At 72.8% G+C, this 47,316-nt stretch carries 38 protein-coding genes, 2 tRNA genes and 1 rRNA gene; 11 read left to right on the top strand and 30 right to left on the bottom strand.

Features of this window, described 5'->3' with window-relative positions; genetic code table 11:
- Positions 1-162: 162 nt before the first annotated feature.
- Together tig and ACFVX9_RS22805 are read right to left on the bottom strand one after the other, a co-directional pair.
- A complete protein-coding gene (gene tig, locus ACFVX9_RS22810) occupies positions 163-1,557 on the bottom strand; it encodes a trigger factor (protein WP_363369863.1) in 1,395 nt (464 codons plus the stop codon).
- A 294-nt stretch (positions 1,558-1,851) separates the two neighbouring features.
- Positions 1,852-1,925: transfer RNA gene (locus tag ACFVX9_RS22805), tRNA-Pro, on the bottom strand.
- A 157-nt stretch (positions 1,926-2,082) separates the two neighbouring features.
- Here ACFVX9_RS22805 and ACFVX9_RS22800 point away from each other — a divergent pair.
- Positions 2,083-2,153 (top strand) — tRNA-Gly (locus ACFVX9_RS22800).
- A gap of 90 nt (positions 2,154-2,243) precedes the next feature.
- Here ACFVX9_RS22800 and ACFVX9_RS22795 read toward each other — a convergent pair.
- Positions 2,244-2,816, bottom strand: a complete 573-nt coding sequence (locus tag ACFVX9_RS22795) for a hypothetical protein (RefSeq protein WP_387983191.1) — start codon at positions 2,814-2,816, stop codon at positions 2,244-2,246.
- Between the two features lie 210 nt (positions 2,817-3,026).
- Between ACFVX9_RS22795 and ACFVX9_RS22790 the strand changes: the two genes are divergently transcribed.
- Complete coding sequence (locus ACFVX9_RS22790) at positions 3,027-3,818, top strand: DUF6348 family protein (RefSeq protein WP_380371235.1); 792 nt, start codon at positions 3,027-3,029, stop codon at positions 3,816-3,818.
- Between the two features lie 34 nt (positions 3,819-3,852).
- On the opposite strand, the gene ACFVX9_RS22785 is transcribed toward ACFVX9_RS22790, so the two are convergent.
- From ACFVX9_RS22785 to ACFVX9_RS22770, 4 genes are all read right to left on the bottom strand, one after another.
- On the bottom strand, positions 3,853-4,050 hold the full coding sequence (locus ACFVX9_RS22785; RefSeq protein ID WP_063347574.1) for a hypothetical protein: 198 nt from the start codon (positions 4,048-4,050) through the stop codon (positions 3,853-3,855).
- A 501-nt stretch (positions 4,051-4,551) separates the two neighbouring features.
- Positions 4,552-5,691 (bottom strand): PP2C family protein-serine/threonine phosphatase, encoded by a 1,140-nt coding sequence (locus ACFVX9_RS22780; RefSeq protein WP_063351101.1) that lies wholly within the window; start codon positions 5,689-5,691, stop codon positions 4,552-4,554.
- A gap of 386 nt (positions 5,692-6,077) precedes the next feature.
- The gene (locus ACFVX9_RS22775) at positions 6,078-6,563 is read right to left on the bottom strand and encodes a ribose-5-phosphate isomerase (protein WP_063347575.1); all 486 of its coding nucleotides are present in this window, start codon (positions 6,561-6,563) and stop codon (positions 6,078-6,080) included.
- 44 nt (positions 6,564-6,607) lie between these two features.
- Positions 6,608-7,207 carry a biotin transporter BioY gene (locus ACFVX9_RS22770; RefSeq protein ID WP_387983188.1) on the bottom strand — a complete coding sequence of 200 codons (600 nt, stop codon included), beginning with the start codon at positions 7,205-7,207 and terminating at the stop codon, positions 6,608-6,610.
- 277 nt (positions 7,208-7,484) lie between these two features.
- Between ACFVX9_RS22770 and ACFVX9_RS22765 the strand changes: the two genes are divergently transcribed.
- Positions 7,485-8,900 (top strand): amino acid permease, encoded by a 1,416-nt coding sequence (locus ACFVX9_RS22765; protein ID WP_063347577.1) that lies wholly within the window; start codon positions 7,485-7,487, stop codon positions 8,898-8,900.
- Between the two features lie 63 nt (positions 8,901-8,963).
- On the opposite strand, the gene ACFVX9_RS22760 is transcribed toward ACFVX9_RS22765, so the two are convergent.
- Positions 8,964-9,596, bottom strand: coding sequence for a DsbA family protein (locus ACFVX9_RS22760; protein ID WP_380336936.1), 633 nt, complete (start codon positions 9,594-9,596; stop codon positions 8,964-8,966).
- 225 nt (positions 9,597-9,821) lie between these two features.
- Between ACFVX9_RS22760 and pepN the strand changes: the two genes are divergently transcribed.
- Positions 9,822-12,386, top strand: a complete 2,565-nt coding sequence (gene pepN, locus ACFVX9_RS22755) for an aminopeptidase N (RefSeq protein WP_387983186.1) — start codon at positions 9,822-9,824, stop codon at positions 12,384-12,386.
- Between the two features lie 74 nt (positions 12,387-12,460).
- Here the strand turns inward: pepN and ACFVX9_RS22750 are convergent, their stop codons facing one another.
- On the bottom strand, positions 12,461-13,786 hold the full coding sequence (locus tag ACFVX9_RS22750) for a glycoside hydrolase family 18 protein (protein WP_380371228.1): 1,326 nt from the start codon (positions 13,784-13,786) through the stop codon (positions 12,461-12,463).
- A gap of 186 nt (positions 13,787-13,972) precedes the next feature.
- Positions 13,973-16,618: an aconitate hydratase AcnA gene (acnA, locus tag ACFVX9_RS22745; protein WP_387983184.1), complete on the bottom strand. Its 2,646-nt coding sequence runs from the start codon at positions 16,616-16,618 to the stop codon at positions 13,973-13,975.
- A 470-nt stretch (positions 16,619-17,088) separates the two neighbouring features.
- Here acnA and ACFVX9_RS22740 point away from each other — a divergent pair, with 470 nt between their 5' ends.
- Positions 17,089-17,676, top strand: a complete 588-nt coding sequence (locus ACFVX9_RS22740; RefSeq protein ID WP_380371224.1) for a superoxide dismutase family protein — start codon at positions 17,089-17,091, stop codon at positions 17,674-17,676.
- A 9-nt stretch (positions 17,677-17,685) separates the two neighbouring features.
- Here the strand turns inward: ACFVX9_RS22740 and argF are convergent, their stop codons facing one another.
- The 3 genes from argF to ACFVX9_RS22725 all read right to left on the bottom strand — a co-directional run bounded on the left by argF (position 17,686) and on the right by ACFVX9_RS22725 (position 23,211).
- A complete protein-coding gene (gene argF, locus ACFVX9_RS22735) occupies positions 17,686-18,687 on the bottom strand; it encodes an ornithine carbamoyltransferase (protein WP_380371221.1) in 1,002 nt (333 codons plus the stop codon).
- A 196-nt stretch (positions 18,688-18,883) separates the two neighbouring features.
- Positions 18,884-21,601 carry a polynucleotide kinase-phosphatase gene (locus ACFVX9_RS22730; RefSeq protein WP_380371218.1) on the bottom strand — a complete coding sequence of 906 codons (2,718 nt, stop codon included), beginning with the start codon at positions 21,599-21,601 and terminating at the stop codon, positions 18,884-18,886.
- Complete coding sequence (locus ACFVX9_RS22725) at positions 21,598-23,211, bottom strand: 3' terminal RNA ribose 2'-O-methyltransferase Hen1 (RefSeq protein WP_380371287.1); 1,614 nt, start codon at positions 23,209-23,211, stop codon at positions 21,598-21,600. The genes ACFVX9_RS22730 and ACFVX9_RS22725 overlap by 4 nt, the downstream gene beginning before the upstream one ends.
- Before the next feature lie 176 nt (positions 23,212-23,387).
- Between ACFVX9_RS22725 and dapD the strand changes: the two genes are divergently transcribed.
- On the top strand, positions 23,388-24,377 hold the full coding sequence (gene dapD, locus ACFVX9_RS22720) for a 2,3,4,5-tetrahydropyridine-2,6-dicarboxylate N-succinyltransferase (RefSeq protein WP_063347584.1): 990 nt from the start codon (positions 23,388-23,390) through the stop codon (positions 24,375-24,377).
- A gap of 128 nt (positions 24,378-24,505) precedes the next feature.
- Positions 24,506-24,745 (top strand): hypothetical protein, encoded by a 240-nt coding sequence (locus ACFVX9_RS22715; protein WP_380371214.1) that lies wholly within the window; start codon positions 24,506-24,508, stop codon positions 24,743-24,745.
- Here the strand turns inward: ACFVX9_RS22715 and ACFVX9_RS22710 are convergent.
- The 6 genes from ACFVX9_RS22710 to ACFVX9_RS22685 all read right to left on the bottom strand — a co-directional run bounded on the left by ACFVX9_RS22710 (position 24,688) and on the right by ACFVX9_RS22685 (position 30,134).
- Complete coding sequence (locus ACFVX9_RS22710; RefSeq protein WP_380371212.1) at positions 24,688-25,311, bottom strand: DUF6099 family protein; 624 nt, start codon at positions 25,309-25,311, stop codon at positions 24,688-24,690. The two genes, ACFVX9_RS22715 and ACFVX9_RS22710, sit on opposite strands and share 58 nt — an antisense overlap.
- 165 nt (positions 25,312-25,476) lie before the next feature.
- Positions 25,477-25,842 (bottom strand): nucleotide pyrophosphohydrolase, encoded by a 366-nt coding sequence (locus ACFVX9_RS22705; protein WP_380371284.1) that lies wholly within the window; start codon positions 25,840-25,842, stop codon positions 25,477-25,479.
- 69 nt (positions 25,843-25,911) lie between these two features.
- A complete protein-coding gene (locus ACFVX9_RS22700; protein ID WP_380371210.1) occupies positions 25,912-27,264 on the bottom strand; it encodes an AAA family ATPase in 1,353 nt (450 codons plus the stop codon).
- A 94-nt stretch (positions 27,265-27,358) separates the two neighbouring features.
- Positions 27,359-28,189: a putative RNA methyltransferase gene (locus ACFVX9_RS22695; RefSeq protein ID WP_380336962.1), complete on the bottom strand. Its 831-nt coding sequence runs from the start codon at positions 28,187-28,189 to the stop codon at positions 27,359-27,361.
- 170 nt (positions 28,190-28,359) lie between these two features.
- Positions 28,360-29,166, bottom strand: coding sequence for a RimK family alpha-L-glutamate ligase (locus tag ACFVX9_RS22690; RefSeq protein WP_380371207.1), 807 nt, complete (start codon positions 29,164-29,166; stop codon positions 28,360-28,362).
- The gene (locus tag ACFVX9_RS22685; protein WP_380371204.1) at positions 29,163-30,134 is read right to left on the bottom strand and encodes a RimK family alpha-L-glutamate ligase; all 972 of its coding nucleotides are present in this window, start codon (positions 30,132-30,134) and stop codon (positions 29,163-29,165) included. Before ACFVX9_RS22685 ends, ACFVX9_RS22690 begins: the two co-directional genes overlap by 4 nt.
- Before the next feature lie 302 nt (positions 30,135-30,436).
- On the opposite strand from ACFVX9_RS22685, the gene ACFVX9_RS22680 reads away from it, so the two are divergent.
- Complete coding sequence (locus ACFVX9_RS22680; RefSeq protein ID WP_063347590.1) at positions 30,437-31,306, top strand: GNAT family N-acetyltransferase; 870 nt, start codon at positions 30,437-30,439, stop codon at positions 31,304-31,306.
- A gap of 74 nt (positions 31,307-31,380) precedes the next feature.
- On the opposite strand, the gene ACFVX9_RS22675 is transcribed toward ACFVX9_RS22680, so the two are convergent.
- From ACFVX9_RS22675 to ACFVX9_RS22660, 4 genes are all read right to left on the bottom strand, one after another.
- Positions 31,381-31,803, bottom strand: a complete 423-nt coding sequence (locus tag ACFVX9_RS22675) for a hypothetical protein (protein WP_063347591.1) — start codon at positions 31,801-31,803, stop codon at positions 31,381-31,383.
- Positions 31,800-32,036, bottom strand: coding sequence for a toxin-antitoxin system HicB family antitoxin (locus tag ACFVX9_RS22670; RefSeq protein ID WP_063347592.1), 237 nt, complete (start codon positions 32,034-32,036; stop codon positions 31,800-31,802). Before ACFVX9_RS22670 ends, ACFVX9_RS22675 begins: the two co-directional genes overlap by 4 nt.
- Positions 32,037-32,209: 173 nt before the next feature.
- Positions 32,210-34,891, bottom strand: a complete 2,682-nt coding sequence (locus ACFVX9_RS22665; protein ID WP_380371199.1) for a collagenase — start codon at positions 34,889-34,891, stop codon at positions 32,210-32,212.
- Between the two features lie 237 nt (positions 34,892-35,128).
- Positions 35,129-36,088 carry a LysR family transcriptional regulator gene (locus tag ACFVX9_RS22660; RefSeq protein WP_380371196.1) on the bottom strand — a complete coding sequence of 320 codons (960 nt, stop codon included), beginning with the start codon at positions 36,086-36,088 and terminating at the stop codon, positions 35,129-35,131.
- A gap of 378 nt (positions 36,089-36,466) precedes the next feature.
- Between ACFVX9_RS22660 and ACFVX9_RS22655 the strand changes: the two genes are divergently transcribed.
- Positions 36,467-36,664, top strand: coding sequence for a hypothetical protein (locus ACFVX9_RS22655; RefSeq protein ID WP_159398428.1), 198 nt, complete (start codon positions 36,467-36,469; stop codon positions 36,662-36,664).
- Positions 36,665-36,834: 170 nt separating this feature from the next.
- On the opposite strand, the gene ACFVX9_RS22650 is transcribed toward ACFVX9_RS22655, so the two are convergent.
- Both ACFVX9_RS22650 and ACFVX9_RS22645 read right to left on the bottom strand, forming a co-directional pair.
- Positions 36,835-38,181 (bottom strand): class I SAM-dependent RNA methyltransferase, encoded by a 1,347-nt coding sequence (locus ACFVX9_RS22650; protein WP_387983204.1) that lies wholly within the window; start codon positions 38,179-38,181, stop codon positions 36,835-36,837.
- A 386-nt stretch (positions 38,182-38,567) separates the two neighbouring features.
- Positions 38,568-40,637 carry an APC family permease gene (locus tag ACFVX9_RS22645; protein WP_107452862.1) on the bottom strand — a complete coding sequence of 690 codons (2,070 nt, stop codon included), beginning with the start codon at positions 40,635-40,637 and terminating at the stop codon, positions 38,568-38,570.
- A gap of 229 nt (positions 40,638-40,866) precedes the next feature.
- Between ACFVX9_RS22645 and ACFVX9_RS22640 the strand changes: the two genes are divergently transcribed.
- Together ACFVX9_RS22640 and ACFVX9_RS22635 are read left to right on the top strand one after the other, a co-directional pair.
- On the top strand, positions 40,867-41,535 hold the full coding sequence (locus tag ACFVX9_RS22640; RefSeq protein WP_387983180.1) for a potassium channel family protein: 669 nt from the start codon (positions 40,867-40,869) through the stop codon (positions 41,533-41,535).
- The gene (locus ACFVX9_RS22635; RefSeq protein WP_387983178.1) at positions 41,535-42,206 is read left to right on the top strand and encodes a potassium channel family protein; all 672 of its coding nucleotides are present in this window, start codon (positions 41,535-41,537) and stop codon (positions 42,204-42,206) included. Before ACFVX9_RS22640 ends, ACFVX9_RS22635 begins: the two co-directional genes overlap by 1 nt.
- Positions 42,207-42,313: 107 nt before the next feature.
- Here ACFVX9_RS22635 and ACFVX9_RS22630 read toward each other — a convergent pair whose 3' ends face one another.
- The 5 genes from ACFVX9_RS22630 to rrf form a co-directional block, all read right to left on the bottom strand.
- Positions 42,314-43,129, bottom strand: a complete 816-nt coding sequence (locus ACFVX9_RS22630; protein ID WP_244293354.1) for a DUF3159 domain-containing protein — start codon at positions 43,127-43,129, stop codon at positions 42,314-42,316.
- A 2-nt stretch (positions 43,130-43,131) separates the two neighbouring features.
- A complete protein-coding gene (locus ACFVX9_RS22625) occupies positions 43,132-43,539 on the bottom strand; it encodes an OB-fold nucleic acid binding domain-containing protein (protein ID WP_063347599.1) in 408 nt (135 codons plus the stop codon).
- A gap of 66 nt (positions 43,540-43,605) precedes the next feature.
- The gene (locus ACFVX9_RS22620; RefSeq protein WP_033351413.1) at positions 43,606-44,286 is read right to left on the bottom strand and encodes a response regulator; all 681 of its coding nucleotides are present in this window, start codon (positions 44,284-44,286) and stop codon (positions 43,606-43,608) included.
- A gap of 109 nt (positions 44,287-44,395) precedes the next feature.
- The gene (locus ACFVX9_RS22615; RefSeq protein ID WP_380371189.1) at positions 44,396-46,984 is read right to left on the bottom strand and encodes an ATP-binding protein; all 2,589 of its coding nucleotides are present in this window, start codon (positions 46,982-46,984) and stop codon (positions 44,396-44,398) included.
- Positions 46,985-47,224: 240 nt separating this feature from the next.
- Positions 47,225-47,316 (bottom strand): 5S ribosomal RNA (gene rrf / locus ACFVX9_RS22610); the annotation flags it as partial.

The following is a 47,316-nucleotide window of genomic DNA, read 5'->3' as shown; positions in this document are numbered from 1 at the left end:
GGGGTGGGAAAGGGACCGGAAGGAGAGGGCGGGACGACAGGTCCTCCAGAGAAGGGTTTTTTGTGGGGGGGGGGGGTTGGGTTCTTCCCTGGGGGTCTGCGACGGGCCCGGACGCCGTACGGCGTCCGGGCCCGTCGCAGACCTCAGGGGTTACCGGGGCACTCAGGCCTCGGTCTTCTCCTCGGCGGCGGTCTCCTCGGCGGCGGGGGCCTCGACGGTCTCGGCCGTCTCGTCCTCGTCGTCGAAGTTGACCTCGTTGCCCTCGGTGTCGACGACCTTGGCGGCCTCGACCACGGTGGCCAGCGCCTTGCCGCGGGCGACCTCGCCGACCAGCAGCGGCACCTGGCCACCCTGGACGACCTGCTGCGCGAACTGGTCCGGGGTGAGACCCGAGCCGGCGGCGCGGCGGATGAGGTGCTCGGTCAGCTCCTCCTGGTTAACACCCAGCTCTTCGTCGGCGACGATCTGGTCCAGGACGAACTGGGTCTTGATGCCCTTCTTCGCCTGCTCCTCGATCTCGGCGTCCCACTCCTCGCGGGTCTTGCCCTGGGTCTCCAGGTAGCTGTCGATGTCGAGGCCCATCGGCTGGAGCTGGTGGTGCTCCAGGTTGTGCTTGCGGGTCTCGACCTCGTCCTTGAGGAGCTTCTCCGGGAACTCGATCTCGACCAGGCCGAGCAGGGCGTCCAGCACCTTCTCCTGGGCCTGGGTGGCCTGGTCGTACTCCTTCATGCGCTCCAGGCGCTTGCGGGAGTCGTCGCGCAGGGCCTCCAGGGTGTCGAACTCGCTGGCCAGCTGGGCGAACTCGTCGTCCAGCTCGGGCAGCTCCTTCTCCTGGACGGCGGTGACGGTGACGGTGACCTCGGAGGTCTGGCCCGCCTGGGTGCCACCCTTGAGCTCGGTGGAGAAGGTGGCGGTGCCACCGGCCTCCAGGCCGGTCACGGCGTCGTCGATGCCGTCGATCAGGCGGCCCGAGCCGATCTCGTAGCTGACGCCGTTGGCGGTGCCGTCCTCCGGCACCTCGCCGTCGACCTTGGCGATCAGGTCCACGACCACGATGTCACCGGCGGCCGCGGCGCGCTCGACGTCCTTGACCGAGGAGAAGCGCTCGCGCAGCTGCTCCAGGGACTTCTCGATGTCCTCGTCGGAGACGACGATCGGGTCGACGGTCACCTCGATGGAGGCGAAGTCCGGAAGGGTGATCTCCGGACGGATGTCCACCTCGGCGGTGAACTTCAGGTCGCCGCCATCGGCGAGCTTCTCGACACCCTCGATGTTGGTGATGTCGGGCTGTCCGAGGACCTCGATCTTGCCCTCGTCGACGGCCTGCGTGTAGAAGCGCGGGAGGGCGTCGTTGACGGCCTCCTCCAGCACGGCGCCACGGCCGAAGCGCTGGTCGATGACCCGGTTCGGGATCTTGCCCTTGCGGAAGCCCGGGACCGAGACCTGCTGGTTGATCTTCTTGTACGCCGCGTCGAGGCTGGGCTTGAGCTCCTCGAAGGGCACCTCGACGGTGAGTCGAACCCGGGTCGGGTTCAGAGTCTCGACGGCGCTCTTCACGGTTAGGTCTCCTATGGGCTTGCGGTCAGGTTGCCTCCGCCGTTCCCGGCCGCCGGCCGAGGCCGTACGAATGGGTCGGGCGAGACGGGCGATGAAGGGTTGGAGCTGCATCTCCCGTGGGGGGTGGACGGTGAGAGTGACTCCTCGCCCTCGTGCGGTTGACCTGGGTTGACACCGCAGGGACTACCGCCAGCGCCCCATCCTACCGGTACCACGAAAGGCGGACGCCAGGCGCCACCGTCGGGCCCGAACAGAACAGGGCCCCGCCACGGTGGACGAGACCCTGCCGCACTGTCGGGGTGACCGGATTCGAACCGACGGCCTTCCGCTCCCAAAGCGGACGCGCTACCAAACTGCGCCACACCCCGTGGTGCCGAGAGGAAGCGTACACGTCGGGCCCTGGCGGCTCGCCGACATATTCGGGGGCGGTCCGAGGGAGCGCGCGCAGAATCCGGTGTGCACGGAAGCGACCGGACCAGGTACGCTGTCCCCCGAACTTCCGGCCGGCAACGACCGGGGGATCGCGCGGGCGTAGCTCAATGGTAGAGCCCTAGTCTTCCAAACTAGTCACGCGAGTTCGATTCTCGTCGCCCGCTCATCGGCCCGGCCCCGGTGCGTCTCCACGCACCGGGGCCGTTGGCGTTTCCGGGCGGTCCACCCGGCCCCGCGAGGCCGGAAGGGCCGGTTCAGAGTCCGAGCCGGGCGGCCCGGGCGGCCGCCCGGTCGAGCAGCCGGTGGACGTCGGCCTCCCTGGTGGCGGGGCGGTCGTTGTACTCGTCCGGGGAGTGCGCCGGGCGGCCGGTCGCGTGCAGCACCTCCATCAGCTGGACCCGGGCGGTGCGCACGGTGGCCGGGGTGCCGTAGCCGTGCGCGAGGACGGCGGCCTGGGCGCCGAGCAGGCAGACCCGGCCGCGCGCGTCCCACATCGCGCCCTGCAGCCAGCCGTGGGCACCGATGTAGCGGGAGGCGAGCCACAGGTGGTCGGCGGCGCTGACCGGCACCGGGCGGGCCGGGCGGCGCAGCGCCCGGTCGAGCAGGGTGGCCCGGGGCGCCGGGTGGCCGGCGCACCACGGCCGCACGGCGGTGCCGTGGGGGCAGACGTACGGCACCGGGCGGCGCGCGGGGGCGGGCAGCGAGGCGAGGTAGGCCTCGATCTCGGCGGCCAGGCCGGAGCCGTCCGGGCCCGCCAGGAGGGGCGGAAGGGGTGCCGGAGGGGCCGTCAGGAGCGACGGAGGGGGTGTCGGGGCGGCGCGGGTCATGCGGGCTCTCCAGGCGGGCGGTAGGGCCCCGGCCGGCGGCCACGGGGCGGTTCCGCTTCCCAAAGTGGTGCATTCCAGACATTTCCGCGACCGGAGAACCGGGGAGACCGGACGGTTTCCCGCCTGGCTGCCGGGCCGATAGCCTCGGCGGCGTTCGAGCGCAGTTCGAGCGGGAGCTCACCCGCCGCGCTCCGAGGTGGAGGAGTCCCGGTGCGTCCCCAGGAGCGGCTGGCCGTCATACAGCGCTGTGTCGTCCGGGAGATGGCACGCCTCGGACAGGAGTTCAGCGCCGACGGCGAGGTGGTGCGCGGCCCGGGGACGACGGCGGTGGCGGTGCGCGAGCACCCCGGGAACGACGGCGCCGGCCACGTCGACCTCGGCTACGTGCTGCACCTGGGCCGGGCGGACGCGCCGGTGGTGTGGGACTGCGCGGCCGGCCTCGGCAAGACCGAGGAGGAGAAGCTCGCCAACGCGGTGAAGATGTGGGCGACCACCACCGCCTCGGTGCTGGTCGAGCTGACGGACGGGCGCGGCGTGCACGCCGACCACGCGGACCACCCCGAACTCCCGGGCTGGCACGCCGTCCAGGGGCCGGCGGCGGTGTTCGGCTTCGGCAACGAGCACCTGGCGGGCTGGCTCGCCGAGCACCGGGTGCTGCCGGCGCTCGCGCCCGCGCTGCGGCCGCAGCTGGCCGGGCCGGGGCCGGTCGGGGTGAAGCTCTTCCTGGGCGGGAAGGCGGGCGACGACGTCGCCGAGGTCCGGGTCGACGGCGAGGTGTCGGAGGCCGCGTCGGCGGCGCTGCGCGCGATGGACTGGCCGCGGGGCGAACGGCTGTGCTGGGCGCGGCTGTTCGTGCTGTTGACGGCCGAGCGGGCGGCGCCGGGGCAGGCCGCGGCGGCGGGTGCCGCGGCACCCGCGCCGATGCGCGCCCCCGCCCCGGCGGCGGCCCGCCCCCGGGGACTGTTCGCTCGCTGGCGGGAGGCCAGACGGGCCGGCCGGTGATCCCCTCGCGGGGGTCGCGGACGGCCCGGCCGGGTCAGCCGCCGGTGATGCCCGAGATGCTGTGGGCGAGGTTCGCCAGCAGGGAGTTGATCGAGCCCGCGACCGTGGTCTCGTGCAGCATGAAGCCGAACAGGGCGGCGATGATGCCGTGCGCGATCTTCAACTGCTTGTTGCGGATGAAGATGATGCACAGGATTGCGAACAGGACCAGCGCGGAGACGGAGAGTGCCACCCGGACTCACTTCCTCGTTTCATAGCGTGGTGCCGCCGCCCGGCGGCACCTGCGAAGCCGGACCCCGGCCTGTCCGACGGTCCCGAGGCGGAATCGCGGATCGACCGGCACACCACCGGCGAGGGAGCCCGGCGCGGTCGAACGTTGTCTGCCGTGCCGCACGTGACGCCCCCCATCCCCCGAATCCTGAACAGTCCCGCCCGGACTCAGTGTGGTCGACCGTGCCGATTGCGTAAAGGTCTGACAGTCAGCCCAACGCCGATATCCTGCGATGCGAGACGAGTTTCCGCCGACCGGGACGATAGCGGAGCCGTTCTGACGAATCGTCGCCGGGGCGGCGCTGAGCGGCCGGAAGGCGGCCGGGGGCGGGTAACGGAAGCCGCAGGTCCGGTCAGTCGACGGGGCGGCCGATTTGGCCGAAGATCGGCTGCCCGGCTTGACAGCAGGTGCCTGCGGCATGTGCCGGTCCGTCCGGTGACGGACGGCCGGGGCGAGGGGGCGTCAGTCGCGCCAGAGCAGCAGGACCGCGCGGTCGTCGTTGATGTCCCGGGCCACCGTCTCGATCAGCGCGGCCGCCGCGCCGGCCCCCGCGCCCGGACCGCTGCCGGGCACCAGCCGGTCCGCCTCCCCCATCAGCCGGTCCATCCCCTCGGAGAGGTCCCGGCCCGGCTCCTCGACCATGCCGTCGGTGCACAGCATCAGCACGTCGCCGCGGTTCAGCCGGCCGCGCACCCCGTCGAACTTCGCGCCGTCGTAGATCCCGAGCAGCGGGCCCTCGGCCTCCTTGACCTCCCACCGCCCGGCGCCCGCCAGCCGCTGCATCCCCGGCAGGTGCCCGGCCGACAGCAGCTCGTACTCGCCGGTGTCCAGGTCCAGCACCAGGTGGACGGCGGTCGCGAAGCCCTCCTCCCAGGACTGGCGCAGCAGGTAGCCGTTGGCGGCGGGCAGGAAGTCGTGCGCGGGCAGCGAGCCCACCAGGCCGCCGAAGGCGCCGGAGAGCAGCAGCGCGCGGGAGCCGGCGTCCATGCCCTTGCCGGAGACGTCCGCGAGGACCACCTCCAGCAGCCGCTGGCCCGGGCCGGTACGGGCGGCGACCACGAAGTCCCCGGAGAAGGACTGCCCGCCGGCCGGGCGCAGCGCCATGTCGGCGTGCCAGCCGTCCGGGAGCTCCGGCACCCGGCTCTGCACCCGAAGCCGCTCGCGCAGGTCGAACAGCATGGTCGAGCCGCCCCACCAGGGCACGCCGACCCGGGCCCGGAACTGGGCCAGCAGCAGGCCGCCCACCCCGGCGGCGCCGACCACCAGGGCCGCGCCCGGGGTGACGCCGTAGACGTAGGCCTCGGGGTTCTCGCTGGCCACCCGCTGGCCGGTGTGGATCACCGACTCGGCGGACAGGCCGAGCGCCGCCAGCGCGTACAGCACCACCAGGCTGCCGGGGCGCAGCAGCAGCGCGCCGGCCAGGATCGGCAGGACCAGCGCGGTGGGCGGGGCCCAGGCGGGGATCCAGATGTTGAGCAGGATCAGCAGCGGGACGAGCAGGGCGAGCGCGCAGAGCACCGGCCAGTCGGCGGCGCCGCCGCGGAAGTAGTCGACACCGGCCGTGCGCAGCCTTCGGCGGACCCGGCGGAGCCTCCTGCGCAACCGGGCCGTCACGGGTCCGGACGCCGTGGCGGCGCCGGGCCTCGTCGCAGTCGTCTGGGGCGGTGCGCCCGGCGGTCTGCCAGCCATGGGGCCCGACCTTATCCACGGGCACCGCCCGGCGTCGACGGGCCGGACACGAGCGGGTGCGCCGTGGCGCGGGCCCGTCAGTCGGTTTCGGCCGATTGCCGCGACGGCGGGCGCGGCGTCAGGAGGCGTGCGCCGGTTGGGCGTACGAACCACGCGGGCGGCGCACGCGCCCCGCGCGCGCCGGCGCCGGCGCGCCCGGCCCTGTGGCCGATGACACAGCCGTACGGGCCCGGGAACGGCGGCGGCCGGCCGCGTGGAGCGTGCGGCCGGCCGACGGGGGGGGTGGACGGGGGGAGGGATCAGCCCTGCGGGTGGTGGGCCGGGATCGGCGGGAGCTCGCCGGTGGTCTCGTACTCGCTCAGCATCTCGATCCGGCGGGTGTGCCGCGGCTCGCCGCTGTAGGGGGTGTTGAGGAAGACCTCGACGAACTTGGTGGCCTCCTCCAGCGTGTGCATGCGGCCGCCGACGGAGACCACGTTGGCGTTGTTGTGCTCGCGGCCGAGCCCGGCGGTCTGCTCGCTCCAGGCCAGCGCCGCCCGCACGCCCTTGACCTTGTTGGCGGCGATCGCCTCACCGTTGCCCGAGCCGCCGATGACGACGCCCAGCGCCTCCGGGTCGGCGGCGGTGCGCTCGGCGGCGCGCAGGCAGAACGGCGGGTAGTCGTCCTCGGCGTCGTAGATGTGCGGCCCGCAGTCGACCGGCTCGTGGCCGGCCTCCTTGAGCCACTCCACGAGGTGGTTCTTCAGTTCGTATCCGGCATGGTCTGAGCCCAGGTACACGCGCATGCCATGAGTGTGGCATGCGCGTGCGCCCGGGCCCGGCAGGGGGCTCACCGCTTCGCGGCGAGCTTCCAGACCAGCGGCAGGGCCCCGGCGGCGAGGACGGCCTTCAGGGCGTCGCCGACCAGGTACGGGTAGAGGCCGAGCTCGGCCGCCCGGGCGAGCGGGACGTGCAGCGACAGGGCCAGGTACGGGACGCCGACCGCGTAGATGGTGAGGCTGCCGAGGACCATGGTGACGGCGGTGTTCACCGGGCTCCGGTCGGCGCCGCGGCGGGCCAGCTCGCCGGTCAGGCCGGCCGCCAGGACGAAGCCGAGCACGTAGCCGAGCGAGGGCATCGTCCAGCCGGAGGTGCCCTCGGCGAACCAGGGCATCCCCGCCAGGCCGGCCAGCAGGTAGAGGGCGAGCGAGGCGATGCCGCGGCGGGCGCCGAGCGCGGTGCCGACCAGCAGGGCGGCGAAGGTCTGGCCGGTGACCGGCACCGGCGAGCCGGGGACGTTCACCGACAGCTGGGCGGCCACGCCGGTCAGGGCGGCGCCGCCGGCCACCAGGGCCAGGTCGCGGGCCTGGGCGCCGAGGCGGGTGGTGGCGGCGGGCAGCAGGTCGGCGAGGACGGCGCGGCGCGGTATCGGGGTGGTGGCAGTGGCCATCGGGGGTCTCCTGTGGGGTGCTCAGGTGAGTGAACACCTGTGAACCTACGTGGTGATCCACTACGCCACCGCCACGGTTTCGGACAAAGCCCCGCCCTCGGCCGTTGTCGGAACCGGCCCATTTCGGCCCATACCGACGCTGTGTGACAGGTCGACCCCGCTTCGTCACCGCGTGGTCCGCATGGTGGGCCTGTGGTCCCCGCTCTTGGCATGAACAGAGGTGTCGCCGGATATTGGACAGCTCATGCCGCATTCCGCACAGTCTGGATCCAGCCCTATGGCCCCCACCTCCGCGCCCAAGGCGTCCGGGACCACCGACGCCGACGGTGCCCCGGCCACCGGCCAGCAGCTCGCGCACGGCCTCAAGCAGCGCCACCTGTCGATGATCGCGCTGGGCGGGGTGATCGGCGCGGGCCTGTTCGTCGGCTCCGGCGCCGGCATCGCGGCCGCCGGTCCGGCGATCATCCTGGCGTTCACCCTCTCCGGCCTGCTGGTCATGCTGATCATGCGGATGCTCGGCGAGATGTCGGCCGCCCGCCCCGCCTCCGGATCGTTCTCGGTGCACGCCGAGAAGGAGATCGGCCCCTGGGCCGGGATCACGGCCGGCTGGATGTACTGGGTGATGCTCTGCTGCGGCGTCGCCGCCGAGGCCACCGCCGCCGGGAAGATCGTCAACGGCTGGGTGCCGGGCGTCTCCTCCTGGGTCTGGGTCGGCCTGTTCATGGTCTTCTTCTGCGCCAGCAACCTGACCGCGGTGAAGAACTTCGGCGAGTTCGAGTTCTGGTTCGCCGCCATCAAGGTCGCCGCGATCATCGCCTTCCTGGTCCTCGGCGGCCTCGGCATCGCCGGGGTGATCGGCCCCGGCGCCCCCGGCACGACCAACCTGACCGGCCAGGGCGGCTTCCTGCCCACCGGGGTCAGCGGGCTGATCGTCGGCCTGCTCGCCTCCGTCTTCGCCTACGGCGGGCTGGAGACCGTCACCATCGCCGCCGCCGAGTCCGACGACCCCCGCAAGAACGTCGCCAACGCGGTGCGCACGGCGGTGTGGCGGATCGCGATCTTCTACATCGGCTCGATGGCCCTGGTCGTCACCCTGGTCTCCTGGAAGGACCCGGCGGTGGTCACCGACGGCCCGTACGTCACCGTGCTGCGGCACCTCGGGGTGACCGGCGCCGGGACGATCATGGAGGTGGTGGTGCTGATCGCGCTGCTCTCCGCGATGAACGCCAACATCTACGGCGCCTCCCGGATGGCGTACTCGCTGGTCGGCCGCGGCCAGGGCCCCCGGGCGCTGGCCAAGGTCTCCGGCGGGGTGCCGCGCCGGGCCGTGCTGGCCTCCTGCCTGTTCGGCTTCGGCGCCGTGCTGGCCGCCAAGTTCTGGCCGGAGACCGTCTTCACCTGGCTGATGAACACCACCGGCGTGGCCATCCTGGTCGTCTGGCTGTTCATCTGCCTCGTCCAGCTGCGGATGCGCCGCCGGCTGGAGCGCGAGGCGCCCGAACTGCTCACCGTGAAGATGTGGGGCTACCCCTACCTGACCTGGATCGCGATGGCCGCCGTGGCCGGCATCCTCGCCCTGATGACCACCACCGAGGGCAACCGGCAGCAGCTGTACGCGGCCGGGGTGCTGGTCGCGCTGCTGAGCGCCGCCGGCCTGGTCAAGCAGCGGCGGGACGCGGCCGCCGCCCGCTGACCCCGGAACGCACGAGGGCCCGGTACCGCCAGCCGCGGTACCGGGCCCTTCACGCGCCCCGCGCTACTCGAAGGACGGGCCCGCCGTACGGGTCCGCTTGATCTCGTAGAAGCCCGGGGTGGAGGCCACCAGCAGGGTGCCGTCCCAGAGCCGGGCCGCGGCCTCGCCCTTCGGGGCCGGGGTGACCACCGGGCCGAAGAAGGCGACCCGCTCGCCGTCCACGCCCTCCACCGCGATCACCGGGGTGCCGACGTCCTCGCCGACCAGGGTGATGCCCTCCTTGTGCGAGGCGCGCAGGGCCTCGTCGTACGCGTCCGTGTCGGCCGCGTCCGCCAGCTCCGCGGGCAGCCCGGCGGCCACCAGCGCCGCCTCGACCGTCTCCCGGTTCTGCGGCAGGCCCTGGTTGTGGAAGCGCAGGCCCAGCTCGGTGTAGAGCCGGCCCAGCACCTCGTCGCCGTGCTGCCGGGCGGCCGCTATGCACACCCGCACCGCGCCCCAGGCGTTGTCCAGCAGCTCGCGGTAGTTCTCCGGGAGGTCGCGGTCCTCGTTCAGCACCGACAGGCTCATCACGTGCCAGTTCACGTCCACCGGACGCAGCTGCTGCACCTCGATCAGCCAGCGGGACGTCATCCACGCCCACGGGCAGGCCGGGTCGAACCAGAAGTCGGCGGTCTTGCGCTCAGCGGCAGTCGTCACGGCTGTCGTCCTTCGTGAGGTGATGACGAGGCAGGCAGGCGTGCCACCCCGACCCGTCAACACCCGCCCGCCGCCGCTGATTCCGGCCCCGCCGGGACGGCCTGTGCAATGGTACCGGCGAGGGAGGGCGTGAAAGGATGCCCCTGCGGAGCGCGGCACACCGCGCGCCGAGACCGCACCACCCACAGACGCACCACCGTGCGAGCCGGACAAAGGAGTACCGCCGTGCCGGGCAAGAACCTGAGCCGCGACGAAGCGCAGCAGCGGGCCAGCATCCTGGCCGTGGAGGGCTACCAGGTCCGGCTGGACGTGACCTCCGCCCCCGATCCGGCGGCCGCCACCTTCCGTTCCACCACCACCGTCACGTTCCGCTGCTCCCGGCCCGGCGCCGCCACCTTCCTCGACCTGCTCGCCCCCGCCGTCCACGCCGTCACCCTCAACGGCCGCGCGATCGACCCGGCCACCGCCTACGACGGCGCCCGGGTGCACGTCGACGGCCTCGCCGCCGAGAACGTCCTCACCGTCGAGGCGGACTGCGCCTACAGCCGCACCGGCGAGGGCCTGCACCGCTTCACCGACCCGGTGGACGGCGAGACGTACCTCTACACCCACTACGAGCCGGCCGACGCCCGCCGGGTCTTCGCGACCTTCGAACAGCCCGACCTGAAGGCCCCGTTCGGCTTCACCGTCACCGCCCCCGCCGCCTGGGACGTCTGGTCCAACGCCGTCCACGACAAGGTCACCGAGGAAGGCGCCGCCCGCACCTGGGAGTTCGCGCCGACCCAGCCGATCTCCAGCTACCTCACCGCCGTCGTGGCCGGCCCCTACCACGTCGCCCGCGACCACTACAGCCGCGAACTCGCCGACGGCACCACCCTGGAGATCCCGCTCTCCGCGATGTGCCGCAAGTCCCTCGCCCAGTACTTCGACGCGGACGAGATCCTCGGCGTCACCAAGCTCGGACTCGACTTCTTCCACGAGGAGTTCGACTACCCGTACCCCTTCGGCAAGTACGACCAGGCGTTCGTCCCCGAGTACAACATCGGCGCCATGGAGAACCCCGGCTGCGTCACCTTCCGCGAGGAGTTCGTCTTCCGCTCGAAGGTCACCGACGCCGCCTACGAGGGCCGCGCCAACGTCATCCTGCACGAGATGGCGCACATGTGGTTCGGCGACCTGGTCACCATGCGCTGGTGGGACGACCTGTGGCTGAAGGAGTCCTTCGCCGACTTCATGGGCTCCTACGGCCTGATCGGCGCCCGCACCCGGTACTCCTCCGCCTGGGTCACCTTCGCCAACCAGCGCAAGGCCTGGGCCTACCGGCAGGACCAGCTCCCCACCACCCACCCGATCACCGCCGACATCCGCGACCTCGAGGACGCCAAGCTCAACTTCGACGGCATCACCTACGCCAAGGGCGCCGCCGTCCTCAAGCAGCTGGTCGCCTACGTCGGCTCCGAGGCCTTCTTCGAGGGCGCCCGCCGCTACTTCAAGCGCCACGCCTTCGGCAACACCGAACTCGGCGACCTGCTGGACGTCCTGGAGGAGACCAGCGGCCGCGACCTCAAGGCCTGGGCCGCCGCCTGGCTGCAGACCGCCGGGGTCGACTCGCTCACCCCGCAGGTGACCACCGACGCCGAGGGCCGGATCACCGAACTCGCCGTCCTCCAGGACGGGACGGTGCTGCGCCCGCACCGGATCGCGATCGGCCTCTACGACCGGGACGCCGACGGCTCCCTGGTGCGCACCGAGCGGATCGAGCTCGACGTCACCGGCAACCGCACCGTCGTCGCCGAGGCCGCCGGCCGCCCCCGCCCCGCGCTGGTGCTGCTCAACGACGACGACCTCACCTACTGCAAGATCCGCTTCGACTCCGAGTCCCTGGAGACCCTGCGCACCGGCCTCGGCGACATCCACGACGAGCTGGCCCGGGCACTCGCCTGGTCCGCCGTCTGGAACCTCACCCGAGACGGCCTGATGCCGGCCCGCGACTACGTCGCCCTGGTGCTGCGCTTCGCCGGCCAGGAGGGCAACATCGGCGTGCTGCAGTCGCTGCACGCCCAGGCCAAGACCGCCGTCGACCTGTACGCCGACCCGGCCTGGCGCGGCGAGGGCGGCCGGCAGCTGGCCGACGGCGCCCTGCGCGAACTGCGCGAGGCCGTCCCCGGCAGCGACCACCAGCTGGCCTGGGCCCGCTTCCTCGCCCAGACCGCGGGCGGCGCCGAGCACCTCGGCCTGGTCCGCGGCCTGCTGGCCGGCAGCGCCCGGATCGACGGCCTGGACGTCGACCAGGAGCTGCGCTGGTCGCTGTGGCTGGCGCTGGCCGCCGCCGGCCAGGCCGGCGACGAGGAACTGGCCGGGGAGCTGGCCGCCGACAACACCGCCAGCGGCAAGCGCCAGTACACCCAGTGCCTGGCCGCCCGGCCCACCGCGGAGGCCAAGGCCGCCGCCTGGTCGGCCGTGGTCGACTCCGACGAACTGCCGAACGCCCTGGTCGAGGCCCAGATCGCGGGCTTCGCACTGCCCGCCCACCGCGACCTGACCGCGCTCTACGCGGCGCCCTACTTCAAGCTGCTGGAACGGGTCTGGGCCGAGCGGACCATCGAGATCGCGATGCGGATCGTCAGCGGGTTCTTCCCGCGCGCGCAGACCAGCGAGCAGACCCTGACCGAGGCCGACGCCTGGCTGGACGGCCACCCGCAGGCCGCGCCGGCGCTGCGCCGCCTGGTCCTGGAGTGCCGCGACGACCTGGCCCGCGCGCTGCGGGCGCAGGCCTGCGACCGGGCCTGACGCAGGCGTGAAGGGGCCCGCCGTGCGGACACGGCGGGCCCCTTCGCGTCGGGGCGCCCCTTCGCGTCGGGGCGTCAGTCGCGGCGCAGGCCGCGGTCCAGGGCGGCGATCGCGCTGCCCTGGGCGTCGTCGCCGTCCAGCGACCAGACCATCACGCCGCCCAGGTCGTTCCAGCGCACGTACCGCGCCTTCTGGGTGAGCACCTCGGCGGTGTCGTAGCTGTAGAAGGTGGTGCCGTCGTACTTCCAGGACGCGCCGTGGTCGCGGTCCACGTACACCTTGCCGGGCAGCGCGTTGACCTCCCGGTAGGAGAGGTCGGGGGCGGTGGCGGTGGCGCTCTGATAGAGGCCCCCGCGCTTGCCGGGCGCGACGCCCGTCCAGCCGTGGCCGTACAGCGGGGCGCCGAGCACGATCTGCTCGGCGGGCAGGCCGCGCTCCTGGTAGTGGTCGACGGCCGTGTCGGCGCTGCGCCGGCGGGCGTCGGGGTCGGCCGGGTCGGAGTAGAGGTTGGCCTGGTGGTTGGCCGGGCCCTTGCCCTCCCAGGGGCCGTGCAGGTCGTAGGTCATCAGGTTGAGCCAGTCCACCGACTCGCTCAGCTCGGGCAGTTCGAGCCGGTCGGCGACGGTCTCGTTGGCGGCGACGGCGGCGGTCAGCAGGTAGTGCCGGCCCTTGTCGCCCTTCTTGCCGCCCTTCTTGCCGAAGTCGTCGAGCTGGCGGCGGAACTCCTGCATCAGCAGGGTGAAGTTGCGCCCGTCCTCGGGGCGGACCACGTTGCCCGCGTCCCCGCCACCGCCCGGGTACTCCCAGTCGATGTCGATGCCGTCGAAGACGCCCGCGGCCGCGCCGGCGCCGCCCTCCGGGGAGCCGGGCAGGACCGGCACGTCGCCCTTGAGGTAGAGGCCGATGCAGGAGGAGACGAACTTCTTGCGCGCGGCGTCGGTGGCGGCCGCGTCGGAGAAGTACTTGGACCAGCTCCAGCCGCCGAGCGAGATGACCGTGCGCAGCTGCGGGTTCTTCGCCTTGAGCTTGCGCAGCTGGTTGAAGTGGCCCTTCAGCTTCTGGCCCGGGGCGTCGGCCACGCCGTCGACCGACTCGGCGGCGGAGAAGGCGCGCTGGTAGTCGTTGCGGGCGTCGCCCTGGCCTGCGTCGTTGGTCTCGAAGCAGGTGCCGTCGGCGGAGACGTTGCCGAAGGCGTAGTTGACGACGGTGAGCTTCCCGGCCTGGCCGGAGTCCTGGACGCGCTTGGCGGAGCTGTCGGCGCCCCACTGGGTGAAGTAGCCGACCCGCTGGCCCTTCAGCTTCGGGCCGTGCCCGCCGTCGGCGGCGTTGGCGGTGGCGGGGGCGGCGAGCAGCGCGGCGACGGTGGCGGCGGCGAGCAGGGCTGAGGCGCGAGTGGGCATACCGGACCTGTTCTCTGAATGATCGTCAAATGGTCTGGACCAGATGGGATAGAGGTTTAGTCCATCGCGGCACACCGCACAAGGGGCAGGGCTCAGGAGAGGCAGCATGCAAAAGAGGCCGGACCGCGCGATGCGGTCCGGCCTCTCAGCCACCGGGGCGCTCAGCCCCCGGAACTAGAACTCGGTTCAGCCGATGAGCGAGCGCAGCACGTACTGCAGGATGCCGCCGTTGCGGTAGTAGTCCGCCTCACCGGGGGTGTCGATGCGGACGACCGCGTCGAACTCCTTGTCACCCGCCTTGACCTTGACGGTCTTCGGGGTGCGGCCCTCGTTGAGCTCGGTCACGCCGGTGAAGGAGAAGGTCTCCTCGCCGGTCAGGCCGAGGGACTCGGCGGTCTGGCCCTCCGGGAACTGCAGCGGCAGGACGCCCATGCCGATCAGGTTCGAGCGGTGGATGCGCTCGTACGACTCGGCGATGACGGCCTTGACGCCCAGCAGCGCGGTGCCCTTGGCGGCCCAGTCGCGGGACGAGCCGGAGCCGTACTCCTTGCCGGCCAGGACGACCAGCGGGGTGCCGGCGGCCTGGTAGTTCTGCGAGGCGTCGTAGATGAACGACACCGGGCCGTCGACCTGGGTGAAGTCGCGGGTGTAGCCGCCCTCGGTGCCCGGCGCGATCTGGTTGCGCAGACGGATGTTGGCGAAGGTGCCGCGGATCATCACCTCGTGGTTGCCGCGGCGCGAGCCGTAGGAGTTGAAGTCGCGCTTCTCGACACCGTTGGCGGTCAGGTACTGCGCCGCCGGGGTGCCCGGCTTGATGTTGCCGGCCGGGGAGATGTGGTCGGTGGTGACCGAGTCGCCCAGCTTGGCCAGGACACGGGCGCCGGCGATGTCGGTCACCGGGCTCGGGGTCTTGGCCATGCCCTCGAAGTACGGGGGCTTGCGGACGTAGGTGGACTCGGCGTCCCACTCGAAGGTGTTGCCGGTCGGGACCGGGAGCGACTGCCAGCGGTGGTCACCGGCGAAGACGTCCTGGTAGCCCTTGTCGAACATCGCCTCGTCGATGGAGCCGGCGACGGTGTCCGCCACCTCCCGCTCCGACGGCCAGATGTCGGCGAGGAAGACGTCGTTGCCGTCGGCGTCCTGGCCCAGGGCGTCGCGGGTGATGTCGATGTTCATGTTGCCGGCCAGGGCGTAGGCGACCACCAGCGGCGGCGAGGCCAGGTAGTTCATCTTCACGTCCGGGTTGATCCGGCCCTCGAAGTTGCGGTTGCCGGAGAGCACCGAGACGACCGCCAGGTCGGCCTCGTTGACGGCGGCCGAGACCTCCTCGGGCAGCGGGCCCGAGTTGCCGATGCAGGTGACGCAGCCGTAGCCGACCAGGTTGAAGCCCAGCTTCTCCATGTACGGAAGCAGGCCGGCCTTCTCGTAGTAGTCCATGACGACCTTGGACCCGGGGGCCAGGGTGGTCTTGACCCACGGCTTGACCGTGAGGCCCTTCTCCACGGCCTTCTTCGCCAGCAGGGCGGCGCCCAGCATGACGGAGGGGTTGGAGGTGTTGGTGCAGGAGGTGATCGAGGCGATCACGACCGCGCCGTTGTCGATCTCGTACGTCGACCCGTCGGGGGCGGTGACGGCGGTCGGCTTCGAGGCCTCGGCGGAGTAGGTCGGCAGCGCCTCGGCGAAGCGGGTGGCGGCCTCGGCCAGGACGACGCGGTCCTGCGGGCGCTTCGGGCCGGAGATCGACGGGACGACGGTGGAGACGTCCAGCTCCAGGTACTCGGAGAAGACCGGCTCGACCGACGGGTCGTGCCAGAGGCCCTGCTCCTTGGCGTACGCCTCGACCAGGGCGAGCTGCTGCTCGTCGCGGCCGGTGAGCTTGAGGTAGTTGATGGTCTCGGCGTCGATCGGGAAGATCGCGCAGGTCGAGCCGAACTCCGGCGACATGTTGCCGATGGTGGCGCGGTTGGCCAGCGGGATCGCGGAGACGCCCTCGCCGTAGAACTCGACGAACTTGCCGACCACACCGTGCTTGCGCAGCATCTCGGTGATGGTGAGCACCAGGTCGGTGGCGGTGGTGCCGGCCGGCAGCTGGCCGTTGAGCTTGAAGCCGACCACGCGCGGGATCAGCATGGAGACCGGCTGGCCCAGCATCGCGGCCTCGGCCTCGATGCCGCCGACGCCCCAGCCCAGCACGCCCAGGCCGTTGACCATGGTGGTGTGCGAGTCGGTGCCGACGCAGGTGTCCGGGTAGGCCTGGCCGCCGCGGACCATGATGGTGCGGGCCAGGTGCTCGATGTTCACCTGGTGGACGATGCCGGTGCCGGGCGGGACGACCTTGAACTCGTCGAAGGCGGTCTGGCCCCAGCGCAGGAACTGGTAGCGCTCCTTGTTGCGGCCGTACTCGATCTCGACGTTCTGGACGAAGGCGTCCGGGGTGCCGAACTTGTCGGCGATGACGGAGTGGTCGATGACCAGCTCGGCCGGGGCAAGCGGGTTGATCTTGGCCGGGTCGCCGCCCAGCTCCTTGACGGCCTCACGCATGGTGGCGAGGTCGACCACGCACGGCACACCGGTGAAGTCCTGCATGATCACGCGGGCCGGGGTGAACTGGATCTCCTGGCTCGGCTGGGCGCTGGCGTCCCAGTTGCCGAGCGCGCGGATGTGGTCGGCGGTGATGTTCGCGCCGTCCTCCGTGCGGAGCAGGTTCTCCAGCAGCACCTTGAGGCTGTACGGCAGCCGCTCGGAACCCTCGACGGCGGAGAGCTTGAAGATCTCGTACGACTCGTCGCCCACCTGCAGCGAGCTGCGGGCGTCGAAGCTGTTCGCGGACACGACTGACTCCTTCTGGGTGCTTCGTGCGGTATCCGGCCGCCACGGTGGTAAGGTCAGCCTTACTTAGGCTTACCTTGCCCGCATCGCCGGCGAGCTCCGCTCGGCAAGTATCTTGATGTCGAGATATATCCTATGGGGCAGTTATCTCGATGTCGAGATAAACCATAGTGCATGCCGTCACCTTCACCACCGCAGGCATGCCTGGGTCGGCAAAAGCGCAGGTCAGTGGCCATTTGGGCGGCGGCGGTCGGCAATCGCACCGCAGTCGGCCCGCCACTGGCCCACCACCGACTCGACATCGGCCCACCACCGGCTCACACCAGCTCACCACCGGAACCGCCGGTCGGCGACGGGACGAGCAGAGGCGCGCCCGCGCGGCCCGTGCGCCTCCGGGCCCGTTCGAGGGTGTCCGCCGGCGCCCGGCGCCGTTGAGCAGGGTGTCCGTCGCCCTGCCCCTGGAAGGCCCCTTGATGTCCGCTCCGCTCGCCGCCGCTCCGCTCGCCGCCGCACTGCTGCCGCTGGCCCTGCTCGCCCCCGCCGCCGCCTCGTCGGCCCCCGTCGCCCCGTCGGTCGCCGCTGCCTCGCCGGTCTCCGTCGTCGAGGCCGCCTTCGACCCCGCGACGGCCTTCGTCCCGCCGACCGCCGTCAGCTACGCGGACGACCTCGTACCGTACGGCGCGCACACCCGGATCGTCACCGACCGCTCCACCGCGGGGCGGACGGTGCTCACCATGACCGTCACCGGGCTCGCCCCCGACCACGAGTTCCCGGTCCACCTGCACACCGGCTCCTGCGGGGCCGACCCGGCCTCGTCCGGACCGCACTACCAGGACGCCGTGGACCCGGTGCAGCCGTCCACCGACCCGGCGTACGCCAACGGGCGCAACGAACTGCGGCTGGCGCTGCGCACCGACGAGCACGGCGAGGGCACCGCGACGGCCTCGGTGCCCTGGCAGCCGCGGCCGGGCGAGGCCCGCTCGCTGGTGATGCACGCGGGCACCCCGACCGGCCCGCACGCGGCGGGCGACCGGGCGGCCTGCGTCAAGCTGGAGAAGTGAGCTTCCGCCTCAGGAGCCGAGGGTGGCGACCAGGACCGCCTTGATGGTGTGCAGGCGGTTCTCGGCCTGGTCGAACACGACGGAGTGCGCCGACTCGAACAGCTCGTCGGTGCACTCCAGCTCGGTCATGCCGGTCGCCTCGTACATCTGCCGCCCGAGCACCGTGCCGAGGTCGTGGAACGCGGGCAGGCAGTGCAGGAACTTCACGGCCGGGTTGCCGGTGGCCCGGACGGTGTCCATCGATACCTGGTAGGGCTTGAGCAACTCGATCCGCTCGGCCCAGACCTCCTTGGGCTCGCCCATCGAGACCCAGACATCGGTGTAGAGGAAGTCCACGTCGGCCACGCCCTCGGCCACGTCCTCGGTGAGGGTGATCCGGGCGCCGGTCGCCTCGGCCAGCATCTCGGCTGCCTCCCGGACCTCCTCGACCGGCCAGAGGGAGCTCGGGGCGACGATCCGGACGTCCATGCCGAGCAGGGCGCCGGTGACCAGCAGCGAGTTGCCCATGTTGGAGCGGGCGTCGCCGAGGTACGCGAGGGCGGTCCCGGTCAGCGGCTTGGTGCTGTGCTCGGTGATGGTGAGGACGTCGGCCAGCATCTGGGTGGGGTGCCACTCGTCGGTGAGACCGTTCCAGACCGGGACGCCGGCGTTCGCCGCCAGCTCCTCGACGATCTCCTGGCCGTGGCCGCGGTACTCGATGCCGTCGAACATCCGGCCGAGCACCCGGGCGGTGTCCCGGATGGACTCCTTGTGGCCGATCTGCGAACCGGACGGGTCCAGGTAGGTGGTGGTGGCGCCCTGGTCGTGGGCGGCGACCTCGAAGGCGCAGCGGGTGCGGGTGGAGGTCTTCTCGAAGATCAGCGCGATGTTCTTCCCGCGCAGCCGGGGCTGCTCGGTGCCCGCATACTTGGCCGCCTTGAGTCCGGCGGCGAGGTCCACCAGGAAGCGGAACTCCTGGGGCGTGAAGTCGAGCTCCTTGAGGAAGTGCCTGTTCCGGAGGTTGAAGGCCATACCGGGCTCCTGGGATGACGGGGCGTACGGGAAAGTAGCAAGTCTATACGATGCTCGGAATTTCTATACACGACGGGGGTGGGAGAGGGGGAGCCCCGCCGCGGACTCCCCCTCGACACCCGACCGGCCTACAACCGTGAGCCCCCTCGACGCCCGGTCGGTCTAAAGGCGCGGGCACCCTCTGCGCCCGGCCGGCCTACAGGCGCGGATCGACCGGCTCGGACTCCAGCGCGAGCACCGCGAACACCGGCTCGTGCACCCGCCACAGCGGCTCGCCGGCCGCCAGCCGGTCCAGCGCCTCCAGGCCCAGCGCGTACTCGCGCAGCGCCAGCGAGCGCTTGTGGCCCAGCGACCGCTCGCGCAGCCGGTCCAGGTACTCGGTGTAGTCCGGGCCGTAGACGATCCGCAGGTATTCCCGGCCGCGCACCTTCACTCCCGGCTGCACCAACCCGCCCGGACGGCCCCCGCCCCGCTTCGTGCGCACCACCGAGGCCAGCGGTTTGACCACCATGCCCTCGCCGCCCGCCGCCGTCAGCTCCTCCCACCAGGCCGTGGCGGCCGCCACCGAGGCCTCGTCCTCGGTGTCCACCAGGAGGCGGCCGGTGCGGTGCAGGACCGGTGCCCGGCCGCCGTCCGCTTCGGACGCCGTCTCGGGCGCGGCTTCGCGTGCGGCTTCGCGTGCGGCTTCGGCCGGCGCTTCGTCGGCCGCGACCAGGCGGTCGATCCAGGCCAGGTGCTCGTCGTGCGGGCGCACCGCGAGGTTCGCCCCCTCGGCGGCCAGCACCTGGAACGGCGCCAGCCGCACGCCCGACAGCCCCTCGGTCGGCCAGCAGTACCGCCGGTACGCCTCGGTGAACGCCTGCGCGTCGGCCGCGCGCCGCTGCTGCTTGGCGGTCAGCTCCGCCAGGTCCAGCCCGCGACCGGCCGCCCGCTCCAGAGCCGCCAGCGCCTCCGGCAGGGCAGCGCCCGCCGCAGCGCCGACCGCCGCGTACTGGCGGCGCAGCAGTTCCACGGCCTTCAGCGACCAGGGCATCAGCTCGGCGTCCAACAGCAGCCAGCCGGTGCCCAGCTCGTCGAACAGCCCCGAGCGCTCGGCGGCCGCCCGTACCCGGCCCAGCAGGGCCGCGGTCAGGCCGTCGTCGGCGAGGAACGCCCGGCCCGTCCTGGTCCAGATCGCGCCCGGACCGGCCACGCCGAAGCGCCGCTCCAGCGCCGCGTCGTCCCGGGCGACCAGCACCACCGCGCGGGAGCCCATGTGCTTCTCCTCGCACACCAGGTGCCGCACGCCGTCCGCGCGGTAGGCGGCGAACGCCTCCTGCGGGTGCTCCAGGAAGCCGTCCCGGCGGGAGGCCGCGCTCGGCGCCATGGTCGGCGGCAGGTACGCCAGCAGCCGCGGGTCCAGCGCGAAGCGGCTCATCACCTCCAGCGCCGCCGCCGCGTTCTCCTCCCGGACGGCGACCCGCCCGTGCAGCCCGGTCTCGACGATCCGGCGGCCCGCCACGTCCGCGAGATCCAGCGGACGGCCCTCGCGGGCGCCCGGCGCGTCCGTGGCCAACGGGCGCACCGGCGCGTACCACTCCCGCTCGGCCGGCACGCTCACCAGCTCCCGCTCCGGGTAGCGCAGCGCCGTCAGGGTGCCGCCGAACACGCAACCGGTGTCCAGGCAGACGGTGTTGTTGACGAAGCTCGCCGACGGCACCGGTGTGTGGCCGTACACCACCAGCGCCTTGCCCCGGTACTCCTCCGCCCACGGGTAGCGCACCGGCAGGCCGTACTCGTCGGTCTCGCCGGTGGTCTCCCCGTACAGCGCGTGCGAGCGCACCCGGCCCGAGTTGCGGCCGTGGTAGCGCTCCGGCAGACCGGCGTGGCAGACCACCAGCGCGCCGCCGTCCAGCAGGTAGTGGCTCACCAGGCCGCGCATGAACTCCCGCACCTCGGCCCGGAACTCCTCGGACTCGCCGGCCAGCTGATCCAGCGACTCCTGCAGGCCGTAGGCGACGTTGACCTTCTTGCCGTCCAGCGCCCGGCCCAGCTTGTTCTCGTGGTTGCCCGGCACGCACAGCGCGTGCCCGGCCGCGACCATGCCCATCACCAGGCGCAGCACACCCGGCGTGTCCGGGCCGCGGTCGACCAGGTCACCGACGAACACGGCGGTACGGCCCGCCGGCGGCACCGCGTCCACCGGCCGGCCCCCGGCGTCCCGGGTCAGCGTGTAGCCGAGGCGGGTCAGCAGGGTCTCCAGCTCGGAGCGGCAGCCGTGGATGTCGCCGACGATGTCGAACGGGCCGGTCAGGTGACGCAGGTCGTTGTAGCGCTTCTCCAGCTCCACCTCGGCCGCCGCCACCTCGGCCGCGCCGCGCAGCACGTGCACCTTGCGGAAGCCCTCGCGCTCCAGGCCCCGCAGGGAACGGCGCAGCTCGCGGTGCTGGCGCGGGACGACGTGGGCCGGCAGCTGGCGGTCCGCGCGGGAGCGGTTGCGCTCGGCGCACACGCCCGGCGGGACGTCCAGCACGATCGCGATCGGCAGCACGTCGTGCTCGCGGGCGATCCGCACCAGCTGGTGGCGTGCCTCGGGCTGGACGTTGGTGGCGTCCACGACGGTCAGCCGGCCGGCCGCGAGGCGCTTGCCGACGATGTAGTGCAGGACGTCGAAGGCCTCGGCGGAGGCCGACTGGTCGTTCTCGTCGTCGGCGACCAGGCCGCGGCAGAAGTCGGAGGAGACGACCTGGGTGGGCAGGAAGTGGCGGCGGGCGAAGGTCGACTTGCCGGCGCCGCTGGTGCCGATCAGGACGACGAGGGAGACGTCGGTGACGGGGAGGCGGCGGGGGGCGGGGTGGTCCTGGGGCAGTTCCTGGTCGTGCTCCTGGTCCTGGTGCTGGTGCTGCTCGGGCGTCGGGGTCGCTTCGTCGGTCATCGGGATTCGCCTCCTTCGGGCGCCGGGTCGGTCGGGGTCTGGTCGGTCGGGGTCTGCGCGGTCCGGGTCTGGTCGGTCCGGGTGGTGCCGGTCGTGGTCTGCTCGGGCAAGGTCTGCTCGACAGGGCCGGTGCCGAGGCGGAACAGGGCCAGCTGGGTCGGCGCGCCGACCTCCCCGTCCTCCGGCCCCACCGGGCGCAGCACCACCGTGTAACCGAACGCGGCCGCGACCCGCTCGGCCCACGCGCGGAACTCGGCGCGCGACCACTCGAAGCGGTGGTCGGCGTGCCGGACAGCGCCCGCCGGCAGGCTCTCCCAACGGACGTTGTACTCGGCGTTCGGCGTGGTGACGACCACCGCCCCCGGCCGGGCCGCGCCGAACACCGCGTACTCCAGCGCGGGCAGCCTGGGCAGGTCCAGGTGCTCGACCACCTCGCACAGCACCGCCGCGTCGAAGCCCTTCAACCGGGTGTCCGTGTACGTCAGCGCACCCTGCGCCAGCGTCACCCGGGCCGCCTGCCGCTCCGGCATCCGATCCAGGCGCAATCCGCGGGCCGCCGCCTGCAACGCCCGCGCGGACACGTCCACGCCGAGCACCTCGGTGAACCGGGCGTCCTTCAGAAGTTCGCCGATCAACTCACCCCGGCCGCAGCCGAGATCGGCGACGCGGGCCGCGCCCACCTCCCGCAGGGCGGCGAGGATCGCGGCGCGGCGCTGCCCGGCGAGGGACGGCGGCCTGGGCTCCGATGTCGCCCCGGCGGCCTCCGCCTGCTCCTCCGGCCGGTCGTCGACCGCGTTGTCGACCTCCTCGGGCTCCCGGTCGTCCGCCTCCGCCAGCCGGGCCAGCTCCAGACGCTCCAGCGCCACCCGGGTCAGCGCCCGGCTCCGGGACAGGTAGCGGCGGGTGATCAGGGCGCGCTCCGGGTGGGCGGCCAGCCAGCCCTCGCCGGCGGCGAGCAGCTTGTCCACCTCGTCCGGGGCGACCCAGTAGTGCTTGGCGCCGTCCAGCACCGGCAGCAGCACGTACAGCTGCTGGAGCGCGTCGGCGAGCCGCACGGCGTCCGAGACCAGCGTGAGCCGCACGTACCGGGACTCGCCCCACTCCGGGAACGCCTCGTCCAGCGGGAGCGCCACCGCCTCGACCCGCCAGCCCAGCGGCTCGAACAGCCGGAGCGCCATCGCCGGGCCACCGCCCTCGCCCGCGCCGTTCGCGGGCACCGCGGGCAGCGTGATCCGCAGCGGGCGCGGGCGCTCCGCCAGCCCCGGCCGGGCCGGGCAGTCGCCCTTCATCGCGGACCGGAACACCGTCCGAAGCGCCACCGCGAGCAGCGAGGACGCCGCGTACGGGCGGTCGTTGACGTACTGGGCGAGCGCGAAGTCCGGCGAACCGCCGCGCCCCTTGCCCCGGCCCTTGCGGACCAGCGCGATCGGATCGACGTCCAGCAGCAGCGCCACCGTGCAGACGTCGCCGCCCGCATCGGGGTAGAAGACGTGCGCCTCGCCGTGCGACGTCGCGAACCGCTGGACCTTGCCCGGGTGCTTGTGCAGCAGGAAGCCGAGATCGGTGGCCGGGCCCTCGACGCTGCCGGTGGTGGAGATCGACATGAACACCTGCCCGAGTATCACCGAGCAAACCTCCGCTGAACACCGGGTTTCCCGGTGCGGCGGCCGTCCGCCGCGGCCCGCCGGCGGCCGTGTACGCACGGCGGGGGCCTGCCGACCGGCGGCCGCGTCCGCACGACGGGCGTGTTCGGCAGCGGAGCCCCGCATTGGTTAACGTGCACGGTGTGACTGCTGAATCGACCTCCCTCCCGAACGGGGCCGTGGCCGCCGGCCTGGCCACCATCGCCGCCGACGGCACCGTCCTCGACACCTGGTTCCCCGCCCCCGCCCTGGCCGCCGAGCCCGGCCCGGCCGGCACCGTCCGCCTGACCGCCGAGCAGGCCGAGGCCGAACTCGGCGCCGGCGCCGCCGAGGCGCTGCGCGCCGACGCGCGCCGCGGCGTCGAGGTGGTCGCCGTGCGCACCACCATCGCCTCGCTCGACGAGAAGCCGCTCGACACCCACGACGTGTACCTGCGCCTGCACCTGCTCAGCCACCGCCTGGTCAAGCCGCACGGCCAGAACCTGGACGGCGTCTTCGGGCTGCTCGCCAACGTCGCGTGGACCAGCATCGGCCCCGTCCCGGTGGACACGGTCGAGCAGGCCCGCCTCGCGGTCCGCGCCCAGGGCGGCCAGCTCGCCGTGTACGGCATCGACAAGTTCCCGCGGATGACCGACTACGTCGCCCCGTCCGGCGTGCGCATCGCCCACGCCGACCGCGTCCGCCTCGGCGCCCACCTGGCCGTCGGCACCACCGTGATGCACGAGGGCTTCGTCAACTTCAACGCCGGCACCCTCGGCACCTCCATGGTCGAGGGCCGGATCAGCGCGGGCGTCGTCGTCGGCGACCACAGCGACATCGGCGGCGGCGCCTCGATCATGGGTACCCTCTCCGGCGGCGGCAAGCAGGTCGTCTCGGTCGGCGAGCGCTGCCTGCTCGGCGCCAACGCCGGCATCGGCATCTCGCTCGGCAGCGACTGCGTCATCGAGGCCGGCCTCTACGTCACCGCCGGCACCCGGGTCACCACCCCGGACGGCACCGTGGCCAAGGCCGTCGAGCTTTCCGGCCAGGACAACCTGCTGTTCCGCCGCAACTCGCAGACCGGCGCCGTCGAGGTCATCGCCCGCTCCGGCTCCTGGGGCGGCCTCAACGCCGACCTGCACGCCCACAACTGACCTGCGGGACCACGCCATCGGGGTCCGGAGCCGACTCGGGCTCCGGACCCCGAGTGCGTGCTCCGGCTTGCGGCGGGGGGCGGGTCCCGCCGCTTCACGCCGCACTACCGATCCGAAGAGGTCCCGTCATGTCCCAACCAACTGCCACGCCGCAGCTCCCGAGCAGCCCGGCGGGCTCGGCCGCCGGCACCTCGTCCGGGCCCGCCGCGCAGAAGAGCCTGCTGGAACAGATGCAGGAACTGCTCGCCTCGGTGTCCGCGGATCTCGCCGAGTTGCAGTCCTCCGGCATCCGGGAGGACGGCCCGGCCACCTATCCCACCGGTACGGACACCTCCTCCGACGCTCCCGCCACGCCAGGCACCCGATAGTCCGGCGCCTGCTCCTCCCCCGTCGGCCCGCCCTCGTCCGGCGGGCCGAGCCGGACCACGAGTAAGGGCGAGCCCCGCTCGGCCGGCGCCCCGCCGAGCACCGCGCCCTCCTCTTCCTCCAACCTGCCCGCCGTCTTCCACAGCCGCCCGGCCAGGTCCTTGCACTCCGACACCGCGTCCACGCCGTCGATGCACGTCCAGTAGAGGCTCTCGGTGTCGGCCCCGCAGGCCAGCACCACCAGCGTCTCCCCGACGTCCCGCAGCAGCCCGTCCAGCGCACCCAAGGTCGGTGCCAGCTCGCCGAGTTCGGTGAGCCGCCCGGCCCGGCCGCCGCTCAGCACGGCGGCCCTGACGACAGAGCGTTCCAGGCAGACCGCCGCGTGCGCCGCGGCCTCGGACAGCTGCTGCCCCAGCCCGGTGAGCTCGTCGTCGTCCAGCTCCGCCAGCCTGGCCCCCACCGCCTCGGTGAGCAGCGCGGCCTGCCGCGCCTCGGCCAGCACATCCGGTACGTGCCTGGCCTCGGCCAGGGCGTGCCGGGCCCTCTTGATCAGTCGCAGCGCCTCCATGGCCGCCACTCCTTCCGCTCGCTGTCGCCGTGGGACCACGACCGCCGGAGGGGCGGTCAGGTGGTCACGGCGAAAGCGTGCGGCGAAGTCGGCGAGGCCGCATCCGTCATCGGGAAAGCTGTGGACAAGTCCGGGGCTGTGGATAACTCCCGTCCCTCACAAGTATTATTCGTCCACGTCCGGGTTGACACCCGCCCCGTCCGGGTCGGCGTCCGCCGGTCCGTCCGGCACCGGGAAGCGGAGCTCGTTCCGCTCGATCTTGGCCGCGAGGGCCTCCAGCGGATCCACCCCGACCACCGTGCAGAACTGCACCAGGTACGCGAGGACGTCCGCGACCTCGTCCCGCACCCGGTGGGCCCGCTCCGGCTCGGACATCACCACGGCCGCCTGCTCGGGCGTCAACCACTGGAAGATCTCCAGCAGTTCGCCGGCCTCCACGCTCAGCGCGGCCGCCAGGTTCTTCGGCGTGTGGAAGGGCTCCCAGCGCCGGGCCGCCGCGAAGTCCGCCAGCCGCTGCCGCAGGGCCTCCAAGGTCGGCCCGGTGGGCCCGGCCGGTTCCCCCGGCCTCGTCACTCGTTCGTTCACCCGTCCAGGTCTACCTCACCCGTCCGCCTCGTCCGCCCCCGGGTCCGCGCCGTCCCCGCGCCCGCACTGGGCCGGCACCCGGGTCGTCTCGGGCCGCAGCACGGTGTGCCCCGAGTCCGGGTCGCGCCGGCACTCCACCAGCACGGCCGCGCCCGACCGCGGTTCGGCCGCGCCGAGCGCCTCCCGCGCCGCGGCCGGCTCCTGAAGCGCGGCGAGGACGCGCAGCTGGTTGCGCCCGGACATGTCCCGGGCCAGCCGTAGCAGTGAGGCGGTCTGTTCGGTGGCGAGCCCGGCTCCGAGGTCCTCGGCGAGCACGGTGAGCTGCCGGTGCGCCCACGGCACCTCGGCGGCCACGTCGAGGTCGAGCACCCCGGCCCCGGTGAGCAGCACCGCGGCGAACGCGAGGTGGCGCAGCATGCCGTCGGAGGCCTGGTCGGCCCCGGTGCGCCCGAGGACGCCTTCGTCGAACACCGCGAGGACCCGCTGGTCGGGCCCGCTGCCGCGGTGGGCGAGGGAGAGTCCGAGCAGCGGGTGCGGGGCGGCGGACTGGACGGCGCGCAGGAGCTGCCCGTAGCGGCGCGGGCATTCGTTGCCGAGCCGGGCGAGGACGGCGGAGATGTTGGCGGCGTTGCTGCGCAGCCGGGCCTGCGGGTCGGGCCGGGCCCAGCCGCGCATGAGGGCCGGGACGGGGTGGACGGGGAAGACCTCGCGCAGCGCGGTGAGCAGGTCCTCGGTGGCGGCGAGGACCTGCCGTTCGCCCGGGGAGGAGCCGGCCACCCGGAGCGGCAGTTGCGCGGTGATCATGGTGCCGCTGGGGAAGGGCGCCCGGATGTCGCCCTGGCGGGTGTCGTTGTGCCAGCAGACGTTGACGCGCCGCTTGCGGACGTCCTGTTCGCCGGTGTCGACGAGGGTGCGGCCGTCCAGGGTGAGCGATTCGCGGGCGATCCGCACCGGGCCGTCGGTGCGGACGACGACGTCGAGCCGGATGCGGCCGTGCGGGGAGCGGACGGTGCAGCCGAGGATGACGGCGTCGCGCCCGTGCGGGACGCACCCGGTCAGGCCGCCTCGGACGGGTTTGGCCAGGGGGCCGGTACGGTCGGGCAGTCCGTCGAAGGAGTCGGCGATCTCCTCTCCGAGGGCGAGCCGGGAGAGCACGGCCAGTGCGTCGAGGGCGTTGGACTTGCCGACGCCGGCGGGCCCGTGCAGGACGGTGAGGGGCGCGAGCGGCAGGACCGCGCGCCGGTAGGACTTGAACGAGGTGAGCCGGAGCTCCTCGACGGTGGGACGTGTTACGGATGGCCGATCGGGCCCCGGGGCGCTCGGTCGGGGGTGGGCCGGCGCGGCGGGCCGGGTGGCGTCGCGGTTCACCCGTCGGACGTTAGCCGCAGGCCGGTCGGCAGAAACGTGCCTGCTCAGCAGATTCATCCCAACGTGGCGGCCACACCCCGCGCGCGCCCGACGTTCAGCGCCGGTAGGCGGCCACCGTCACGGAGGCGGTCACCTCGACCGGGTCCGGCAGCTCCGCGAGCGCGGCGGCCAGGCGGTCCGGGTCGGTGTGCCAGGCGCTGGGGCCCATGCCGACGACGGTGCGCACGTCGTCCGGGCCGAGCCGCAGGGTGAACTCGACCTGCCGCTGCCCGGCAGGGGTCAGGTAGGGGCCGAGCTTCTCGTCGATCCGCCGCTGCTTCTCCTCGTCGACCGACAACAGGCCCAGCGCGCCGACGAGTTCGCGCAGGTGGCGGGCGGTGGGCGAGACCAGCAGCAGGGTGGCGCCGGGGCGCAGCACGCGGCGGATCTCGGGCCCGTTGCGCGGGGCGAAGACGTTGAGCATCAGCCCGGCGGAGGCGTCGCGCAGCGGCAGCGGCCGCCAGGCGTCGCAGACCACGGCACCGATCCGGGGGTGGGCCTTGGCGGCGCGGCGCAGCGCGAACTTGGAGATGTCGAGGGCGGCGCCGACGCGGCCGGGCAGGGCGTCGAGGACGTGGGCCAGGTAGTGGCCGGTGCCGGCGCCGAGGTCGGCGACGAGGCCTTCGGGGTCGGCGGCCGCGGCGGCCTCGGCGAGGGCGTCGGCGATGGGCCGGTAGTGGCCGGCGGCGAGGAAGTCGGCACGGGCGGCGACCATCTCGGCGGTGTCGCCGGTGCCGGTGTGGGCGTCGCCGGCGAGGAGGCTGACGTAGCCCTGTTTGGCGAGGTCGAAGCTGTGGCCGGCGGGGCAGCGCAGGGCGCGCTCGTGCCGGGTGAGGGCCTGCGCGCAGTGGGGGCAGGCCAGGTAGTGCTCGATGTCCTGCAGCAACGTTCCGTCTTCTCTCGCCGTTCAGCCCGGGTGCCCGGGGGTTTCGCGGGTCCGGTGGCCCTGAGTAACCAGCCTAACGACCCCGCCCGACCCCGACGGCCTGCCCGGCCAGCCGACCTCGCCCCGGGTCCGCCGACCCCGCCCGACCCCGCCCGGCCCCGCTGCCCGGCCTATCGGCCCCACCCCTGCGCGGCGCGCCCGCGCCCGCGCTCCGCCGCAACGCGCAGGGCGAGGGTGGCGAGCGCCTCGGGCGCGCCGGGCCGGCCACGGATGCCGGGGAAGGCGTTGACGTCGACGATGACGGGTTCGGCGGGCCCGTCGAGCAGGTCGACGCCGTAGACGTCGAGCCCGAACACCTCGCCGACGCGCAGGGCGAGGGCGGCCCGGTCGGCGGGCGGTTCCCAGCCCTGCCCTTGCCCCGACTCCCCTACGCTGTCGGCGAGTTCGGACCGCCGCTGGGCGGCGAATACCTGCCGGTCGATCACCCACAGCTTCTGGTCCCAGCCGGTCCCCGGGACGAACGGCTGGGTGACGACGGGCTCGTCGGGCCAGCGCGCGACGAGTTCGCGCAACCGGGCCGGGCCGTCGACCCGGGCGACCAGGTCGTGGCGCCGACTGTGCCGACTCTTGACGACGAACGGGTAGGCGGGATCGGCGAGTTCGGCGATCCGCCCGGCGTCGCGGGTGGCCGCGAAGGGCAGGTCGGCCGCGCGCGCGAGTTCGGCCATCCGCACCCGGTCCTGACAGAGTTCGGTGGCCGCGGCCGAGTTGATGACGGGCGCCCCGCGCCGCTCCAACTCTTGTGCGAGTGAAAGGGATCGACGGGTGTGGGCCTTGAGCAGATAGACGTCGGCGAGCGCCGGCCCTGCCGGTCCAGCAGGGTCGACGATCGTCACCTCGTGCCGGTCCGCCAGCAGGGCGGCGGTCGCCGCGAGCACCGGGTGTCCGGGGTCGGCGGTGATCAGGCCGATCCTCATATCGCCCCGCCCAAGCCAGACCCGCCCAAGCCGGCCCCGTCAAAGCCAGCTCCGTCAAAGCCGGATCCGCTGAACTCTCCACCACCGAAGCCCAGTTGCCCGTACCCAGCGCCACCACCCGCCGGCACCAGTGCGGGCGCGGGCGCCGACACGGCCGTACCGCTGCGCGCGAGCCGCAGCACCGCCCGGGCGACCCTGGCGACCGCGTCCGGCACCTGGCGGAAGCTCGGGAAGTCGTTGATGTCGACTACCACCGGCCCGTCCGGCCCGAGCAGCACGTCGACGCCGTACAGGTCGAGCCCGAACACCTCGCCGACCTGCGCCGCGATCCGCGCGACCTCGCCAGGCAACGGGACCTGCCGTTCGCGTACGCCCTGCCCGGGGTGGAGCGGGGAGGAACGTTCCGTCGCGAAGAGCTCGCCGTCGACGCAGTACACCTTGAGGTCGGTGCCGGAGTTGGGCACGTAGGGCTGGGCGATCAACAGCCCCTCGTCGGCGAGTTCGGGGCCGAGGCCGAGGAGGTGGTCGGGGCTGGGCACGAGCCGGACGGCCCGCCCGGAGCTGCCGTCGGCGGGCTTGACGACGAGCGGGTACTCGGCGGCCGGGATCTCGGCGAGCCGTTCCCAGCGGGCGGTGGCGTAGGTGACGGGGACGGGCAGGCCGCGGGTGCTGGCGATGACGGAGGCGAGCGCCTTGTCGCGGACGCCACGGATGGAGCGGACGTCGTTGACGGTGGTGAGGCCGACGGCGGCGGCCGCGTCCAGCAGGGTGAGCCCGGGCCCGCCGGAGACGGTCTTGAGCACCCAGGCGTCGTGGCTGCCGGCCCGGATCGCCTCGGATATCGCCATCAGCGAGTCCCCGGGGCGCAGCACGTCCACCCGGTGCCCCCATGCGGTGAGCTGGCGTGCCACGTCGAGCGGCATGCCGTCGTGCCGGTAGTGCTCCTCCACCAGAAAGCAGAGCCTCATGGGCCTGTCTTCCCCCCTTGCCAAGCCGAGTGCGGACGTCCGCCGTCCCCCTTCGGCAGAGCTGTAAAGGCATCAGCATGCCACGCGGTATACGCACAAGATCGCTGCGAGCCGGTAAGCGTTCAGCAACAATCAGGCGCCCGCACCGCCCCGGCCCTTCGCCACCCCCGGCACGAAGCACCGCCGCCGCCCGCCATCACCCCCGGCACGAGGCACCGCCACCGTCCGTCACACCGTCACCGGCGCCCCCGGCACGAAGCCCGGGAACAATGCGGTGGCGGGCCGCCGACGCCCCTGCTTGGATGCACGCCGTGACTTCTGTTGATCATGCCCCCGACCACTCCCTCCTCGACGCGATCGAGCGCTACTACGACGCGGTGCCGCGCAGCGCCGCGCGGACCGAGGACTTCGGCCCGCTGACCCTGTTCGTCCGCGAGGGCGCGGGCTGGCCCTACTACGCCCGCCCCACGCTCGACCACGACGGCCCCGCCACCACCGCCGAGGACGTCCTGCGGGTGCTGGCCCGCCAGCGGGAGCTGGGCGAGCCGGAGGCCTTCGAGTGGGTGGCCGAGCGGAGTCCGGAACTGCGGGCCGCGGTGGAGGCGGCCGGGCTCGCGGTGCACGAGCACCCGCTGCTGGTGCTGGGCCCGCAGGACGAGCCGGCCCCGGCGCCCGAGCTGCCGGAGGAGGTGCGGGTGGAGGTCCTGGGCGCGGATGCGCCGGAGCTGGCGTCGGCGGTCGCCGTTCCGCACCTGGCGTTCGCCGAGCCGGGCACCGGTGTGGGCGCCGTGGGTGCGGCCGAACTGGCCGAGGCCGCAGGGCGGTTGACGGCAGAGGGCGCGGTGGAGCGGATCGCGCGGCGGATCACCGACGGCGCCACCGTGCTGGCCGCCGCGGTGGAGGACGGTTCCGCGCTGTGCGCGGGCCAGCACAATCCGGTGGGCGCGGTCACCGAGGTGGCCGGGGTCGGGACGCTGCCGGTCGCGCGGCGGCGCGGGCTGGGTCTGGCGGTCACCGCGGCCCTGGTCGCGCACGCGCGGGCGAACGGCGTGCGGACGGTGTTCCTGTCCGCCGCCGACGAGGAGGTCGCCCGGATCTACCGCCGGGCGGGCTTCCGCCCGTTCGCGACGGCCCTGATCGCCGAGCCGGCCCCGGACCGGCCCGGCGACTGACCCCCCGACCACACCAACGAGAGCCCTCAGGAACGGACGACGAGGACGACGCGACCGGGCAGGAGCCCACCCGGTCAGTCGTCGTCCTCGTCCTCCGCCCCGCTGACGCCCTCCCCCTCGGCCTCGTCGACGACCCACCCCGCCAGCCGTTCGGCGACCCCGGACACACCGAGCCGCCCCTCCCGGATGGCCCGGGCGAGGCTGCGCACCTCGCGGGCGGTGGTGGCGACGGTGCAGCCGCTGGCGACGAGGTAGGCGTAGGCGGCGGCGGTCGCGTAGAGCTCGTTGGTCTTCTCCAGGGCCGGCACCCGGATCAGCTGGTGCATCAGGGCGGCGGCGCGGTCCTGCGGTTCGGGGTAGACGTCGATGTCGAAGATCTCGGCCTGGTGCCGGGCGACGGCCGCGAGCAACGACCCGTAGTCGGTGACCTGCGGGTCACCGGGCGTGTACTGCTCGGCGGTCATGAGCAGCCACGAGAGGTCGACCTCCAGCTTCAACGGCGCACGTCCTTCAGGTCGCCCGGCTCCGCGAACTCGGCCAGGAAGGCCGTCTCGTACTCCTTCATGAACTGGGCGGCGGCGTCGACGAAGGCCCGCCCCGCCTCGCCCATGTCCTGCTGGACCAGGCGCTCGATGTACTGGTTCATGCTGATCCCCTGCTGCTCCGCCCGTTCCCGGGCCATCTCCGCGGTCGTGGCGTCCACCCGGACGTTCAGCTGCTTCTTACCCATGAATCTCAAGCTAGCGCTGAAGTGCTAGCACAACAAGGGCGCACGCACACCGGACGGAGCGCCCACCCCCACGGACGTGCCCCCCACGGACGTTCCCTGCACGGACGCCAGGCGGCCACGCCCGCGGCAGGGTGCCGCAGGCGTGGCCGCCCGGGAGCGAACGCGGGTCCGGATCAGAACTGGGTGCTGACCGTCACCCCGCTGAAGTCCGTGCTGGCGTAGAGGCTGATGTAGCGGTAGCCGGCCGTCGGGTTGGTGACGGTGATGCTCTGCGTGCTGCCGGCGTTGGTGGAGGAGGCGGTGAAGGCGTTCGGCGAGGCCCAGGTGTCCGCGTTGTAGTACAGGTACGCGGTGCCGGTGCCGCCGGAGGTGCTGATCTTCAGGGTGCTGACGCCGGCCGGCAGGTAGACGTACAGGTAGTCGAGCCCGCCGGCGGTGGCGGTGAGGTTGGACCGGGAACAGTTCTGGCCGAGCGCGTCGGTGCGCGGGTCGATGCAGGTCGGCAGGGTGGTGCCGCCGCCGGTGCCGGTGGTGACGGTGACCGAGGCCGGGGTGCTGGCGGTCCTGCCGGTGGCGTCGGTGACGGTCAGGGCGACGGTGTACGTGCCCGCGGCGGCGTAGCCGTGGCTCGGGTTCCGCTGGTCGGAGGAGGTCCCGTCGCCGAAGGTCCAGTGCCAGGCGGTGATCTGGCCGGGGCCGGTCTGGACGGACTTGTCGGTCAGCGTGACGGTGGCGCCGTTGACGGCCTGGCCGAACAGCGCGGTCGGGCCGGCCGCGTAGCAGGCGCCGGCGGCGCAGCCGTCGAGCCAGGCGTCGAAGTCGGCGTCGTAGCCGGTGCCGATGCCGTTGTAGACCGCGTAGCCGCCCTGGTAGTCACCGGTGCGGAAGTGGCCGAGCATGGCGTAGACGTCGGCCGGGTGCTTCTCGAACATGTACCGGACGGCGAGGTAGCCCCACGGGTAGGTGCGCACCGAGTCCGAGTTGCCGTACGTGTTCTGGAAGACGGTGCTGAGCTTGTAGGTGTGCTTGGCGGCCTCGGCCATCGCCTGGGTGTCGGTGGTGCCGCGGTAGGCGTAGGACTCGTACTCGGCGACGCCCTCGATCCACCAGATGTCGGGCACGGAGATCTCGGTGGAGAAGTTGCCCTTCATGTCGTAGATGCCGTCGAGGTAGTGCGTGTACTCGTGGTTGAGGTTCCACACGTTGGCGGTGAAGCCGTCGTTCCACGACTTCTGGTACATCACGCACACGGCGCGGTTGTTGGGGTCGGTCGGGTCCATGACGGTCTGGCCGCCGTTGTCGGTGGAGTTCCCGAAGATCGCCCAGGAGTAGTTCAGGTAGTCGGCCTGGTTGGCGAAGACCGCGAGGGTCATGTTCTTGCCGTACGGGTTGACCGGGCCGTTGTCCTTCACCAGGTTGTGGAAGAAGGTGTCCTCGCCGCGCAGGCTGGTGCAGACGGCGGCCAGGTCGGCGGGCGACAGCGACTCGGTCAGGATGGTGCGGTTGTCGCAGACCAGCTGGTTCGGCAGCACCGCCGCGGTCAGCTTCGCCGGCAGGTCGCAGGTGCCGTAGTACGAGCACTGGCCGGGGTCGAAGGCGTTGGCCTGGTAGGCGGTGTGGACGTACAACGGGCCGGTGACGCCGGTGATCTGGGCGCCGTCGAGCACCGCCTTGACCTTCCCCTTGACCGCGGCCTCGACGACGGGGCCGTCGCCGGCCATCCGGCCGAGGTCGTTGCCGGCGTTGACGTCGAGGTAGGCGTTGGCGGTGCCGAGCAGGTCCTTGTGGTTGAGCGCGAAGTCGCCCAGGACGGTGCCGATGCTCGGGTCGGCGCCGACCGCGCTGACGAAGTCGCTGTTCCAGTTGCCCCGCCACAGCGGCGCGGACAGCACGGCGTTGACCGCCTTGAGCATCTTCGGGAAGGCGTTGTACGAGTTGTTGTAGCTGGTCAGCACCTGCTTGTAGACGCCCAGGTAGCTGCCCTGCACGTTGGCGCTGTCGGTCAGGACCAGCACCTCGTTGAGCACGGTGCCGTTGTTGTCGGTGACGTCGGTCCAGTGCCGGCCGGCGAAGAAGGCGTCGAGCCCGGCCTTGGAGGCACTGGTGAGCGCCGCGTCGTAGGGGCCGACCGCGTCCGCGTTGTTGGACTGGACGTAGTACCCGGCCCGCAGGAAGAGCACGAGCTGCAGGATGCCGGTGGAGTTGTCCCCGGTGTAGTTCGCCGCCAGGCCCTGGTAGGCGTTGGCGACGGTGAGCATCTGGGATTCCTTGAAGATCCTGCCCGCGTCGGTGCCGGTGACGTTGAACAGCGTGTTCACGCAGTCCGTGGTCGAGCCTTCGAGGAAGGAGACCAGGTCGGCACCGCTGCGCCCGCCGAAGTCGGCGGGGGTGCAACTCGGCGCGGCGACACCGGCCGTACCAGCGGCGGCGCGGGCCGTACCAGCGACGGCACCGGCCGAACCGGCAGCGGCACGGGCGGAACTGCCCGGCTGGGCCGCGGAGTTGCCCGGCTTGGCCGCGGGCGCGTGCGGCTGGGCCGGACGGGGCGCGGTCTGCACGGCGGTGCCGGCCGGCTGGCCCATCACGACCTGGCCCAGCAGCGCCGGCGGCAGCGGCTTGGCGGCGGGGGCGGCGGCCTCGGAGGGATCGGCCGCGAGGAAGGCCCCCAGCGGCTTCGGGACGGCCGACGCGGCGTCGGCCGTCGCCGGGGCGGCGGCGGACGACCGGGCGCCGGCCGGCGGCTGGGCGGCCGGTCCGGACGCGGCGAGCGCGGGGACCGGCAGCAGGGTGGCGGCGGTGGCACAGCCGGCGACGACGCCGGCCATGAGCGTGGGGAGGGGTATGCGAAGGCGCACTGCGGGGTCCTTCTCCTGTGGGGGAGGCGACTGGACGACTGCCGAGGCATGGGGGAAGTCGACGTGATCCTGCCATCGGGCGACCCGCCAGAACAATGTCACAGGTCATATGACATCTACCGCGTCCGGCATAACACCGCCCCACCGGGACCGCCCGCCCGCCCCCGCCTCGCACCACGGCCTGACCCGGCCTCTCCACCGCCGGACCCGACCGTCCCGCCCCCCGACCCGGCCTCCCTACGGCCGGACCGGCCGGTACGTCCGCGCCGCCCAGGCCTGGAAGGTCGGCGAACTGGCGATCAGGTCCCGGTAGGCCGCGGCCGCCGCGCCGAACAGCGTCTCCACCACCTCGCCGCTCACCCCGACGGCCCGCCAGGCCAGCAGGTGGCGGACCCAGATCGGCGTCCCGGCGAGCGGCTTGACCACCACTTCGGCCAGCGGCCTGGTGGTCGCCTGGACGACGGAGATCCCGAGCCCGGCGGAGATCATCTCCTGCAGCTCCAGCCGGCCGCCGAGGAACTCGTGGACGGTCGCCGGGGTGAAGCCCGCCGCGGCGCAGGCGCCGTAGAACACGCCGTGCCAGCCGGCCCCGTCGTCGGGGGTGAGGAACCAGTCCTCCTCGGCCAGGTCCACCAGGGCGATCTCGGTGCGGTGCCGGAGCCGGTGGCCCGCCGGGAGTGCGACGAAGGCGGGCTCGGTGACGATGCCGCGGTGCGCGACGGCCGGCGAGTGGCGCAGTTCCCGGCCCGGGTAGTCGACGGCCACGGCGGCCTCCGCGTCGCCCTGCTCCAGCAGGTCGACGATGTCCGACGAGCGGTAGACGGAGGTCACCGTGAAGCGCTGGTCGGGCCGCTGGTGCCGGGCCCTGGTGACCAGTCCGGGCAGGATCGGCGAGATGGTCGCGGCCAGGCGCAGCTCCTGGCGGGCCGGCTCGCCGGGGGCCGCCGGGCGGCGGCCGAGGCAGTCGGCGCGGGTGAGGAGGTCGCGCGCGGCGGCCACCACCTCGACGCCGAAGCAGGTCGGCGCGACGCCCACGGCCGTGCGCTCGAACAGCGGCGCGCCCAGGTGGCGTTCGATCCGGCGCAGTTGCGTACTGGTCGCGGGCTGCGAGGCGCCGAGCAGGACGGCGGCCCTGCCGACGCTCCCGGTGTCGGCGATGGCGCACAGCACGCGAAGGTGCCGCAGTTCCAGCTCCATGACCCTCCCCCTCACGCAAGGGCCGCACCCTCCCGGCCGACCGCTCCGGGCGGGAGGGTGCGGCCCCGGCGGTGGCTGTGCAACAGCACACATGACATGTCGGCCGCTCACCTTCGCCCCGCGCGAATCACCTCGTCAAGCCCCCTCCGGGAGCCGAACGGCGGCGCCGGCAACCGCCTTTACCGGCGCATTGCGTCCCCCTGACCACTCCCTGACCCACACCCCGGCGACCGCCCTGCCCGCACCCGCCACCCCGCCCAATGCCGCCCGACGCCGCCCCGCCGGGGCGAGCGAGACTTGAAGAGTTCTTCACCTTCCGAGACTCTGAACTCTCCTGAGCGTTCCGCGGAGCGGCACCGACCGGTCTGGAGGCCGGCAATGACAGCCATGTTCGACCAGGAGCTGCGCGAGCAGCTCGCCCAGGCCCGCCGGGACCTCGCAGCGGCCCGGGCCGAAGGGGACGCCGACGGCGTCCAGGCGTACGAGGGCCGGATCGCCGGACTGCTCCGGCTCGCCGCCCAGCACGGGATCGACCTTCCGCACAGCGCCGACGAGGAGGAGCACAACCGGCCCTGACCGTCCCGCACCGGAACGGCGAGGAGGCGGCACCCGCGTGAACGGGTGCCGCCTCCTCTGCCGTCTCCTCCGACGAACTCCCCCGAACTCCCCCGGACTGCCTCTGACCGCCCCGAACCGCCTCGAACGCGGTCAGAGCCCGTCAGTCAGCACCCCGGAGGGCCGCCGGGTCACTTCCCGATCGGCTCCAGGATCGTCACGCACTCGAAGTGGTGCGTCATCGGGAACAGGTCGAAGGCCCGCAGCGAGACCGGCCGGTAGCCGCCCTCGCGGAAGAACGCCAGGTCCCGGGCGAGCGCCGCCGGGTCGCAGGCGACGTACGCGATCCGGCGCGCCTCCAGGCCGACCAGGTGCGCGACGGTCTCGCGCCCGGCGCCCGAGCGCGGCGGGTCCAGGACGATCAGATCGGTGGCGGTGATGCCGGTGCGCGGCAGCAGCGTCTCGACGCGGTCGCACTCGATCCGCACGTTGTCCAGCGCGGCCAGGTTGTGCCGGGCGTCGGCCACGGCCTGCTTGGAGGACTCGATGCCGAGCACCGCGCCCTCCTCGCCGACCCGGTCGGCCAGCGCCCCCGCGAACAGGCCGACGCCGCAGTACAGGTCGAGCGCGTTCTCGCCCCACTGCGGGTCCAGGCCGTCCAGGACGGCGTCGACCAGGGTGTCCGGCGCCTCGGGGTGGATCTGCCAGAAGCCGCCGTTGCTGACCCGCCAGGTCCGCCCGGTCGCCCGCTCGCGCACGAAGCTGCGGCCGTGCACGCGGTGGATGTCGCCCTGGTCGTCCACCCGGGCGATCGACACCGGCTTGTCCAGCTCGACCAGCGGCAGCTGGGCGCCGGGACGCGGGGTGAGCACCACCTGGCGGTCCGAGGAGCCGCTCGCGGCGATCACCTCGACCGAGGCGATGCCCGGCCAGTCGCGGGCCTCGATGCCGAGTTCGGTGACGCCCTCGGCGGCGATCAGGCAGCGGTCCACCGGCTGCACGTCGTGCGAGCGGTGCTTGCGCAGGCCGACCTTCCCGGTCTCCTGGTCCACGGCGTACTGCACGCGGGTGCGCCAGGTCGGCACCTGCCCGGCCGGCAGCTTGCCGCCGACCGGCTCGACGCTGCCGTCCCAGCCCGCCTCGGCCGGGGTGAGCCCGGCCAGCTTGGCCAGCTGTTCGGTCAGCACCTGCCCCTTGAGCTTGCGCTGCCCGCCCGGGGTGACGTGCTGCCAGTCGCAGCCGCCGCACTTGCCGGGCCCGGAGAACGGGCACGGCGGCGCGATCCGCTCCTTGGCGGGCTCCAGGATCTCGACCGCGTCGGCCCGCAGGAACCGGGAGGTGGAGGTGCCCTCGGTGACCAGTGCGACCACCTTCTCGCCGGGCAGCGCGTGCCGGACGAACAGCACCCGGCCCTCGTGCCGGGCCACGCAGTGCCCGCCGCCGTGCGCGACCGGGCCGACCTCGACCTCGTAGCGGTGGCCAGCCAGCGGATCGCCGGTCGGCGTCTCGGGCCGCGCGGCCCGCGGCGCGGTGCGCAGCGCCTTCGGCGGCCGCACCGCCTGCTTGCGCGGCCGCTCCCCCGGCGTGCGGGACGCCTGCGCGCGGTCGCCCTTCGGCGCGCCGTCCTTGGAGCGCTCGCCCTTCTGCGTGCGCTCGGTCTTCGGCGCACGGTCGGTCTTCTGCGTACGGTCGGTCTTCTGCGTACGGTCGGCCTTCGGCTTCCCCGTGTCGGCTTCCGCCGGACGCGCGGGAGCAGGCTCGCCCGGCGCGAGCGGCGCGGTCTGCGCGGTGAAGCCGTCGCGGTCGGTGGCGGCCGGGCGCACGGGCTTGCCCCAGCGCGGCCGGGCGACCTTGCCGGGGGTGGCGGCGCCCTTGCGGGCGCCCTTGCCCGAGGATCCGGAGGAGCGGGACGGGGTGTTGCGGGTCACTGGGCGGAGTCCTTGCTGCTGTCAGCGGTGGCGTCTGGCATAACGGGGACCTTCGACTTTACGGCCTTCGGCGCCCGAGGCTCGCCACGCCGGACGGCACCCGGCGCCGACCAGGCCTTCTGCGGCTTGCGCCGCTCGGAGGACTCCAGCTGCCACGGCACCGAGGTGACCATCACCCCGGGCTTGAACAGCAGCCGTCCCTTGAGCCGCAGCGCGCTCTGGTTGTGCAGCAGGTGCTCGTACCAGTGGCCGACCACGTACTCGGGGATGTAGACCGACACCACCTCGCGCGGGCTGCTGCGGCGCAGGTTCTTCACGTAGTCGAGGACGGGCCCGGTGATCTCGCGGAACGGCGAGTCCAGCACCTTGAGCGGCACCTCGATGCCGCGCTCGTCCCATTCCCGGCGCAGCGCCGCCGTGTCGGCCGGGTCGACGTTGACGGTGACGGCCTCCAGGGTGTGGGCGCGGGCGAGCCTGGCGTAGGCGAGGGCGCGCAGCGCGGGCTTGTGCAGCTTGGAGACCAGCACGATGGCGTGCACCCGGGTGGGCAGCACCACGTCGTCCGGCTCCTCGGCGGCGGTGAGCTCCTCGGAGACCCGGTCGTAGTGGCGGCGGATGCCCTTCATCATCACGAAGAGCACGACCATCGCGGCGATCGCGATCCAGGCGTGGCTGATCTTGGTGACCAGGACGACGATCAGCACGGCCATGGTCATCACCAGGCCGAAGGTGTTGATCGCCCGGCTGCGCTGCATGTGGCGGCGCTTGGCCGGGTCGGTCTCGGTGCGCAGCAGCCGGGTCCAGTGCCGGATCATGCCGGACTGGCTCATGTTGAAGGAGACGAAGACGCCGACGATGTAGAGCTGGATCAGCCGGTTGGGGTCCGCGTCGAAGGCGATGACGAACAGGATCGCGGCGATCGCCAGCAGGATGATGCCGTTGGAGAAGGCCAGCCGGTCGCCGCGGGTGTGCAGCTGGCGCGGCAGGTAGCGGTCCTGGGCGAGGATCGAGCCGAGCACCGGGAAGCCGTTGAAGGCGGTGTTCGCGGCGAGCACCAGGATCAGGCCGGTGACGGCGGCGACGAAGTAGAAGCCGGGCGTGAAGTTGTTGAAGACGGCTTCGCTGATCTGGGCGAGCGCGGTCTTCTGGTGGTAGCCGGGCGAGGAGCCGACGAGCTGCTCGGCCGGGTTCTCGGCCATCTGCACGCCGGTGAGGCGGGCCAGCCAGATGATGCCCATGAACATCACCACGGCGATGCTGGCCATCATCAGCAGGGTGGTGGCGGCGTTCTTGCTCTTGGGCTTGCGGAAGGCCGGCACGCCGTTGGAGATGGCCTCCACGCCGGTGAGCGCGGCACAGCCGGAGGAGAACGACTTGAGCAGTAGGAACACCATGGCGAACCCGGCCAGCGATTCGTTGCCGGGGATGGCGGCGAGGTGGAATCCGGAGCTCTCGGCGGGCATGTCCTGGCCGAGCAGGAAGTGCCGGACGAAGCCGTAGCCGACCATGCCGATGACGCCGATCATGAACGCGTACGTCGGGACGGCGAAGGCGGTGCCGGATTCGCGGACGCCGCGCAGGTTCATGCCCATCAGCACCACCACGACGATGACCGACAGGGTCAGTTCGTGGCCGCGCAGCGCGGGGACGGCGGAGACGACGTTGGCGACGCCCGAGGTCGTCGAGACGGCCACGGTGAGCACGTAGTCGACCATCAGGGCGCTGGCGACGACGAGTCCCGACTTGGGCCCGTGGTTGACGGTCGCGACCTCGTAGTCGCCGCCGCCGCTCGGGTAGGCGTGCACGTTCTGCCGGTAGGAGGCGACCACCGCGAGCATCACGATCGCGACGACGACGCCGATCTGCCAGGAGAAGTGGATCGCCGAGGCACCCGCCACGGAGAGCGTCAGCAGGATTTCCTCGGGGGCGTACGCGACCGAGGAGAGCGCGTCCGAGGCGAAGACGGGCAGCGCGATCCGCTTGGGCAGAAGTGTTTCGCCCAATTTGTCGCTGCGCAGGGCGCGCCCGATCAGGATGCGTTTCGGTAGGTCAGTCGGCATAGGCACGTTAAGGAATCGTAGGGGCTTCCCGGGCCGGGCTCCGCCGTTTGTCCCCCCCTTCGTCGCGACTGCGTTCTATGGACCGGCTAGCGTGTCGGATACGAGTCGGCGGGCAACACTCAGGTTGTGAGTCGGCGCCCCACGAGAACGCTCGCCCAGGGAAGCCGGGCGGGAAAGGGAGATGAACGGTGTTTGCGCAGGTCAAGAACCCTACGGGACGGGTGAGGTAGCGCCGGTGCACATCGTCATCATGGGCTGCGGCCGCGTGGGCTCGGCCCTCGCCAGAGCCCTGGAGAAACAGGGCCACTCGGTGGCCGTGGTCGACCAGGACCCGACCGCGTTCCGTCGGCTGGGCGCCGGGTTCAACGGGCGCCGGGTGACCGGCGTCGGCTTCGACCAGGACACCCTGCGCGAGGCGGGCATCGAGGAGGCCGGCGCGTTCGCCGCGGTCTCCAGCGGCGACAACTCCAACATCATCGCCGCGCGGGTGGCCCGGGAGAACTTCGGCGTGGAGAACGTCGCGGCCCGGATCTACGACCCCCGCCGCGCCGAGGTCTACCAGCGCCTGGGCATCCCGACCGTGGCGACGGTCCGGTGGACCGCCGACCAGATGCTGCGCCGGCTGCTGCCGAGCGGCGCCGAGCCGCTGTGGCAGGACCCGAGCGGCGGCGTCCAGCTGGCCGAGGTCGCCTACGCCCCGGGCTGGGTCGGCCACCGCATCGGCGTGCTGGAGGAGTCCTCCGGCACCCGGGTGGCGTTCGTCACCCGGCTCGGCGAGGGCGTGCTGCCCTCGCCCCAGATGGTGGTGCAGGAAGGCGACCTGGTGCACGTGATGCTGCGCCGGGGCGACCTGACGGCGGTCGAGGCCGCGTTCGCGCAGGGGCCGAAGGAGGAGGGTCACTGATGCGGGTCGCCATTGCCGGGGCCGGTGCCGTGGGTCGCTCGATCGCGGGCGAGCTGCTGGAGAACGGGCACGAGGTCCTGCTGATAGACAAGAACCCCAACTCCATCTCGGTGGAGCGGGTGCCCATGGCGGAGTGGCTGCTGGCCGACGCCTGCGAGATCACCTCGCTGGACGAGGCGGCGCTGCAGCGCTGCCACGTGGTGATCGCCGCGACCGGCGACGACAAGGTGAACCTGGTCGTCTCGCTGCTCGCCAAGACCGAGTACGCGGTGCCGCGGGTGGTCGCCCGGGTGAACAACCCGAAGAACGAGTGGCTCTTCAACGAGTCCTGGGGCGTGGACGTGGCCGTGTCCACCCCGCGTCTGATGTCCGCCCTGGTCGAGGAGGCGGTCAGCGTCGGCGACCTGGTCCGGCTGATGCGCTTCAGCCAGGGCAACGCCAACCTGGTCGAGCTGACCCTGGCCGCCGACACCGAGCTGGTCGGCACCCGGGTGGGCGACGTGGCCTGGCCGCAGGACACCGCGCTGGTGACGATCATCCGCGAGGGCCGGGTGCTGGTGCCGGGCAAGGACGACACCCTGGAGGGCGGCGACGAGCTGCTCTTCGTGGCCGCGCAGGAGCGCGAGAAGGAGCTGGAGGACCTGCTGTCGGCGTCCTCCGGCGCCCAGTAGGGCCGAAGGCGCGGACCGGACACGGGCGAGGGCCCGCACCCACCAGGGGTGCGGGCCCTCGCCCGTCGCGTGCGGGCCGGCGAGCCGGGGCTCCGGCCGGACAGGGCCTAGCGGGCCGGCTCCTCGTCGTCGTCGAACTGCGCCTTGATCGGCGGCGGCGCCTTGAGCAGGATCTGCCAGGTGACGTACATCGCCAGCAGCATCGGCGGGATGCCGAGGGCGACCTTGAGCCAGCCGAGCAGGTTGACGTTGTGGGTGAAGTACAGCGGGAAGAGGATCACCGGCTTGAGGCCCATGATCACCACCCAGGCCCAGGTCGCCTTGGTGTAGGCGGCGAACCGGCCCGGGTTCTCCTTGCGCCAGGTGAACATCTCGCCGGTGACCGGGCCGAGCATCACGCCGATCATCGGCCAGCGCACCAGGGCGGAGACCGCCAGGGCGATGCTGTAGCCGACGTTCCACAGCAGGCCGGGCAGGTAGAAGTCCTCGGCGCGGCCGCTCTTCATCGAGATCCAGGCGCCGAGGGCGACGCCGAACACCCCGCTGAAGGCGTGCTGGACGGTCTCCCGCCGGGCCAGCCTGGTCACCACGAACACCGCGCACAGGCCCAGCGCGGCCCAGGCGGCGGAGCTGACCTGGTGGGTGATGTTGAAGGTGACGATGAAGACCAGGCCGGGCAGCGTCATGTCGATCATGCCGCGCACGCCGCCGAAGGCCTGCAGGATGGTGTCGGCCGCTTCCTTGGAGGCGGCGGCCTTGCGGGCGGCCTCCTCGGCCGCGCTGTCGGCGGCCTCCTTGGCGACGACGGCCTCGCGGACGGCCGCGTCGGCCGCGGCCCCGGGTCCGTGCGGGCCGGGCGGCGCGTGGTGGTTCGCGGCCAGGTCAAGCTGGGCGGCGGACTCGCCGCCGGGCTGGTTGCTCACGCTCATTCGCTCCCGTGTCCGACCGGACGCAGCTCATAGCGGGGGTTGAACAGCACGCGGCGCCCGCGTGCGTGGCTGATCCGGCCGCTGGCGACGAGCCGGCGGCCCGGCTCTATGCCCGCGATCGAGCGGCGGCCGAGCCAGACCACGTCCAGCGCCTCGGTGCCGTCGAAGAGTTCGGCCTCCAGGGCCGGCACCCCGGCCCGCGGGCGGAGCGTCACCGTGCGCAGCGTGCCCGCCACGGTGACCAGCTCGCGGTCCGCGCAGCCGGCGATCGGCGTGCAGCCCGACTCCGCCGCGCTCTCCTGGCGCAGCTCCTCGGCCTGCAGCTCCTCGGCCGAGGAGGTCAGCCGGCTGAGCATGCGGCGGAAGCGCCCCTGCGGCTGGTCGCTGCTGTTGTCACCACTCATGTCGGAAGGGTACCGGTTTCCGCGCCCCCGGCGGCAGGCCGTACGGCCACCGGGGGCGCCCCGGGGTCAGCTCTCGAAGCGGTAGCCCATGCCCGGTTCGGTGATGAAGTGGCGCGGGTGCGAGGGGTCGCGCTCCAGCTTGCGGCGCAGTTGGGCGAGGTAGACCCGCAGGTAGTTGGTCTCGGTGCGGTAGGCGGGGCCCCACACCTCCTGGAGCAGCTGGGTCTGGCTGACCAGCCGGCCGGCGTTGCGGACCAGCACCTCCAGCAGGTGCCACTCGGTCGGGGTGAGGCGGACGTCGGTGCCGTCCCGGTTGACCTTCTTGGCGGCGAGGTCGACGGTGAAGCTCTCGGTGACGACCAGCGAGTCGTCCTCGCCCGCGACCGGCTCGGCGCGGCGCACGGCGGCGCGCATCCGGGCGAGCAGCTCGTCCATGCCGAACGGCTTGGTGACGTAGTCGTCGGCGCCGGCGTCCAGGGCCTCGACCTTCTCGTCGGAGGCGTGCCGGGCCGACAGCACGATGATCGGCACCCGGGTCCAGCCGCGCAGGCCGCGGATCACCTCGACGCCGTCCATGTCGGGCAGGCCCAGGTCGAGGACGACGACGTCGGGATGGCGGGCGGCGGCCAGTTCCAGGGCGCTCGCGCCGTCATGGGCCGCGTCGACCTCGTACTTGCGGGCCTTGAGGTTGATCACCAGCGCGCGGACGATCTGCGGTTCGTCGTCCACGACGAGGACCCGGGTCATTTACGGGCTCCGCCTTTCAGGGCTGTCGGACTTACGGACTGTGGGACTTGCTGAACATACGGATTGCGGAGGCGAGGAACGACAGGCCGGAGCGGCAGGCCACCGGCTGTCACGTGATCAGCCGCGACAGCGGATCGTGCCCGTCACCGGCCGCCTCCCCCGGTTCCGGCGGCCGCTCGGCCGCGGGCAGGCTGACGACCATGGTGAGGCCGCCACCAGGGGTGTCCTCGGCGGTGACGGTACCGTCCATCGCCTCGACGAAGCCGCGCGCCACCGCGAGCCCGAGCCCCACCCCGGCGCCGCGCGGCGCGTCCCCGTAGCGCTGGAACGGCGCGAAGATCCGTTCCTTGGCGTCCTCGGGCACACCCGGGCCGCGGTCCACGATCCGCAGCTCGACCCGCGCGGAACCGCCCGGCTGACGCAGCGCGTCGGCCTTGACCAGCACCTTGACGCCGTCCGGGCTGTACTTGACGGCGTTCTCGACCAGGTTGGCCAGCGAACGCTCCAGCAGGCCGCCGTCGGCCCGGATCATCGGCAGCGTCTCCGGGACGTCGAGGCGCACCGACTCGGGCGGCACCCCGCCGAGAGCGAACGGCACCACCTCGTCCAGGTCGGTCTCCTGGATCAGCGGGGTGACGGTGCCGGTCTGCAACCGGCTCATGTCCAGCAGGTTGTTGATCAGGTGGTCGAGCCGGTCGGCCCCGGCCTCGATGCCGGCCAGCAGCTCCGCCTCGTCCTCCGGCGCCCACTCGACGTCGGCCGCCCGCAACGAGGTGACGGACGCCTTGATCCCCGCCAGCGGGGTGCGCAGGTCGTGCGAGACCGCCGCCAGCAGGGCGGTGCGGATCCGGTTGCCCTCCGCCTCCCGGCGCGCCGCCGCGGCCTCCCGGGCCAGCCGGCGGCGCTCCAGCACCACGGCCGCCTGCGCGGCGAACGCCCCGAGCAGGCGCCGGTCCGCCCCCGGCAGCACCCGGCCGCGCAGCACCAGCGCCAGGCTGTCGCCGACCGGCACGTCCACGTCGGCCTCCTCCGGCCGCTCCGGCGGGCGCGGCCCGGCGGTGGCGACCGGCACCCAGGCGCCGAGCGGCTCCGGACGCTCCAGCAGCGCGGCGCTCTCCTGCCCGAAGGTCTCCCGGACCTGCTCCATCAGCGCGGTCAGCACCCCGTCCCCGTTCGGCGCGCCGCGCAGCACGGTACCGGCCAGCGCGCTGAGCGTCTGCGCCTCCGTCTGGCTGCGGGCCGCCTGGTGGGTGCGCCGGGCCGCCAGGTCGACCACGGAGGCGACCGAGATGCCGACCACGGTGAATATCGCCACCGCCATGATGTTCTGCGGCTCGTTGATCGTGAAGGTGTGGATCGGCGGCGTGAAGTAGTAGTTCAGCACCGACGAGGCGACCAGCGCCGACCCGATCGCCGGCAGCAGCCCGCCGACCAGCGCCGCGCACACCGTCAGCGACAGGAACAGCAGCATGTCGGTGGACAGGCCCAGCCCGCCGATCGCGGTCAGCACCAGCGCCAGCACCGGCGGACCCGCCAGCCCGATCAGCCAGCCCGCGATGGTGCGGGAGCGGCCCAGGTCGGTGATCCGGCGCACCGGCACCCGCCCGCGTCCGTGCCCGGCGTGCTCGTGGGTGACCATGTGGATGTCGATGTCGCCGGCCTCCCGGGTCACCGTGGTGCCGACGCCAGGCCCGTAGAGGTACTGCCAGGCCGGCCGGCGGCTGGTGCCCAGCACGATCTGGGTCGCGTTCACGCCCCGGGCGAAGTCCAGCAGCCCGGCGGCCGGGTCGTCGCCGAGGACGGCGTGGAAGGAACCGCCGAGGCTCTCCACCAGGGCCCGCTGCTCGATCAGCGTCTGCGGGGAGCCGGTGCCCGAGAGCCCGTCCGAGCGGGAGATGTGGACGGCGAGGAGTTCACCGCCGGAGACGCGGGCCGCGATCCGGGCCGCCCGCCGGATCAGCGTCGCCCCCTCGGGGCCGCCGGTCAGGCCCACCACGATCCGCTCCCGGGCCTGCCAGGTGCCCTCGATGCCCTGCTCGGCCCGGTACTTCTGCAGGTACTCGTCGACCCGGTCCGCGGTCCACAACAGCGCCAGCTCGCGCAGCGCGGTCAGGTTGCCCGGACGGAAGTAGTTGGCCAGGGCCGCGTCTATCTTCTCCGGCGCGTACACGTTGCCGTGCGCCAGCCGCCGCCGCAGCGCCTGCGGCGACATGTCGACCAGCTCGATCTGGTCGGCCCGGCGCACCACCGCGTCCGGCACGGTCTCGCGCTGGCGCACCCCCGTGATGCCCTCGACGGCGTCGCCGAGCGATTCCAGGTGCTGGATGTTGACGGTGGAGATCACGTCGATCCCGGCTGCCAGCAGCTCCTCGACGTCCTGCCAGCGCTTGGCGTTGCGGCAGCCGGGGATGTTGGTGTGCGGCAGCTCGTCCACCAGCGCCACCTGCGGGCGGCGGGCGAGGACGGCGTCCACGTCCATCTCGGTGAACGCGGCCTCCCGGTGCACCAGCTGCCGGCGCGGCACGACCTCCAGCCCGTCGACGAGCTCCGCGGTGAGCCGCCGGCCGTGATCCTCCACGAACGCCACCACGACGTCCGTGCCACGCTGCTGTCGCCGGTGCGCCTCGGCGAGCATGGCGTACGTCTTGCCGACCCCGGGGGCCGCCCCAAGGTAGATGCGCAGCCTGCCTCGTCCCATGAGCACCATTCTTGATCCGGCTCTGCCCCGGGGCCACCCCCGGACACCTGTTCCCCTTCCCTTCGAGACTACGGCGTGAGCGGCGATTTTCCGCTGATCAGTGGACTGATCATGCGGTTTTAGCGACATATTGACGGCGCCCGCCCCCTCGGCCGGGCCGGCTTGAAAGCCTTCTGCCCTGTCTCCGGGAAATGCAAAAAGACCCCCTCCCAGAAGGGAGGGGATCTTTTCGGAATAATTGTTCGGCGGCGTCCTACTCTCCCACAGGGTCCCCCCTGCAGTACCATCGGCGCTGTAAGGCTTAGCTTCCGGGTTCGGAATGTAACCGGGCG

The organism is Kitasatospora sp. NPDC058243 (assembly GCF_042882025.1).
GTDB lineage: Bacteria > Actinomycetota > Actinomycetes > Streptomycetales > Streptomycetaceae > Kitasatospora.
The sequence above is the reverse complement of the archived record's forward strand: the minus strand, read 5'-3'. Positions and strand labels throughout refer to the sequence as shown.

Excerpts from the sequence above, each read along its gene's own strand:
- ACFVX9_RS22795 (WP_387983191.1), bottom strand. The coding sequence starts at position 2,816 with ATGACCCGCGCCGCCCCGACACCCCCTCCGTCGCTCCTGACGGCCCCT.
- ACFVX9_RS22775 (WP_063347575.1), bottom strand. The coding sequence starts at position 6,563 with ATGCGCGTGTACCTGGGCTCAGACCATGCCGGATACGAACTGAAGAAC.
- ACFVX9_RS22770 (WP_387983188.1), bottom strand. The coding sequence starts at position 7,207 with ATGGCCACTGCCACCACCCCGATACCGCGCCGCGCCGTCCTCGCCGAC.
- ACFVX9_RS22765 (WP_063347577.1), top strand. The coding sequence starts at position 7,485 with ATGGCCCCCACCTCCGCGCCCAAGGCGTCCGGGACCACCGACGCCGAC.
- ACFVX9_RS22750 (WP_380371228.1), bottom strand. The coding sequence starts at position 13,786 with ATGCCCACTCGCGCCTCAGCCCTGCTCGCCGCCGCCACCGTCGCCGCG.
- ACFVX9_RS22740 (WP_380371224.1), top strand. The coding sequence starts at position 17,089 with ATGTCCGCTCCGCTCGCCGCCGCTCCGCTCGCCGCCGCACTGCTGCCG.
- argF (WP_380371221.1), bottom strand. The coding sequence starts at position 18,687 with ATGGCCTTCAACCTCCGGAACAGGCACTTCCTCAAGGAGCTCGACTTC.
- ACFVX9_RS22730 (WP_380371218.1), bottom strand. The coding sequence starts at position 21,601 with ATGACCGACGAAGCGACCCCGACGCCCGAGCAGCACCAGCACCAGGAC.
- ACFVX9_RS22715 (WP_380371214.1), top strand. The coding sequence starts at position 24,506 with ATGTCCCAACCAACTGCCACGCCGCAGCTCCCGAGCAGCCCGGCGGGC.
- ACFVX9_RS22710 (WP_380371212.1), bottom strand. The coding sequence starts at position 25,311 with ATGGAGGCGCTGCGACTGATCAAGAGGGCCCGGCACGCCCTGGCCGAG.
- ACFVX9_RS22690 (WP_380371207.1), bottom strand. The coding sequence starts at position 29,166 with ATGAGGATCGGCCTGATCACCGCCGACCCCGGACACCCGGTGCTCGCG.
- ACFVX9_RS22685 (WP_380371204.1), bottom strand. The coding sequence starts at position 30,134 with ATGAGGCTCTGCTTTCTGGTGGAGGAGCACTACCGGCACGACGGCATG.
- ACFVX9_RS22680 (WP_063347590.1), top strand. The coding sequence starts at position 30,437 with ATGCACGCCGTGACTTCTGTTGATCATGCCCCCGACCACTCCCTCCTC.
- ACFVX9_RS22670 (WP_063347592.1), bottom strand. The coding sequence starts at position 32,036 with ATGGGTAAGAAGCAGCTGAACGTCCGGGTGGACGCCACGACCGCGGAG.
- ACFVX9_RS22660 (WP_380371196.1), bottom strand. The coding sequence starts at position 36,088 with ATGGAGCTGGAACTGCGGCACCTTCGCGTGCTGTGCGCCATCGCCGAC.
- ACFVX9_RS22655 (WP_159398428.1), top strand. The coding sequence starts at position 36,467 with ATGACAGCCATGTTCGACCAGGAGCTGCGCGAGCAGCTCGCCCAGGCC.
- ACFVX9_RS22635 (WP_387983178.1), top strand. The coding sequence starts at position 41,535 with ATGCGGGTCGCCATTGCCGGGGCCGGTGCCGTGGGTCGCTCGATCGCG.
- ACFVX9_RS22625 (WP_063347599.1), bottom strand. The coding sequence starts at position 43,539 with ATGAGTGGTGACAACAGCAGCGACCAGCCGCAGGGGCGCTTCCGCCGC.
- ACFVX9_RS22620 (WP_033351413.1), bottom strand. The coding sequence starts at position 44,286 with ATGACCCGGGTCCTCGTCGTGGACGACGAACCGCAGATCGTCCGCGCG.
- ACFVX9_RS22615 (WP_380371189.1), bottom strand. The coding sequence starts at position 46,984 with ATGGGACGAGGCAGGCTGCGCATCTACCTTGGGGCGGCCCCCGGGGTC.